The sequence below is a fragment of the Inquilinus limosus genome (genome assembly GCF_051487185.1).
Taxonomy (GTDB): Bacteria; Pseudomonadota; Alphaproteobacteria; order DSM-16000; family Inquilinaceae; genus Inquilinus; species Inquilinus limosus_F.
Window position 1 is genome coordinate 109959 of record NZ_JAHVDK010000014.1, and the last position, 56643, is coordinate 166601.

Here is a 56643-nt window from a genome sequence, read left to right on the forward strand (position 1 = left end):
GGGCGGCAGCGTCGAGGGCACGCTGCAGCTCGGAGGCGAATCGCTTGATCGTCAGCTCCACCGCCTGCCGATCATATCGCAAACCATGCATGTATCCGACCAGCCGACGCACTTCTGCCGGGAGCACGGCGATGCCATCACGGATCACCGCTCGCACAGCCACATGGATCTCGCGCTCAACGGCGTCTTTGTCCACGGCCCGGATCATGAGGTCCTCCGGTCGCAGACTAATGCTCAGCTATGATAGATCGCCAGATCACCGTTTGGCGTAAATCTCAATCAAGCAACAATCTTGACGCACCGGTTCGCGTCTAATCTAAGAATAGGATGAAGATCGTTGAAGCTTTGCGCCGATCCCGATCGGATAGGGATCAAACCTGATTGCCAAGAATTTTTCTGATCTCGGTGGCAACTGCGGAAGGCCTAGCTGTCGCAAAAATCAGGTGCTCCTGAGAAACCGGAGCTAGGCCTGGTTGTGGCGCGGTCCCGCCGGTCCCAATCGGCAGCAGGTGGAAGGACATTGGCCTGCGCAGCGTGGATGCACGCAACGCCGTGTCCCGCACGGATTGTAGCCGACGTGTCAGACGATCAGCCCTGCCTTGTGCAGTCCTTCGACGCGGCGCTCGAAGTCCTCCGGGTTCCGGAAGGGAAGGACACGGCGGCGACGCGTGACAGAAAAGCCGGGATTGATCTGGAGCGCGTGCTCCCAGGCCTGTCGACTCTCCTTGGGCCGGCCGAGGTGGCCGTAGCAGGATGCGAGCAGGGCATAGGCGACGTCCGATCGCCGGTTGCGTGCGAGCCGCTGCTCGATCGCGGCAATCGCCTGCTCATACTCGCCGAGAGAGAAGCGTGCCTCGGCGATAAACTGGAGCAGGAGTTCTGGATAGTGCGGGTCCAACCGCATCGAAGCGTCAAGCGTCTCGAGGGCGCCTGCGGGATCGCCGGAGAATATCTGGACATGGGCCATCAACATGAGGAGTTGGACCGAGTTGGGCGAAAGCGCGAGGCCCCGCTGCGCCTCTGTCCACGCCCGGTCCAGCTCCCGGCCCCACAGGCAAGCCAATCCCAACGCGAAGTGACCGTTGGGCTGGTCCTCGGCCATCGCCACCGCCTGCTCCGCGAGCTCTCGCCCGATCCGCAGCGAGTGCTCCGGATCGTTGCTCCAGGCGTTGATGTAATCGAGCACATGGGTGAAGGCGATGAGTGCATGGGCCGCCGCATAGTCGGGATCGATGGCGATGGCGGCTTCTGCCAAGCCGCGCGTCGCGATGTTTCCGGCTCGGGTGTGCGCCCACGCCTGCTCCCGGCCACGCAAGAAGAATTCGTACGCCTCGACGTTGACTGGGCGCGCCCCGGCTAACCGATCGGGGCCACCCGCGAGCTTCACCTTGAGCGCAGCCACAATCTCCTGCGTGAGTTCGTCCTGTACCGCGAAAATGTCGGTGAGGTCGCGATCGAACCGGTTGGCCCAGACATGCCCGCCGTGGCTCGCATCGATCAATTGGGCCGTGACCCGCACCCGGCTGCCTGCCTTGCGCACGCTGCCCTCGAGCACGTAGCGGACGCCGAGCGCCTTGGCCACGTCCGGCACCGAGACTGCCGCCTTCTTGTATACGAAGGACGAATTGCGGGCGATGACGTGCAACTCGGACAGCCTCGAGAGGTCCGTGATGATGTCCTCGCTGATGCCGTCGGAGAAGTACTCCTGTTCGGCATCGCCGCTCATGTTGTTGAACGCGAGCACGGCGATGGAGGGCTTGTCGGGAACGGGTGGCCGCGCCGAAGGTCCTTCCGACGCGCGGGGATGCGCTGGTAGGGCCGGTTTCGCCTGTGAGGCGACCCCGACCTGAAGCGAATAGACCCGGATCGGTTGGGCTATGTTCTTGAGCTGGGTCTCGCCGAGATCGGTCACGGCGAGATCGAGCCGCGCTCTCACCTGGCGGTAGGCGTCTTCGGAAAGACAGATCGCGCCGGGCTCGGCAAGTCCTTCCAATCGCGCCGCGATATTGACGCCATCGCCCATCAAGTCGCCGTCGCTCTCCTCCACGACATCGCCCAGATGGATGCCGACGCGGAATTCGATGCGATGCTCAGGCGGCACGCCGGCATTGCGCTCGACCATGGCAGTCTGCACCTCGACGGCGCAGCGCACGGCGTCCACCACGCTGCGGAACTCGATGAGGCTTCCATCTCCGGTGCGCTTGACCACGCGGCCATTGTGCACGGCGATGGTCGGATCGATCAGATCGCTGCGCAGCGTCCGCAGCCGCGCCAGGATGCGATCCTCGTCTGCACTGGCGAGGCGGCTGTAGCCGACCACATCCGCGACCAGGATCGCCGCGATTTTCCGCGTCTCGCCCATGGCGCCAGCTGCCCTCGATTCAAATTAGCATAAAGCCCCTGCGAAGGTTCCCCAAGCCCGATCCCGCTCGTCAATGAGGGCCGCCCGACGCATATCGGCCGAAGACTCCTTCGGGTCTACTCCGGCCAGCCGACGAATGTCCGCTTCTGCGGCGCAGGGGCGATGTCCGCAAATGGCGGATAGTGTTGAGAAAATCCCCAGTGAGTACTATCGAGGGAGGGCGTCGATCCCTGCGGCGCCGCTCCGTTCAGACCACCTGGCGTTCGGACGGGGCGGCGCCGTCGCGGGCCGGGACGGGCGCCATCGCCTCGAACACGCCGTCGCGCCGCACCAAGGCGTGATACAGCGCCGCCGCGACATGCAGCAGGATCAGCGCGAAGAAGGCGAAGGCCAGATACACATGCGCGGTCCAGAGCAGCGCGTGAAGGCCGGCGTCCTGCGGCAGGATCGGCGGGAGGGTGACGCCGGGAAACAGCACGACCGGATAGGCGGCAGCGGACAGCATCCCCCAGCCGATCAGCGGCATGGCGATCATCAGCAGATAGAAGGCGATGTGGGACAGGTGCGCGGCGAGCTTCATCGGCTCGGGCATGTCGGCCGGCAGGGCCGGCGCGCCATAGCGCAGGCGCAGCCCCAGCCGGACCAGCGCCAGCACCAGGATGGCGATGCCGAGCGGCTTGTGGATCGCCACCAGCGTCAGATGCTTCGGCATGACGGTGGACACCATGCCGACGCCGATGAACAGCATGGCCAGGATGCAGACGGCCAGCAGCCAGTGCAGCAGGCGCTGGGACGCGGTGAAGTGCCGGCGGCCGGTCATGGCTTCGCTCCCGTCGCGGTTCGCGGATAGTCCTGCTCTTCCGCCGTGCGGAGATCGTAGGACCGGGCATAGGCGGCCGACCGCGCGGCGGGGAAGGGGTCGTCCGAGGTGCGGATGCCGTCGGGCAGGATGGTGGGGTCGAAGTTGATGTCGCGGCAGGGGCCGTCCCGCTCGGCCTCGATCTGCCGCACGACGAGCGTGCCGACCTCGATGGTGCGGCGATCCGCCGGCCAGGCCTTGCTCGGGTCCGCGGTCGGGTCGCCCGGGTCGGCGACCGTCACCGTCATGGTCCAGCGCTGCGGCCCGGCGGCGACGCGTTGGGTGATATCCTGCTCCAGGAAATCCGGACCGAGCTTCGCCAGCTCCCCCTGCGGCACGGGCACCGGCTGCGCCGCCGGCAGCAGCGACCAGCGCACCGTGTGGTCCGTGCCGGAGCTATCGGTGAAGACGAAGCTGTTGAGGCTGTTGAACCGGTCCTCGGCGTAGCTGCCGGCCCAGGGCGCGCTCTGCGCCCAGGCGGCGAAGGCGGCGAATTCCGGATGCGCCGCGGTGAAGCGCTTCATCGCGTCCGGGTCCTTGCTGCCGGAGGCGGTCAGCAGCTCGTAGAAGGCCTGCGGCGTCGCCACCGGGAAGAAGGGCGGGTCGATCATGGCGGTGCGCCATTCCTGCCCGTCCGGCGTCGAGATTTGCAGCCCCAGGCCCCGCACGCGGACCGTCGCGTCCGCCGCCTCCGGATTCGGGGAGCCGAGGTTGAAGCGCCCGAGGGCGGGGTACTCGCCCGCGGCGAAGACCCGGGCCTTCGACAGCGCGGCCCCGGCGCCGTTGGACTCGAAGACGCCGGTGAAGCAGATGCCCTTGGCGTGGTTGCGGCGATGGCCGAGCGCCGGGCCGCCGGGCGGCGCCAGCGCCGCCACCAGCCTGTCCGGGGTGAGGCGCTGGGGAGAAAGCCAGCCCGCCGTGTAGGCGAAGGCCGCGGCGCCGGTGCCGACGATAACCGCGATCAAGGCCAGCGACCCGAGCACGGCACGCCCGGGCGATCGTTGCGGCTGGGGCATTCCATCCTCGCTGTGCGTTTCGCCATCGGGAAGGGAGGCCCGCCACTGTCCGGGGGCAGGGACAGTGGCGGGCGGCGAACATCAGCGGTGTTGGGGGGAGAGCCGCTGTGCAGAGACAAGGTAGCGGACCCAGCCCGTCCGGCTTATCGGACGTGCGATTAGAACGGGTCATACCAAGGGATAGGTCGGGCGCAGGCGGCCGGGGTCACCTGCCGGCGGTGATGCTCTGGGCCAGCAGCTGGTTCCGGATCTCGACATGCGGGTAGCCGACCACCGTGACGCGGCGGCCGCTGGCGACATTGCCGGGCTGGTCGGGCGGCACCACCACGGTCCAGGCCTCGGTCGGCGTCTGCAGGCGGAACGAGGTCACGCCGCCGCGGCGGGAGACGCCGTCGATCCGGCCGGTTACGGTGATCGGCGTGTTCGTCGCATAGTTGCGCGGATCGGTCGGCGCCGCCCCGCCGGCTGTCGCCGAGATCGCGGGATGGCGCGGTTCGGGCGCGACCGGCGACTGGCGGGGCTGCTCGACCTGGGTGCCCGGGGGCACCGGATAGGGCATCGCCTTCTCCGGCACGGTCGCGGGGGCCGGCGCGGCAGGAGACTGGATCACGGTGGTCTGGGACCAGGCCGGCGCTGCGGCCGTCAGGCCGGCAAGGAGGACGGCGGCCGCGCGGGTGAGGGTGACCATGGCTTCGCTCTCCATCTTCGGCGCCGGGGCGGCGGCGCTTCGCATCCGTCTCGGCAGCAGGGATTCTGAGCCTCAATTTCCGGCAAAGCCAGGGTGTCCGCACCTTAAGAAACGGAGAGCATTCGTCCAGGATTCGCAGCGTCCGGTGCGCGCGCCGGGAGGCGATGCGCAGGCCCGGCCCGCAAGGAGCTTGCGCCCGCCCGGGACAGCGCCATGATGGCGCGTCTCGACGGAACGGGGAGCGACAGGTGTCCGATCTCTTGCTGGTCGGCTGCGGCCGGATGGGAAGCGCGCTGGTCAAGGGCTGGCTGGCCGGCAAGGCCGCCGACCGGATCTGGGCGGTGGAGCCGGCGGATCTGAGCCTCGCCGATCCGCGCCTGCACCATGTGCGCAACGCCGCCGGGCTGCCGGCCGATCTGGCGCCGGAGGTGGTGGTGCTGGCGGTGAAGCCGCAGATGATGCCGGAGGCGCTGCCCGCCTATCGCCGCTTCGTTCGGCCCGGCACCCTATTCCTGTCGATCGCCGCCGGCCGCACCCTGGCGTATCTCGAAGAGGGGCTGGGGGCGGAGGCCGCGATCGTCCGCGCCATGCCGAACACCCCGGCCGCGATCGGCCAGGGCATCTCCGTCCTGGTGGCGAACGCCGCGGTCACGCCGGCGCAGCGCCGGCGCGCCGAGACGCTGATGCAGGCCGCGGGGCAGACCGCCTGGATCGAGGACGACGCGCTGATGAACGCCGTCACCGCCGTCTCCGGCAGCGGCCCGGCCTATGTCTTCCACCTGATCGAGACCCTGGCCGAGGCCGGCCGCGCCGCCGGTCTGCCGGCCGAGCTTGCCATGAAGCTGGCGCGGCAGACCGTGGTCGGCGCCGGGGCCCTGGCCGGGGCCGCGAGCGAGAGCGCGGCCGAGCTGCGCATCGCCGTGACCAGCCCGAAGGGCACCACCCAGGCGGCGCTCGACGTGCTGATGGCGCCGGACGGGCTGCAGCCGCTGATGACACGGGCGGTGGCCGCCGCCACGCAGCGCGGCCGCGAGCTGGCGTAATGGCCAGCAGCAGCGAGCGCGTCGCCGCCGCGCTGGCGGCGGCGGGGCATGCGCCCGAGATCCGGGTGTTCGACGCATCCACCCGCACCTCGGCCGACGCCGCGGCGGCGATCGGCTGCGCGGTGGCGCAGATCGCCAAGTCGCTGGTGTTCCGCGCCCGCGGCAGCAACCGGCCGGTGCTGGTGATCGCCAGCGGCGTCAACCGGGTCGACGAGACGGCGGTGGCCGCGGCCCTGGCCGACCGCATCGACGGCGCCCGGATCGAGCGGGCAGATGCCGGCTTCGTGCGCGACGCCACCGGCTTCGCCATCGGCGGCGTCGCCCCGGTCGGGCACGCCACCCCGCCGCATGTGGTGATCGACCGCGACCTGCTGGCCCTGCCGCGGATCTGGGCCGCGGCCGGGACGCCGAACTCCGTCTTCGCGCTGACGCCGGACCAGCTGGTGGCGCTGACCGGCGGGGTGGTCGCAGACATCACGAAGCGCTGATCATGATCGGCCATCTGTCCTTCGGCGTTTACGACCTGGATCGCGCTATCCAATTCTACGATGCGGTGCTGGCCCCGGTCGGCATGGTGCGGGTGTGGGCCAATGCGAGGGCCGCAGGCTATGGTCCGCCCGGCGGCAACGACAAGCTGGCCCTCATGCTGCAGCCGCAGCCGGTTGTGCCGCCCGGGCCTGGCTTCCACCTCGCTTTCAACGCCGCGACACGCGAAGCCGTCGACCGCTTCCACGCCGCTGCCCTGGCGCAGGGTGGGCGGGATGCCGGCGCGCCCGGGCTGCGGCCGCATTACGGGCCGGCCTACTACGCCGCCTTCGTGTTCGATCCGGACGGCCACAAGCTCGAAGCCGTGTGCCAACAGCGGGAGGCGGGGCGAGGCGCGACGGCTGGTCGTTGACTTGTCCTGCGGCAGGACGCTACGACGGGTGCATGGCGACGACGATCACCCTGAAGCGCACCACCAAGACGACCGCTGCGGCGGGCGTTCTCTGGTGCGCGCGGTGACCGCTGCGACATAGCAACCAGAGGCCCCGCCGAGGACGGACGGGGCCAGCAGGTTCAGCCATTGTCCCTCCCGGCCAGCAGGAAGGACGACATCGTGCTCTCATCCCCCGATCTGCAAGAGGCGCCGCGCGGCCTGCGCGCGCCTGATCCCGTGATCGCGATCGTCGGCGCCACCGGCGCTGTCGGCATCGAGCTGCTGCGCTGCCTGGAGGCGCGGCGCTTCCCGGCGGCGGAGGTGAGGCTGTTGGCCTCGGCCCGCTCGGCCGGCCGGCGGATCCCGTTCCGTGGTCGTGACCTGGTGGTCGAAGAACTGACCGAGGGCAGCTTCGCCGGCGTCGACATCGCGCTGTTCTCGGCCGGGTCCGGCATCTCCCGGCGCTATGCGCAGGCCGCCGTCGACGCCGGGGCCGTGGTCGTCGACAATTCCTCGGCCTTCCGCATGCAGCCCGAGGTGCCGCTGGTGGTGCCGGAGGTGAACGCCGCGGCGCTGGCGGGCCATGCCGGGATCATCGCCAATCCCAATTGCGTCGCGGCGATCATGACGGTGGCGCTGGCGCCGCTGCACCGGGCGCATCCGCTGCGGCGCGTGACGGCGGCGACCTACCAGGCCGCCTCGGGCGCCGGCGCCGCGGCGATGGAGGAGCTGCGGGCGGCGACGGCCGCGCATCTGCAGGGCCTGCCCTTCACGCCCAAGGTGCTGCCTCATCCCTATGCCTTCAACCTGTTCAGCCACAACGCCGAGGTCGACCCGGCCAGCGGCTACAACGGCGAGGAGCTGAAGGCGATCGCCGAGACGCGGCGCATCCTCGGCGCCCCGGATCTCCCGATCGGCATCACCTGCATCCGGGTGCCGGTGCTGCGCGCCCATTCGATCGCCCTGTCGGTCGAATTCGACGCCGCGGTGACGCCGGAGGAGGCGCGGGGCCTGCTGGCGGGCGCGCCCGGCCTGCGCCTGGTCGACGACCGCGCCGCGAACCACTTCCCGATGCCGTCCGAGGCCAGCGGCCGCGACGAGGTGCTGGTCGGCCGCATTCGGACGGATCTCGGCGATCCCACGGGACGATCGCTGGCCCTGTTCATCTCCGGCGACCAGCTGCTGAAGGGCGCGGCGCTCAACGCCGTCCAGATCCTGGAGCATCTGCGGCGACCGTGACGGCCGCCCGACGCCGGGGCGCGACGCCGCCCCGGATGGTCCCGGGCTCGCTTTGCGCCGGAATTGGGCTAGATTGGAACCGACTGCATCCGCTCCGTGCGGGGCTGAAGATCCGGGGGCCGAAGGGCCGATCGCGGAAGGGCGGGGACCATGCCGAAGAAGGCCGATATCGCGAACCACATCGTCACCACCGCGGTCGACCTGGCGGCGGAGAGGGGCTGGCGCACGCTGACCCTGGCGGATGTCGCCCAGGCGGCGCGGGTGCCGATGTCGGCGCTGTACCGCCACTGCCCGACCAAGACGGAGCTCCTGGCCGGGTTCAGCCGGATGATCGACCAGGCGGTGCTATCCGAGGGCCTGCCGGGCGCGGAGGAGAGCCCGCGCGACCGGCTGTTCGACCTGCTGATGCGCCGCTTCGACGTGCTGTCGGGCCATCGCGCCGGGGTCAAGGCGATCCTGCGCGACCTGCGGCTCGACCCGCTCGCCACTTTGCTGCAGGCAAGGCAGGTCGAGCTGTCGATGCGCTGGACGCTGCAATCCGCCGGCATCTCGACATCCGGGCTGCTCGGCCAAGCGCGGGTGCAGGCCCTGTGCCTGATTTATGGGCTGGTGCTGCGGGTCTGGGAGCAGGATGATTCGCCGGATCTCGACCGCACCATGAAGGCGCTGGACCAGCGGCTGCGCCAGGCCGAGCAGTGGGAGAACACCTTCGGCCGCGGCCGCGCGACGCGCCGCGCGGAACCGCCGGCGGCGCCGGAAGCGGTGGGAGGACCCGAACCGACCCTGCACTGAACGACTGTTTTGTTGCAGTGCACAAATATGTTTTGCGATGCGGTGCGAGCCGTGTAAGGTGCTGCTTTCTTGTGCACATTGGGAGTAGGCCATGAGCAAGGTGCCGCCGGTCTGGGACGTCGACTTCACCAAGGTGCTGAGCGAGTTCAAGCTGCCGGGCGTCGACCTCGACGCGGTGCTGCAGGCCCAGCGCAAGAACATCGAGGCGCTGACCGCCGCCAACCGCACCGCGGTCGAGGGGCTGCAGGCCTTCGCCCGCCGCCAGGGCGAGATCCTGCGCCAGAACATGGCCGAGCTGCAGAGCCAGTTCTCCAACGCCGTCGCCGCGGGCGCGCCGGAGGAGAAGCTGGCGAAGCAGACGGAGCTGGCCAAGGCCGCCTTCGAGAAGGCGATCGCCGACATGAAGGAGCTGGCCGAGCTGCTCGCCAAGTCGAACACCGAGGCGGCGGAGATCGTCAGCAAGCGCGTCAGCGCCAGCTTCGACGAGCTGAAGACGGTCCTGAAGACCCCCACGAAGCGCTGATCCAGGATTGAACGGGAAGGCCGCTTTCGGCGGCCTTCCGCGGCTTGCCTTCCGGGCGGCGGCGCGGCAGTGTGCGCCGGCTTTGCGGAGGGCAGAATGACGATCAGCTATGACGATTTCGCCAAGGTCGACATCCGGGTCGGCACCATCGTGGCGGTCGAACCCTATCCCGAGGCGCGCAAGCCGGCCTACAAGCTGACCGTCGATTTCGGGCCGGAGATCGGGCAGAAGCGCAGCTCCGCCCAGCTGACCGTGCACTACGCGCCGGAGACGCTGCTCGGCCGCCAGGTCGCGGCGGTGGTGAACTTCCCGCCGAAGCAGATCGGCCGCTTCATCTCTGAGATCCTGGTGCTGGGCTTCCCCGACGCCGACGGCAATGTCGTGCTGGCCGCGGTCGAGCGGCCGGTGCCGAATGGCGGGCGGCTGTATTAGGGCGCGCTCGCCCCATTGACCGGGAGCGCGATCCCGCCGATCATCGTCGCGATCGCAAGATCGGCCATACCCTCCACGTGACTGGCGAGACGGGGAGCACCCCGAGGGAGCGTGGAGGACCGTTTCGATGCCGCTCGCCTGGGCAGCCTTCCTTGGAAGCTGGTCAGGCGATCTTTGTTTGGGCATCGAAACGGAGATCCTCATGGACTATCAGCACCAGCCCGATCCGGCGCCCGCCGGCCTCGATCCGCGCGTCCTCCTGGCCGCGGCCGATCCCGAAGCCGCCGCGATCCTGGAGCGCGAGGAGCGGCGGCAGCGCCAGGGCCTGACCCTGATCGCGTCGGAGAACCACGCCTTCCCCGAGCTGCGGCCGCTGCTCGGCTCGGTCTTCGCCGACAAATACGCCGAGGGGCTGCCGGGCCGCCGCTACTACGGCGGCAACATCCATGCCGACGAGATCGAGGTGCTGGCCCGCGACCGGGCGAAGGCCCTGTTCGGGGCCGAGCATGCCAATGTCCAGCCGCTGTCCGGGTCGCCGATGAACCAGGCGGTGTATTTCGGCCTGCTGCAGCCGGGCGACACCATCCTGGCGATGGACCTGTCGCATGGCGGCCACCTGACCCACGGCGCCCCGGTCTCGGCCATGGGCCGGATCTTCCGCTTCCTCCGCTACGGCACCGTGGCCGGCGGCGGCTTCGACTTCGACGCGATCCGCGAGATCGCCCGGCGCGAGCGGCCGAAGCTGCTGATCACCGGCTTCTCCTCTTATCCGCGCGACATCGACTATGCCGCCTTCAAGGCGATCGCAGACGAGGTCGGGGCGATCACCATGGCCGATGTCTCGCATATCGGCGGGCTGATCGCCGGCCGGGCGCTGCCGAACCCGCTGGCGGCCGGCTTCGACGTCGTCACCACCACCACGCACAAGACGCTGCGCGGGCCGCGCGGCGGGCTGATCCTGTGCCGAGCGCCCTTCGCCAAGGCGATCGACCAGGCGGTGTTCCCCGGGCTGCAGGGCGGGCCGCATATGGACCAGGTCGCCGCCCTGGCCACGGCGCTGCACCTGGCGGCGCAGGAGGAGTTCCGGGCCTACGCCCGCCGGGTGCTGGACAACGCCAAGGCACTGGCCGAGGCGCTGCAGGCGCGGGGCGCGCGGCTGGTGACCGACGGCACCGACAACCACCTGATGGTGGTCGACGTCGCCGCCAGCTTCGGCGTCGACGGCGCCGAGGCGCAGGAGCGGCTGGACCGGGTGAGCCTCGTCTCCAACAAGCAGGTGGTGCCGGACGACCCGCGGCCGCCGCTGCGCCCGTCCGGGCTGCGGCTCGGCACCCCGGCGGTCACCACCCGCGGCATGCGCGAGGGCCAGATGACGGCGCTGGCCGAACTCGTGGTCGACGCGATCACCGGCGCGCGGCCCGAGCCGGCGCTGGCGAACGCGGTGCGGGACTTCGCCCGGCGGTTCCCGATCCCGGGCTGAGCGGGGACGGAGTGGGCGGGGTCAAGCCGTCGGCCTGAACCCCGCCTTCTCCCCATAGGCGAAGCATTCCGCCGCCGAGGGGATGGCGCGCGAGGTGCTGTAAGAGCCGAGGCTGAGCGCCGCGACACAGACGCCCAGCCGCAGGCCCTTCTCGACCGGCCAGCCCTCGTGCAGCCCGAGCATGACGCCGGCGGCGAGGGCGTCGCCGGCGCCGTTGGTGCTCTTGATCCTCTCCGGCGCCACCCAGGCCGCGCCCTGGCGCCAGAGGCGGCCGTCGCGGTCGGCGGCGACCACGCCGTCCGGGAAATGCACGACGGCCAGGCTGGACACGCCCATCCGGATCAGCGCCGCCGCCGCTTCCTCGACCAGCGCCCAGTCCGGCCGGCCGTCGCGATGCGTCTCGACCCCGGTCAGCGCCGTCGCCTCCGATTCGTTGATGATGATGCTGTCGAGCAGCGGCAGGCACGGCAGGGCCAGGTCGCGCAGCCGCTCTCCCGCGACCCCGACCAGCTCCAGATTGGTCTGGTGGCCGGTGGCCTTGGCGCGGGCCAGCACCTCGGAAAAGCCGTTGCTGTTTCCTTGGGGCGCGTCCATCCGGGCGTGCACCCCGGGCGACCCCACATGGAAGATCTTCGCGGTCGACCCGGCCAAGTCGAAATGCTCGGTCGAGAGCAGGGCGTTGACCCCTTCCTGGTGGAAGAAGGTCCGCCGCCCGCCCTCGGCCACGATCATCACGTCGGTGTAGGAAGTCCGGCCGCCCGGCAGCACCGCGATCCGCTCAGCGCCGATACCGAGCTCGCGGCAGGTGTCGAGCGCCAGCCGGCCATGGGCGTCGTCGCCGACCACCCCGATCACCTGGATCGGGAAGGACGCGCCGAGGCGGGCCAGGTCGATCGCCATGTTGAAGCCGGGCCCGCCGCAATCCGGCATCTCCTCCAGGATCCTCGCCACGTGCTCCTGCGGCGGGAAGCGGTCGATGACCTTGTTGACGTCGATGCAGATCGTGCCGCCGCAGATGATGCCGGAGCGTTCCATCTCAGGCTTGCTTCAGCACGGCTTCGGTGATCTGGATGTCGTCGGCCAGCGGGCGCAGCGGTTTGATGCCCTGCTTCTGCAACTCGCCGTGATAGGCCTTCACCGCCTCCTCCGGCGCGATCGTGCCGTCCGCCACCTGGCGCATCAGCGACACGATCGCCAGCGGCGATTCCGCCAGATTGATCTTGCGGCCGAACAGGGCGACGCGGGCGCCGTATCTCTCGGCCTGGTGCAGCAGCTCGAAGCAGTCGCGGGTGGTGCCGGCGCCCCCGCCGAGCACGCCGACGATCAGGCTGGGGTCGAAGCCGGCCAACTCCTCCAGCGCCTTCGGGCCGTTGTAGGGCATCTTCAGGAATTGCGGCCGGTCGGCCTTCATCACCCCGGCCAGGCAGCGCAGGATGCAGTCGTTGACGTAATGCGGCTGCACCGCCGGGTCGATCCCGGTGGGAACGTTCGGGTTGAACACCTCGAGGAAATACTTGAAGCCGTTCGCGGCGGCGTCGGCGCGGAATTCGGCGAAGGCTTCCAGCGACCGGATGTCGGCCTCGAGGTCGTTGTTGAAGGTGACGGAGTAGAGGCCGAGATCGGTGCCGGTGACCGGCGCCTTCGGGTCCGGCGTCGCGCCGCCATGCATCACCCGCGGCAGCGAGGCGGAGCGGAAGGGCCGCGAAGGCTCCTGCGTGTAGCTGCCGCCACGCACGGCCCAGACGTCGCTGGTGTCGTTGGCGCGGATCGCCGGCTTGACCCGGCTGTTGCGGAAGGTGCCGGTCTCGACCAGCCGCTCCAGGTTCGAGGCGGAGACCAGCATGATGTCGACGACGTCCTGCTCCACCACCTGCCGGATGGTGTCGAGGAACTCGTCGCGGCTGCGGTAGCGGGTCCAACTGCCGTCCGGCGCGCGCTTCGGGCCGGTCGAGGTCAGGCTCGGCCCCATGTCGCCGTCCTTGGCGTCGGCGATGATGAAGTCGCTGCGCTTGTATTGTCCCGCGCGGATGCGGGCCAGCTTCTCGTCCAGGCGGGTCATGCTCGGTCTCCTCCTCGGTGCGGGCAGCGCTTCTATGGCGCGGCCCGGGGCCGGACGACAGGCCGGCGCGCGCCAACGATAGGTCCGACATTTGGCGACCGTCAATCGGCGCCGATAGGGGGCTCGCCCGCGTTACCGGGGCGGCCGCCCTCGATTCGGAGGTCCTGCGCCGGCAGGGGCCCGGCGCCGGCCGCCGGGTCGAGCCGATCGAGGCGGAGCAGGCCCCAGCCGAAGATCGAATCGCGGCCCGGGTCGCCGAGATCCTCCACCGAGGCGGCCAGCACCCGCTTGACTTCGGGGCGGGTCATCTCCGGCGACCGTGCCCTGAGATAGGCGATCGCGGCGGTGACGAAGGGGGCCGCGAAGGACGTCCCGGTCCTGGCGCGCCCGCCGCTGACGGAGGCCGCCGTCCAGACGTCGACGCCGGGGGCGGCGAAATCGATATGGCCGCCGCGGCCGGCCCGCCGATACGGCCGATACCGGCGATCGACCGCGGTCGCCACGGTCACGTCGGGATAGGCGGCCGGATAGGTCGGGCCGGCGTTGGGCCCGTTGTTGCCGGCGGCGGCCACCATCATGACGTCCCGTTCGGCGACGGCGGCGACGGCGCGCCGGAGCACGCCGTTGTCGGGACCGGCCAGGCTCAGATTGACGACGGCGACATTCTTCGCCGCCACGATGTTCAGGGCGCGGACGAGATCGTAGACGTCGCTGCGGTCATCCCCGCCGGCGCGATGGAAGGCGTCGACGGCGACCAGCTCCGCATCGGGCAGCAGCCCGGGCGTCCGGCTGCCCCTGGCACCGACCAGCAGCGCCGCGACGGCCGTGCCATGGATCTTGGAGGAGGGGTCGCGGGGCTCGTCGGAGAGCGCGACCAGATCGATCCGCTGGCCCCGCAGGGCCTCATGGGCGAGATTGATGCCGGTATCGACCAGGCCAATGCGCGGGGCCGCGGCCGACGGCACGCCGTCCCTCGGCCAGCCGATCAGCGACCGTGCCAGGCAGGGCTGGGCGGCGCATGCGGGCTCCTGGTTCGGGCGGTAGTAGTGATTGAGGTCGACCGTGACCCCGGGCCTCGCCTCCACCAGCCGCTGGCGCGCCTCCGTCAGCGTCCAGCCGCGCGGAACGCGCAGCCGCGCCAGCCGGCTGCCCAGGAGATCGAGCTGCGCATCGGCGATAATGGCGAAGCCGAGACCCTCGGCCGCGGCCATGTCCGCCGCACTGCCGACCGCGACCAGCTCGGCGGGCGCATAGGCGGGCGGCGGCGGGGCCGCGCGCCTGGTCCGGGGGCGCGCCGGCGGTGGGTCGTCGCGACCGAACAGGCCGTCGAAGATCGAAAACCCGTCGTCGTCGGGACCGTCGCCGCCGTCCCGTCCGCCGCCGCGGCCGCCGCCGGATCCGCCGCCCGAGCGCCCGCCACCGCCGCCACCATCATCACCGCCGCCGCCATCGTCGCCGCCGCCATCGTCGCCGCCGCCGTCGTCGCCGCCGCCATCGTCGTCGGCGAGTGCCGTCGAGGCGAAATGAGATCCGTCGCCGGCGAACGGCAGGCCGGGAATCGCGCTCCCGCCCAAGAGAAACAGGACGCCCAGAGCGAAGCGGCGAAGAACTGAAGCCACGGCGTTGTGTCTCCTGATCAACCGGGCGGCGCGGCCGATGTGCGTTGAACGGGTCGTGCGTGATCGTATTCCAAACCGTGGATCGGCCGAAACCGGCGATGCCCCGATCAGCCCCGGAATATTCGGCGAGGCCGCCCGTTCCCCCTGCGGACCGAAGCCCGGTCCAGTCTGGAAAAGGAGCGAAGATCATGACCCGATACGGGAAGCTGATGTCAGCCCTGGTCGCCGGCGTGGCGGCGCTTGCCGGCACCACGGCGCAGGCGAGGGAGCATCAGGCGGCGCCCATGGATGTCGAGCATGCGTCGCCCGTCATGACGAGCCGCAGTGACGGCGCGATCATCGTCGCCGGCAACAGCTCGTCCAATTCGAGCTCCAACTCGTCGTCGAACAGCTCGTCGAACTCGAGCTCCAACTCGTCCAGCAACTCGAGCTCGAACTCCTCGAGCAACTCGAGCTCGAACTCATCCTCGAACAGCTCGTCCAATTCGAGTGGCGGCGAGCAGCGCTGGTCCTGGCGCTGAGCGTCGATAGAAAAGTGCGGGGGCCCTCAGGGCCCCCGCATCGTTTTGTCGGGACGAAGTTCCTGCACCAGCGGCCAGAAATATAGCCCGTCATTGCGAGCCCCGAAGGGGCGTGGCAATCCAGGAGGGCGGTGCCGCTGGATCGCCACGTCGCTTCGCTCCTCGCGATGACGATAGAGCGCAATCTTCAGGGCCGTCGGCATTATCGGGCGGCACGCGCCCATCGGCGGTACCAGCCTTCGCCGGCGATCGTGTTCCGGTGGACCGTTTCGCGCTCTCGCGTCTCGCCGGCGGTCTCGGCCCGGATCTCCGCCTTGACCGCCGCCTCGTCGCGGCGGAACGGGATGACCTGGACCAGCGGCGTGCCCTTCTCGATCACATGGAGGCCGTCGGGCGCGGTGGCGAAGAACGGGAAGTGGATGTGGGCCGTGTATGTGTCGGTGTCGACGATGCCGGCGACGCATTCGAAGGGCTGCGGGGGCCGGTTGAGCGGCGGCAGGAACAGGCAGCTCCAGCCGGGCGGCGTCCGGATCGACCAGTAATTGTGGAACTTGCACGGCGGGCGGGGTTCCTTCGGGTTCCCCGCGACCTGATGCGCCCCGTGATTGCTCACCATCACCCGGTCGAACTCCCATCCCGCCTCGACGGTGCAGCCGCCGTCTCTGATGTCGAGGCGCACCGTCGCCGCCAGCGGCAGGATCCACCCCGTCGCCATGGCGTCGAGGAACGGCATGCAGCGCTTCACCGTCAGCCCGTTGTTGGCGACGGTGAGGTGCTCCTTGTCGACCGGCGGAAGCTTGCGGAACCAGTCGGGCAAGACGGATTTGGCCGGTTTCGGCTCGGCGATGACGCCATGGTCCTGCGGCTGGCAGACGAAGGCGATGACCGGCGCGGGCCGGCGGATGAGCGACAGCATCGGGTCCCTCCGGATTCACTACCCCGGATAAACGGGACTGGGAGAGGCTTATTCCGGATCGCCGCGATCGCCGGCCGCCGTCATCGGCTATTGCCCCAACGCCTTGGCCTCGTCCTCCCGGGACAGCGGCTCATGCGCGCCGATGGCGGCGAGATAGGCGTCGAGGGCTTCCGTCGAAGAGGCCGGCGCGTAGCCGCCTTCGCCGGCCGGGGCGGCCACGGCGAAGCGAACGGACCACGCGTCGTTCGACCGGCACGCCACGGAGATCACGGTGGCGCCGCCCGCGGTGTCGACCTCGAATTCGCGGCACAAGGCGCCGCCCGCATCGCGGAACGAGGCGATGGCGCGAAGCCTGTCGTTGGAGCCGGCCAGAACGGCGGTCTCGCCGGAGGCCACCCGCCCGAGCGCCTCGGAAATCGCGGGGCTGCTCAGACCCGCCATCTCCAGCCCCTGCGGCGTGCCTTGGACACCGATCCCGACGAGATACCCGCCGAGGCCGAACACGATCGCGGCAAACGACGCGGCCAGCGGCATGGCCCAGGGCCGGTGCCGCAGCGACGGCGCCCGGCGGCCGGTCGCGGGGAGGACGCGCACCACCTCGCCGCCATCTGACGGCGCGCCCCTCGACCTTGCCTCGTCGGCCATCCGCCGCACCGAGCGGCTGAGCGCCTCGGGCACCGGCTCCTCGAGCAGCGGCGCCAAGGCCTCCTTGGCCCGCCCCCGGGTTTCCAGGAACAGGGCGACCCGGCCGGCGAGCTCGTCGTCCGTTTCAATAGCCTTCTCAACGGCCGCGGCGGTCTCGTCGTCGAGCTCACCATCGGCGAACGCCATGAGGGTCTGGTCGTCAAACGCGCGTGCGGTCATTCGTTCTCGCCTTCATGATCTCTGAACGTGACGAGCCCGGAGTCATTCCGGCCGCCTCGGCGAGATTCTTCCTGGCACGCGCCAGCCGGCTCATCACCGTCCCGATCGGTATCCCGAGAATGTCGGCCGCTTCCCGGTAGGACAGGTCCTCGACACAGACCAGCAGCAGGATTTCGCGCTGCTCGTCGGGCAGGTCCATGATCGCCTGGCCGACGCTGTTCAGCGTCAGGCGGGCTTCGGTCTCGCGTTCGCCCGAGGCCCCGGCGATGTCCCGACGCTGATCGACGTCCTCCTGCGGCCCCGCCGTGTTCCGCTTCCGGATCTGGTCGATCCACAGATTGCGCAGGATCCGGAACATCCACGCATGAAGGCTGGTGCCGGGCTCGAAGCGATCGGCATTGGCCAGCGCACGCTCGCAGGCCGCCTGCACCAGGTCGTCCGCGCCGTCGCGCGACCGGCAGAGGGAGATCGCGAAACGGCGAAGGTTCGGGAGGAGCGCGACGAGCTGGTCTCCAAACTGATCCGTTTCGGTCACGTCGAGCTTCCCAAGAGCGTATCCGGCGCCGTGCAGAATGCTATAGGCCTTGCCCGGATCGTCCAAGCCGTCAGGCTTCAGCCCGCTTCTCGACGACGCAGAACTGGTTGCCCTCCGGGTCCAGCATCACCGTGTAGCCGTCCGCCTCGCGCTGGACCTTCGCGCCCAGGGCCAGCAGGCGCCGCACCTCGGCGGCGCGATCCGCTGCGGCGATGTCGAGATGGATGCGGTTGTTGTCGTATCGCCGCTCCGGAACCTGCTGGAAGCACAGGCTCGGCCCCGGCCCGTCGACCATGACGGTCGGATCCGTCTCCGGCGTCAGGCCGAGCGCCGCCAGCCGCTCGATTTCCGCCTGGTCGTAGGCTCGCACGGCATAGCCGTCGAGCGCCGCGGCCCAGAATCGCGCCAGGGTCGGCGCCGACCGGCAATCGAACACGATCTCCCGCAGCCGGCCCATAGGATGTCCTCCAAGGTTCAGAGCGGCAGCCGCACCGTGCAGCGCAGCCCGCCCATCGGCGAGGTCGACAGCAGAAGGTCGCCGCCATGGCTGCGCGCCACGTCGCGGGCGATGGCGAGGCCGAGGCCGGTGCCGCCGGTCTCCTGGTTGCGCGATTCGTCCAGCCGGACGAAGGGCTTCATCGCCTCCTCGCGCTGGGCGGGCGGAATGCCGGGCCCGTCGTCGTCCACCACCAGCGAGATGGTCTTGTCGTCGCAGACGGCGGACAGCCAGACGTGCCGGGCGTGGCGCCGGGCATTGGACAGCAGATTCATCAGGCAGCGCCGCATCGCCTCGCGCCGCAGCGGCAGCACATGGCTCTCCGGGGTGTCGAAGGCGATCTCGGCGCCTTCCCGCCGGGCCGCCACGACCACCTCCTCGAGGAAGGCGGCCAGGTCGGTCGGTGTCGCCTCCTCGGTGCCCTCGCCGCGGGCGAAGGCGAGATAGGCGTCGATCATCTGCCGCATCTCGTCGACATCCGTGCGCAGCTCGTCGATGTCCGGCCCATCGCCGAGCATGGCGAGCTGCAGCTTCATCCGGGTCAGCGGCGTGCGCAGGTCGTGGCTGACGCCGGCCAGCATCTCGGTGCGCTGCTGGATCTGCCGGCGGATGCGGTCGCGCATGTCGATGAAGGCCTCGGCCGCCTGGCGGATCTCCTCCGCCCCGTGCGGCCGGAACCCCGGCATGTCGCGGCCCTTGCCGAAGCGCTCTGCGGCGATGGCGAGCCGCCGGATCGGGCGCAGCTGGTTGCGCATGAAGATGATGGCGACGATGGACAGGATCACCGTCGATCCCAGCATCGACAGGTAGAACAGGTTGGTGGTGAAGCTGGACAGCCGCTTGGACGGCACCTCCACCGTCAGCACGCCGTCCGACAGCTGCATCCGGACGATCTGCCGTTCGTCGTCCGGGGCCGCCTGGATGGTGAAGTCGTAGGGCTGCGACGCGCGGATGGCCCGCGCCAGGGCGCGCTGCCCTTCGTCCAGCGCATCGCTGCTGGTCGAGCCCAGCTCGACGCCGGCATCGAAGGTGTAGACCAGCCCGGTGTTCCGCTGCGCCCGCAGGAACACGGCGCCACGGGCGACGGGCGACAGGCCGTCGGCGATCTCGTCGATGGTCAGACCGATCTCGCCGGAGACGGTGCGGGCCATCGTCGTGGTGATCACGTCGATGTGGCGGCCGAAGAAGACGTAGGTGGAGATCGCCTGGGCCAGGATCATCGGGGTGACGATGATCACCAGCGTCCGCCCGAACAGGGTCCGCGGCAGGAACCGCTTGATCCGCGCCCGCAGCCGGAGGGGTGTGGACAGCCGGGGCAGGGCGGGGGCTCGGAGCGTCATCCGTCGGGTCTCAGCACGTAACCTTCGCCGCGCACGGTGTGGAGATAGCGGGGCAGGCGCGGATCCGGCTCGATCTTACGCCGAAGCCGCGTCACCTGCACGTCGACCGCCCGCACGCCGCCGTCGATCGTGCCGGATTCGGTCAGCGCCTCGCGCGACACGGTCTCGCCGGCATGCTGCGCCAGGATGCGCAACAGGTTCTCCTCGCCGGTGGTCAGGCGGATCCGCTCGCCGTCCTGCAGCAGCTCGCCGCGCTCGATGTCGAAGGTGAAGGCGCCGAGCCGGATGGTGCCGGCCGTCCGCGGCGGCGGGGGGGCCAGGCGGCGCAGGATGCTGTTGATGCGCAGCACCAGCTCGCGCGGCTCGAACGGCTTCGGCAGATAGTCGTCGGCGCCGCTCTCCAGCCCGGCGATCCGGTCCTCCGGCTCGCCCCGGGCGGTCAGCAGCAGGATCGGCGTGCCCATGCGCTGGCGCAGATCGGCGGTGAGCTGCAGCCCGGTCTCGCCCGGCATCATCACGTCCAGCACGATCAGGTCGAAGGCGATCGCCGCCAGCTTCTCCCGCGCATCCGCCGCATCGACCGCGGCGGTCACCAGGAAGCCGTTCTCCGTGAGGTACCGGCGCAGCAGCTCGCGGACCCTGCGGTCGTCCTCGACGACCAGGATATGGGCGGGCTCGTCGGGGGTAGTCGTCATGGTCGGCTACCGGCTGGCGACGCGGGGGGCGGGCGCCGGGGCCTCCGGCTCCTCCTCCGAGGCCGCCGGTTCGCTCAGGGCGATCAGGCCCTCCAGCACCTTGCGGAAGCCGTCCACCGCCTCCGCCCCGGCGTTGCGGTAGGCCTGGCCGATCAACCGGCGCTGGCTCTCGAACAGCTGCCGCTCCAGCACGGCGCCCTGCTCGGTCAAGGTCAGCAGGCGTTGGCGCCGGTCGCGCTGGCCCTGCCGCTGCTCGACATAGCCGCGCTCGATCAGGTCGTTCAGGACCCGGCCCAGGCTCTGCTTGGTGATGCGCAGGATCGCCAGCAGCGCACTGACCGTGATCTCCGGATGCCGCCCGATGAAATAAAGCGCACGGTGATGGGCCCGCCCGAGACCGAGGGTTGCCAAGAGCGCATCGGGCTCGGCAGTGAAGCCGCGATAGGCGTAGAATAGCAGTTCGATGCCTTGTCGGATCTCCTCCTCGCGGAGGAAGAGCGGGTTCACGGGTGATTTTATGTCAGCCATGTTGACTTGTTTTGGCCCCGAATGTTACCGCTCGCGGTCCGACGGCGACAGAAATGACAATCCGGGAAAGGCCCATCATGTCGACGACTCCTCCCTTCCATGACCGCGACGGCTGGATATGGATGGACGGCAAGCTGGTCGAGTGGCGTAGCGCCAACATCCATGTCCTGACTCACGGCCTACACTACGCCAGTTCTGTATTCGAAGGGGAGCGGGCTTACAACGGCCGCATCTTCAAGGGCACGGAGCATTCGAAGCGGCTGGAGTTCTCAGCCACCACGCTGGGCATGAAGCTGCCCTACAGCGTGGCCGAGCTCGACGCGGCGAAGCAGCTCACCCTCGAGAAGAACGGCCTGACCGACGCCTATGTCCGCCCGATCGCCTGGCGCGGGTCGGAGATGATGGGTGTCTCGGCCCAGGCCAACACCATCCATGTCGCCATCGCGGTGTGGGAGTGGCCGAGCTACTTCTCGCCCGAGGCGAAGATGAAGGGCATCCGCCTGACACTGTCCGACTGGCGCCGGCCGGCACCGGACACGGCGCCGGTGCATGCCAAGGCGGCCGGGCTGTACATGATCTGCACCCTGGCCAAGCACAAGGCCGAAGCAGCGGGCTACCAGGACGCGCTGATGTACGACTATCGCGGCCTCGTCGCGGAGGCGACCGGCGCCAACATCTTCTTGGCCATCGACGGCAAGCTGCACACGCCGACCGCCGACTGCTTCCTGAACGGCATCACCCGGCAGACGGCGATCGAGCTGGCCCGCCGCAACGGCATCGAGGTGATCGAGCGCCACATCAAGCCGGAGGAGCTGGCCCGCGCGACCGAGGTGTTCCTGACCGGCACCGCGGCCGAGATCACCCCGGTCGGCGAGATCGGGGAGCATCGCTACACCCCGGCGCAGATCTGCAAGACCCTGATGGACGCCTATTCGGCCGAGGTGAGAAAGGCGCCGAAGGCCGCCGCGGCCTGATCCGCAGGCAGGATGAAAGAGGGCGCGGCTGGACGGCCGCGCCCTTTCTGTCACCACCGATAGCGGATGCTGCCGATCACCGTCTGCCCCAGTCCCTCGTAGCAGTAGCCCTGGGCGCAGGTGGTGTAGTCGCGGTCGAACAGGTTGGTGGCGTTGACCGCCAGCTGCACCCCGTCCAGCCGCGGCTCGACAGCCCCGAGATCGTAGCGGATCGCGGCGTCGAACAGGGTCACCGCATCGTTCTTGCCGGTGGTGTTGTCGTCGTCGCGATAGCTCGACCCGATGTAGCGCACGCCGGCGCCCAGGCTCAGCCCCGGCACGATTCTGTCCGGAACCTGGTAGTCGGCCCAGGCGGAGACGATGTGGTTCGGGATGCCGGACGGGTCCTTGCCCTCGGTCGCCTCGGTGCCCTTGGTGACCTCCGGATCGAGATAGGTGTAGGCCAGCTGCAGGCTCAGCCCGTCGCCGAGATCGGCCAAGCCCTCCAGCTCGACGCCGCGCACCCGCACCTCGCCGCGGGCGGCCCGGAAGTTGACATGGGCCGAGTCCGCGATCAGCCCGTTCTCCTGCGTCATCTGGAACACCGAGGCGGTGATCAGGCTGTTCAGCCCGTCGGGCTGGTACTTGACGCCGGCCTCGATCTGCTCCCCGGTCGTCGGCTCGAACAGGCGTCCCTGCCAGTCCGTCCCCGTGTTCGGGGTGAAGGAGGTGGCGTAGGAGACATAGGGCGCGAGGCCGAAATCGGTGAGGTAGCTCAGGCCGACGCGGCCGGTGAAGGCGCTGTCCGACGCATCCTGATCGGTGCCGGCGATGCGCTCCTGGCTCGTGGTCTCGAGCCAGTCGTGCCGGCCGCTGAGCGTCAGCAGCCAGCCGCCGAAGCGGATCTGGTCCTGCAGATAGACGCCGATCTGGCTTTGCTGCTGGAGAGTGCGGGCATAGACCGCCGGCATATCGATGTGCTGCTTGCCGTAGTTCCGGGTGGTCAGGTCCAGATCCGGCGCCGGCCCGTCGCCGGCGATGTTGGTGGTGTCGAGGAAGGTATAGTCGAGCCCGGCCAGGAGCGTGTGCTGCACCGGCCCGGTGTCGAAGCGCAGCTGTGCCTGGTTGTCGACCGCCACCGTGTCCAGGCTCTCGCGGTCCTGCCCGGCCCGGCGGAAGACGGTGTCGCCATCGTCGGACAGGCCAGTGATGTAGACGTAGCGGGTGTTGGAATCGACATGCGCGTAGCGGAAGTTCTGCCGCAGCGTCAGCGCGTCGTCGACCCGATGCTCGATCTGGTACCCCGCCCGCACGCTCTCCATGTCGAGGTCGTTCCAGGCCGGATCCGCGGTGCGGATGTCGAGCAGGCCCGTGGCCGGCGAGTAGTAGTTGAACAGGCTGCCGCCGGTCTTGTCCTTCTGGTAGGCGCCCAGGAAGGTGACCGTCGTGTCCTCGTTCGGCCGCCAGGTGAAGGCCGGCGCGATATAGGCGCGGTCGTCCGGCACCGCCGGCATCTGGGTGTCGCTGTCGCGGAAGAGGCCGGTCAGGCGCCAGGAGAAGCGATCGTCCAGCGGCCCGCCCAGGTCGAACTGGCCCTGGTAGCGATCGTGGTTGCCGAACTGCAGCTCGACCTCGCGCAGCGGCTCGTCTGGCGGCCGCTTGGTGATGAGGTCGACCAAGCCGGCGGGCGAGGACAGGCCGTAGTTCGCCGAGGCAGGGCCGCGCAGCACGTTGATCGCCGCCAGGCCATAGGGTTCGGTGCGGATGCCGGCGAAGACCTGGCCGGTCGGCTGCCGCAGCCCGTCGCGGAAGATGCCGAAATAGGCGGCGTCGAAGCCGCGGATCCAGAACTGGTCGAGCCGGGGCGAGAAGCCGTACAGGCCGGTCAGGATGCCGGGGGTGTAGACCAGGGCCTCCTGCAGATTCTGGACGTTGCGGGCGTCCATCTGCCCGCGGGTGACGACGGAGATCGACTGCGGCGTCTCGATCAGAGGCGTGTCGGTCTTGGTCGCGCTGGCGCTGGTGGTGGCGGTGAAGCCCCGCACCTCGGTCGTCGGCGTCTCCGCGCCGCCCTGCACCACGATCGGGGCGAGGGTCACCCCCGCGTCATTGGCCGGGACCGGCCCCGTGTCCTGTGTCTCGGCCTGGGCCAGGATCGGTGTCGGCGCGAGCGCCGTGGTGGCGAGCAGCCCGAGCAGAAGGCAGGTGCGGGGGCTTGGTCGATGTCGCATCGGTCAGGTCGGCTCCGGTCGCAGGGAGAGTCCCGGCGAGGAACCGCCGGGTTTCGAAAACGATTGGCTAATTGACATTAATTCTCATTCTCGTCTAGGTCGTTTTGGGAACGTGACCAGGATGAATCATGAGCCGATGCAAGGCGCTGGCCTGCGCCCTTCTTCTGTTGGCGGGACTGCTGACCGGGCTGCCGGCCCGGGCGGAGTGGCCCGTGACCGTCACCGACGCCGCCGGCCGGCAGGTGACGGTGCCGCATCAGCCGCGGGCGGTGCTGCTGGGCGCCGGCATCAATCTGGTCGCTTTGTCGCTGATCGAGCCCGACCCGGTCTCGCTCCTGGCCGGATGGGCCGACGACATGCGGCAATACGACCCCGGCCTCTACGCCGCCTTTCTCGCGAAATTCCCCCGCCTGGCCGAGGTGCCGGTGGTGGGCGGCGGCACGGATGAGAGCTTCTCGCTCGAAAAGGCGCTGACGGTCGGGGCGGACCTCGCTGTTTTCGGCGCCTGGCAGGCGGAGACGGAGCAGGGGCGGCAGATCCTGGAGCGGCTGACCGCGGCTGGGGTGCCGGCGGTCGTGGTCGATTTCAACCACCGGCCGCTGGCGAACACGGCGCCGGGCATCCGGCTGCTCGGCCGCGTCCTCGGCCGCGAGGACCGGGCCAACGCCTTCGCCGATTTCTACGAGGCGCGGCTCGACCGTATCCGCCGGCGCATGGCCGAGCATCCGGAGGCCGGCCCGACTGTGCTGATGCACGCCTATCCGCAACCGGAGGCCTGCTGCTGGGCGATCGGCGAGACCGGGCTGGGCGAGCTGATCTCGCTGGTCGGCGGCCGGAACCTCGCCGCGGACCGGTTCCCGGATGCCGGGGGAGGGGTGCTGAGCCTGGAATACGTCATCGGCCAGGACCCGCAGGTCTATATCGCCACCGGCCTGCCGGAGGCGGAGGGTGGGCAGGGCTTCGTCGTAGGCCCCGGTGTTCCTGCCGAAGCCGCCCGGCGGAGCCTCGCAGCGGTGCTGACCGCGCCCGGCTTGTCCGGCCTCACGGCGGCCCGCGACGGCCGGGTCCACGGGCTGTGGAACTTCTTCAACGCGGTGCCGCTGAACATCGTGGCGGTGGAGGCGGTGGCGCGCTGGGTGCGGCCGGAAATCTTCGGCGACCTAGACCCCGGCGTGACCGTGGCCGAGATCAACAGCCGCTTCGCCGCCATGCCGTTCGAAGGCGCGCTGTGGATCAGCCTCGACCCGGCCGATGACGGATTGGCGCCGCGCTAGCCGGACCGGCCTGCCGCGACCGTCAGCCGCCAGGCGGCCCAGGCGCCGAACAGGGCCAGAGGCAGGGCAGTGATGAACACCCATAACGCCGTGGCCTGGGCAGTCTGGACCGTGAGGCCCGAGCCGAAGCCGACCAGATTGGCGGTCGCACCGGCGATGGCGGCACCTGCCGCCCCGCCGGTCTGGCGCACGGCGATCACCGCCGAGCTGCCGATGGCCTTGTCGTCATCGGCCAGGGCGCCGATCAGCCGTCGGTTCAACAGGCTGGAGGACAGGCCGAAGCCGGTGCCCATCAGCAGCGCGGCGGCCACGATCCAGACCAGCGGGGCATCGCGCATCACCAGCGCCAGCAGCACCGCGCCGGCCAGGATGCAGGCCGCGCCGCGGCGGATCCAGCGCAGCTCCCCGGCCCCGGCGGCGCCGGCGACGACGAAGGCGCCCAGCGTCCAGGCCAGGGCCATCATCGCCACCACATAGCCGGCCCACAGCGGCGACAGTCCGTGCAGCGTCTGCAGGATCGCGGGGCCGTAGACGTTCAGCCCCATCGAGGTTGCCATCAGGGCGAACATCGCGGCATAAGCGGTGCCGCAGACCGTGCGCAGGTCTCCCGCCTGGCGCGGCAACAGGCGCACCCGGGCGCGGGCGTCGATCCGCAGCACCAGCCCCAGGATGGCGAGGCCGGCGGCGACCAGCGCCAGAGCGATTGCGGGATTCGGGCTGATATCCGCCACGGCGATGGCGCCGACACCGAGCGCCAGCCCGCCGATCTGCAGCCAGGGCACGCCCGGCTGGCCGCCGTTGCGGACCGTGCCCTTCAGCAGCCAGGGCGAGGCGGCAGAGAACAGCAGCGACTGCGCCGTGAACAGCCAGAACACGGCGCGCCAATCGCCCGCCTCTGCGAACAGCCCGCCGATCAGCGGCCCCAGGATGGTGGCGATGCCCCAGATGCCGGATGCCACGGCGAACATCCGGGCCAGGTGCCGTTCGGGGAAGAGCAGGGCGATGGCGACCATCGAGAACCCGGCGACCCAGCCGCTGCCGATGCCTTGCAGCACGCGGCCGGCCAGGAAGACGCCGATGGTGGGGGCGGCGGCGCTGAGCACGCAGCCGAGGGCGAAGGCCAGGCCGGCGATGGCCGAGGCCCAGCGCAGCCCGAAGCGTTCCGACAGTCGCCCGGCACTGGCGCCGGCCAGGATGGCGCCGACCAGGAAACCGGCCGTGGCCCAGCTGAAATAGGCGTAGCCGCCGAGATCGGCACCGACGCTGGGCATGATGGTGGCGGTGACCAGGGAATCGGCCGCGTTCAGCCAGATTCCCAGGCAGACCATCGCGAAGCGCGGCAGCCGCCCTTCGGCGAGCAGATCCGCCCAGCCGGTCGCCGGTTCCGCCGGTGCCTGCACCATGCCGCGTTTCCCCCTTCGTTACAGCCCGGCTACACCGCCGGCGGCATGATGGGAAGTGCGGAGTCGGCAGGACTGAATTCAGCGCCAGCGCGCGGCGGCCTCGTCGTCCTCGGCCCGGGCCTCGACCCAGCGCTCGCCCTCCGGCGTTTCCTCCTTCTTCCAGAAGGGCGCCTTGGTCTTCAGCCAGTCCATCAGGAAGGCGCAGGCCTCGAAGGCGGCGCCGCGATGGGCCGAGGCGACGCCGCAGAACATGATCCGGTCGCCCGGCTCCAGCCGGCCGATGCGGTGGACGATGCGCACCTCCAGCAGCGGCCAGCGGTCGCGGGCCTCAGCCTCGATCTCCGCCAGCTGCCGCTCGGTCATGCCCGGATAATGCTCCAGCGTCATCGCCCGGACCGCGGTGCCGCTCGCGATATCGCGCACCAGCCCGACGAAGCAGGCGACGCCGCCGATATCGGCGCGGCCGGCCGACAGCGCCGCCATCTCGGCGCCCGGGTCGAAATCCGCCTCCTGGACGCGAACGGCCATCTCAGCCCCCAGTGACCGGCGGGAAGATGCCGATCTCGTCGCCCGGCGCCACCGGGTCGGTCGGCCGGGCGAAGCGCTGGTTGACCGCGACCCGGATCACCGCCGGGTTGGCCAGGGCGTCGGCGTAGTTGGCGCCGCGGCCGCGCAGCCAGTCCAGCAGCCCGGCGACGTCGCGCACCGTCTCCGGCGGCGACACCGACTCCGCGGCGGTGCCGATCTTGCTGCGGACCCAGGCGAAATACAGGAGCTTCATGCCGGTTCTCAGATCAGGGCGCTCAACGGGATATAGGCAACCGGATCGCCCGGCGCCACGGCGGTCGCATCCTCCGGCAGCTCGACCAGCCCTTCGGCGCCGGCGAGGGAGCTCAGCGTGCCGGCGCCTTCGCGGCCATGGCGGCGTGCGACCAGGGCGCCCGTCGTGTCGGTCTCCAGCACCGCCCGCAGGAACTCCCGGCGGCCCGGCTTCTTGCCGTGGCTGAAGCCGGCAGGCACCGAGAAGCGGCGCAGCGGCACCGGTTCGGCGCCGGCCAAATGCAGCAGCAGCGGCCGGGCGACCAGCAGGAAGGTCACCATCGCCGAGACCGGATTGCCCGGCAGGCCGAGCAGCGGCACGTCGCCGATCTGGCCCAGCGCCACCGGCTTTCCCGGCTTGATCGCCAGGCGCCAGTGGTGCAGCCGGCCGCCCGCCGCCTCCAGCGCCGCCTTGACGTGATCCTCCTCGCCGACCGACACGCCGCCGGAACTGACGACGGCATCGGCCTCCGCCGCGGCCGCCGTCAGCGCCGAGCGGACCGCGTCGGCCCGGTCCGGGACGATGCCGCGGTCGGTGACGCTGCAGCCCAGCCGGCGCAGCAGCGCCGTCAGCAGATGGCGGTTGGCGTCGTAGATCTGACCCTCGGCCACCGGCGTGCCGGGCTCGCGCACCTCGTCGCCGGTCGACAGCACCGCCACCCGCAGCGGCCGGCGGACGGGCAGGGCGGCCCGGCCCAGCGAGGCGGCCAGGCCGATCTCCGCCGGGCCCAGCCGGCGCCCGGCGGTTAGCACGGTGTCGCCCGGCCGGATGTCCTCGCCCGCCTGCCGCACATGGGAGCCGCGCCGCAGCCCGGGCGGGATGGTGACGCGGTCGCCTTCGACCGTGCAGTCCTCCTGCATCACCACCGTGTCCGGCCCGGTGGGCAGCGGCGCGCCGGTGAAGATGCAGATCGCCTCGCCCCGGCCGGCGACACGGCCGAGCGGATGGCCGGCGGCGGCGCGGCCGGTCACCGGCAGCGTGGTGGGGGCCCCGGGCGACAGGTCGTCGAAGTGGACGGCGTAGCCGTCGACCGCGGCATTGGTGTGGGGCGGCACCGGCCGATCGGCCGCCAGGTGTTCGGCCAGGAACCGGCCCTCGGCCATGGCCAGCGGAACGGTCTCGAGGCCGGCGACGGCGACCAGCCGCGACCGGAACTCGGCCACCGCCTCCTCGACCGACAGCAGACGGTCGCCCAGGGCGAAGCAGTCGTCGGACAGCCGGGTCATGATTCAGCCGGCCGCGCGACGGGTGAAATCGACGACGAAATCGGCGATCGCCTCGACGTCATCGATATCCAGCCGCAGCCGGCCCGATCCGACGACCGCATCGGCGATCGGGCCGTCGCTGGCCACCGCGACGATGTCGGGATCCTCGGGATACAGCGGCGGCTTGCCGGTCTCGGCCCGCCACACCTCCAGCTTCGGGTACCGCTCGCGCTTGAAGCCCTCGACCAGCACCAGATCGACCGGCTCCAGCTTCGCCAGCAGCGCCTCCAGCGGCGGCTCGTCGGCGCCGCGATGCTCGTGCATCAGCGCCCAGCGCCGGCTGGACGACACCAGAACCTCGGTGGCGCCGGCCTCGCGATGCCGCCAGCTGTCCTTGCCAGGTTGGTCGACGTCGAACTCGTGATGGGCGTGCTTGACGGTGGAGACGGTCAGGCCGCGCCCGATCAGGGCCGGGATCAGCTTCGTCAGAAGCGTGGTCTTGCCGCTGCCGCTCCAGCCGGCGATGCCCAGGACGCGCATCGCCGGTCCTAGCCGAAGGTCCCGGCGGCCTTTGCCGACGGGGGGCTATCCTCGGTGATGGCCTGGCGCACGCCTTCGCGCAGATAGCTCCAGCCGGTCACCAGGGTCAGCACCGCGGCGATCCAGATCCCGGCGATGCCGATCTCGGTCACCGGCACCTGGCCGCCGAAGGCCCGGGTGCCGGCGTCGCCGACGATCAGGAAGCCGATCGCCAGCATCTGGATCGTGGTCTTCCATTTGGCCAGGGCCGTGACGGGCAGGCCCCGCGCGTTCATCCCGGCCAGGAACTCACGCAGGCCGGAGATCAGCACCTCGCGCAGCAGGATGACCACCGCCGGGATCACCGACCAGCCCTGCAGCCGGTCGAAGGCGGCCAGCATGAACAGCACGGCGGTGACCAGCATCTTGTCGGCGATCGGGTCGAGCAGCCGGCCGATCAGCGAGGTCTCGTTCCAGGCCCGGGCCAGCTTGCCGTCGAAATAATCGGTGATGGCGGCGGCGGCATAGATCACGAGGCAGGTCCAGGCGGCCCAGGCGTCCGGCACGTAGAACAGCGCGATCAGCACGGGAATCGCGGCGATGCGCGAATACGTCAGGATATTCGGAAGGCTGGTGACCATGGCGACGGCACTGACTTCAGGGGCTTCCAGACGCTAGCACATGGTGCCTCAGGCGTCGGGGTGGAAATGTCGGTAGATGACGCCAGCGACGGCTTCGCTGATGCCGTCCACCGCCTCGAGATCCTCTAGGCTGGCGCGGCTGACGGCGCGGGCCGAGCCGAAATGGAGCAGCAGCGCCTTCTTGCGCCGCGGGCCGATGCCCGGGATCTCGTCGATCGGCGAGCGGGCGATGTCGCCGGCGCGGCGGGTGCGCTGGCCGCCGATGACGAAACGGTGGGCCTCGTCACGCAGCCGTTGCAGGAAATACAGCACCGGGTCCTTCGGTTCCAGGCTGAAGGGCGGCCGGTCGGCCATGAAGAAGCGCTCGCGGCCGGCATCCCGGTCCGGCCCCTTGGCGATCGAGACCAGCGCAATCTCGGTCAGGCCGAGCTCGGCGAACACCTCGCGGGCGACGCCGAGCTGGCCCTGGCCGCCGTCGATCAGCACCAGGTCGGGCCAGCCCTCCTGCTCGCGGTCCGGGTCCTCCTTCAGCGCCCGGGCGAAGCGGCGGGTCAGCACCTCGCGCATCATCGCGTAGTCGTCGCCAGGGGTGACCGCGCCCTTGATGTTGAACTTCCGGTAGGCGGATTTCATGAAGCCGTCCGGCCCGGCGACGATCATGGCGCCGAGCGCGTTGGTGCCGCCCAGATGGCTGTTGTCGTAGACCTCGATCCGGCGCGGCGGCGCGTCCAGGCCGAACACCCGCGCCACGCCCTCCAGCAGCACCGCCTGGGTCGCGCTCTCGGCCATGCGGCGGCCCAGCGCCTCGCGGGCGTTGTTCAGCGCATGCTCGATCAGCCGCCGCTTGTCGCCGCGCTTCGGGACTGCGATCTCGACCTTGCGGTCGGCCTTCAGGCTCAGCGCCTCGGCCAGCAGCTCGGTCTCGGCGACCTCCTGGCTCAGCAGAACCAGCGGCGGCGGCGGGTTGGTGTCGTAGAACTGGCTCAGGAAGGCGGCCAGGATCTCGGCCGGCTCCGCCGCCTTGTCGTGGCTCGGGAAATAGGCCCGGGTGCCGTAGTTGCGGCCGCCGCGGAAGAAATAGACCTGCACGCAGCTGTGGCCGCCGGCCTCATGGATCGCCAGCGCGTCGGCGTCGCCGATGCCCTCGACATTGATGTCCTGGTGTGACTGGACATTGGTCAGGGCCCGGATGCGGTCGCGCCAGCGCGCCGCCTGCTCGAAGTCCAGCCGCTCGCTCGCTGCCATCATCTGCTCGGCGAAGCGGGCCTGCACGCCCTGGCTGCGGCCGCTCAGGAAATCGACCGCGCTCGCCGCCTGCTCGGCGTACTGCGCCTCGCTGACATAGCCGACGCAGGGCGCGGTGCAGCGCTTGATCTGGTACTGCAGGCAGGGCCGGCTGCGGGTGGCGAACACCGAATCCGAGCAGTTGCGCAGCAGGAAGGCGCGCTGCAGGGCGGTGATGGTGCGGTTGACCGACCCGGCCGAGGCGAAGGGACCGAAGAACTGGCCGCTGGGCCCGGTCGCGCCGCGGTGCTTGGCGATGCGCGGGAAGGGGTGGTCGCCCGAGATCATGATGTGCGGGAAGGTCTTGTCGTCCCGCATCACCACGTTGTAGCGGGGCTTCAGCCGCTTGATCAGATTGGCTTCCAGCAGCAGCGCCTCGACCTCGGACCGGGTCACCACGAATTCCATGGCGGCGGTCTCGGCGATCATGCGCAGCAGGCGTGCCGGCTGCTTGCCGGTCTGGGTGTAGGCGAAGACCCGCTTCTTCAGGCTGCGCGCCTTGCCGACATAGAGCGCGTTGCCCGCCTCGTCGAGCATCCGGTACACGCCGGGCGAGCTCGGCAGCGTGCGCAGATGCGCCTGGATCACGGCCACGCCATCGGCGATGCTGTGCGCCCGCGCCCTGGCGCGGCCCGGGGACCGCGGGCGGTCCGGCGGCGGGCTGTCCGGCGGCATGTCGGTGAGGGTGTCGCTCATGCGGGCAATGTCGGCCGGTCCGGGCGCGGCTTCAAGACCGGATCGTGAACGCCCGGGTGAGTCGGTGGGGCGACGTGATGACGCTTCGGTGATATCCACCGAATCTGTGGATAAGTTTGTGGGAAAGCGGCTGCGAACGACCCGCAACCGAGGCGCCGCCTAAGTGTCACCGACGTTGCTCAAAAAATGGGCAAAAACGCTAACTCACTGAAAAACGTAGATAAATTTCAAGTCAAGCTGAAACAGAAGCATCACACACTATGTAAAGTCTCGAAAATTGCGGACTTCTCCGATTCGGATTTCGCCTGTGCACAACTCTCGGTCGTGGCGAGCCGGCGAGGCCAGGAAATCCAAGGTGATAGCGGCTATCGCAGAGCAGCCGCCCCTGCGTCGTCCGGGCGCAGGTCGGAGCATCCGCCGGTTGTCGCGGCGAGGCGCCGAGGTCAAGAGGGGTTAACGCAAATTCGAGATGATTTCGTGCAGAAGCCCACCATCGCCTATTCCAACGGTACGATGCCGCGGCTGGGCTGGGCCCAGCCGAGATGCTCGCCGCCGTCGAGCGCGATCATCTGCCCGGTCATCGCCGGCGCCGACAGGATGAAGCGGATGGCGTCGCAGATCTCCTGCGGCGTGGTCGGCCGGCGCAGCGGCACGGCATCCCATTGCCGGGCGAAATGCTCGTCGCTCTGCCGGTCGCTCTTCAGCGTCGGGCCGGGGCCGATGCCGTTGACCCGGATTTGCGGCGCCAGCGCCTGGGCCAGTGTGCGGGTCAGGGTCCACAGACCGATCTTGGCGACGGTGTAGGACAGGAAATAGGGGGTCGGATTCCACACCCGCTGGTCGAGCATGTTGATCACATTGCCCGGCCAGTCCGCCGGCAGCTCCCGCGCCAGCGCCTGGATCAGCACCAGGGGCGCGCGCAGATTGGTCTCGATATGCTCGTCCCAGCTGGCCCGCGTCGCCGTCGCCACCGTGTCCATGCGGAAAGCGGAGGCGTTGTTGACCAGCAGCGACACGGGGCCCAGCGCCGCCGCGGCCTGGGGTATCACCGACTCGACCTGGGCCTCGTCCGCCAGGTCGGCCCGGATCGCCACCCCCTGCGCCCCGGCCGTCTCGATGTCGCGCACCGTCTGCGCCGCCTCCGCGGCGGAGCTGTTGTAAGTGATGGCGACGCGCCAGCCGTGGCCGGCGAGGTCGAGCGCGATCGCCCGGCCGATCCGCTTGGCGGCGCCGGTGACAACGGCGACGCGTGGCATGGCCCGGCCGGTCGGGGGCAGGGGGCGTTCGACAGGCGTCATGCTCAAGGTCCCTTGCGACGGCGGCCGCCCTTCCGCGGCTTCTCGGTCGGCTTGCCGATCGACAGGGGCACGCCCTCCAGCGCCGCGGCGTGGCCGTGCGAGCCGACGCGGGCATGGACGACGATGCCGGCGCCCCCACCTTCCGATCCGGCGTCCAGGCCCATATCGGCGGCCTCCAGCCGGCGGATCTCGTCGCGCAGCCGGGCGGCCTCCTCGAACTCCAGATTGGCGGCGGCCTCGCGCATCCGCTTCTCCAGATCGGCGATGTGCTCCTGCAGCGACTTGCCGGTGAGGTGCTTCACGCCGGAGTCGCCGGTCGAGACGGTGACCCGGTCGCCGCGCTCATAGACGCTGTCGAGGATATCGCCGATCTGCTTCTTCACGCTCTCCGGCGTGATGCCGTGGGCGGCGTTGTAGGCCTGCTGCTTCTCGCGCCGTCGGTTGGTCTCCTCCAGCGCCGCCCGCAGGCTGCCGGTCATGGTGTCGGCATAGAGGATGGCGCGGCCCTCGATGTTGCGGGCGGCGCGGCCGATGGTCTGGATCAGCGAGGTGCGGCTGCGCAGATAGCCTTCCTTGTCGGCATCGAGGATGGCGACGAGGCCGACCTCGGGGATGTCCAGCCCCTCGCGCAGCAGGTTGATGCCGACCAGCACGTCGAACACGCCGAGCCGCAGGTCGCGGATGATCTCGATCCGCTCCAGCGTCTCCACGTCGGAATGGATGTAGCGGACCTTGATGCCCGATTCGGTCATGTACTCGGTCAGCGCCTCGGCCATCTTCTTGGTCAGGGTGGTGACCAGGACGCGCAGGCCGCGGGCGATGCAGTCGCGGCATTCGGCCATGACGTCGTCGACCTGGGTCGCGGTCGGGCGGACGATGACCTGCGGGTCGATCAGCCCGGTCGGGCGCACCACCTGCTCAGCGAAGACGCCGCCGGTCCGCTCCATCTCCCAGGGCCCAGGGGTGGCGGAGACGAAGACGCTCTGCGGCCGCATCGCCTCCCACTCCTCGAATTTCAGCGGCCGGTTGTCGCGGCAGGAGGGCAGGCGGAAGCCGTATTCGGCCAGGATGTCCTTGCGCGCCCGGTCGCCGCGGAACATGGCGCCGACCTGCGGCACCATCACATGGCTCTCGTCGACGATCAGGAGGGCGTCCTCGGGCAGGTATTCGAACAGCGTCGGCGGCGGCTCGCCCGGCGCCCGGCCGGTGAGGAAGCGGGAGTAGTTCTCGATGCCGGCGCAGCTACCGGTGGCCTCGATCATCTCCAGGTCGAACTGGGTGCGCTGCTCCAGCCGCTGCGCCTCCAGCAGCTTGCCGGCCGCGTTGAACTCGGCCAGCCGTTCCTTCAACTCCTCGCGGATGCCCTTGATCGCCTGCAGCAGCGTCGGCTTCGGCGTGACGTAGTGGCTGTTGGCATAGATGCGCACCTGCTTCAGCGCGGCATATTTCTCGCCGGTCAGCGGGTCGAATTCGTGGATCGCGTCGATCTCGTCGCCGAAGAAGGAGATGCGCCAGGCCCGATCCTCGAGGTGGGCAGGGAAGATCTCGACCGTGTCGCCGCGCACCCGGAAGGTGCCGCGGCCGAAGGCGGTGTCGTTGCGCCGGTACTGGATGTCGACCAGGTGCTTCAGCAGCACCTGGCGGTTCAGCCGCTGCCCGGCCTCCAGCGGGATCGTCATCTCGCTATAGGATTCGACATCACCGATGCCGTAGATGCAGGAGACCGAGGCGACGATGATGCAGTCGTGCCGCTCCAGCAGCGCCCGGGTGGCCGAATGGCGCATCCGGTCGATCTGCTCGTTGATCTGGCTTTCCTTCTCGATATAGGTGTCGGTGCGCGGGACGTAGGCTTCCGGCTGGTAGTAGTCGTAGTAGCTGACGAAATACTCGACCGCGTTCTCCGGAAAGAAGCTCCTGAACTCGCCGTAGAGCTGGGCGGCCAGGGTCTTGTTCGGGGCCAGGACCAGGGTCGGGCGCTGCAGCGTCTGGATCACATGCGCCATGGTGAAGGTCTTGCCCGAGCCGGTGACGCCGAGCAGCACCTGGTCGCGCTCGCCGCGTTCGAGTCCCCCCACCAGCTCGGCGATCGCCGTGGGCTGGTCGCCCGCCGGCTTGTAGTCCGAGACCAGCTTGAACGGGGTCGAGCGGTCCGTCTCCGGCAGGGCCGGGCGATGGACCACGACCGGGGAAGCCGGGGTGGGGGAGAGGAGGGGCGCTGAGCTCATGTCGACACTATCGGTCCGGCAAGGGCGGAGGGGAAGGGCCACCGGCGACGCGGAACGCAGAAGGGCTGAGGCAGTGATAGGAACATAGAGGGAACAAGACGTCAAGCGGGCTCGCCGGCTCTGCGCGCCGCGCGCTTGACAGCAACCGGCGGCGGCTCGTATCCAGGCAGTAATTTACTTAACCAATCGGTTTATTCAACCATGCCGGAGGAACTGCCCGATACCCTCGCCTCCGGGCCGAGGGCGACCCGCCGCGAGTGGATCGGGCTGGCGGTGATCGCGCTGCCCTGCCTGCTCTATTCGATGGACCTGACGGTGCTGAACCTGGCGGTGCCGACGCTGACCGCCGACCTCAGGCCCAGCGCGGCGCAGCTGCTGTGGATCGTCGACATCTACGGCTTCCTGGTGGCGGGGTCGCTGATCACCATGGGCACGCTGGGGGACCGGATCGGCCGCCGCAAGCTCCTGATGATCGGCGCCGCGGTGTTCGGCGCCGCCTCGCTGCTGGCCGCCTTCGCGAACACGGCCGAGACGCTGATTGCCGCCCGGGCTCTGCTCGGCGTCGCCGGGGCTACGGTGGCGCCGTCGACGCTGTCGCTGATCCGGAACATGTTCCACGACCCGCAGCAGCGCACCTTCGCCATCAGCGTCTGGATCACCAGCTACTCGGTCGGCGGCGCCGTCGGCCCGCTGCTCGGCGGCCTGATGCTGCAGCATTTCTGGTGGGGCTCGGTGTTCCTGCTGGCGGTGCCGGTGATGGTGCTGCTGCTGATCGTCGCCCCGATCCTGCTGCCGGAATACCGCGACCCGCAGGCAGGCCGGCTGGACCTGGCCAGCGCGGCCCTGTCGCTGGTGGCGGTGCTGGCCGCGATCTACGGCGTCAAGATGCTGGCCGAGCACGGGCCCAGCTGGCCGCCGCTGCTGTGGATCCTGGCCGGCCTCGCCGTCGGAACCGTGTTCATCCGCCGGCAGGCCCGTCTCGCCGACCCGCTGATCGACCTGCGCCTGTTCCGGTCGCCGGCTTTCGGCGCGGCGCTGGCGGTCAATGTGCTGGGCCTGTTCGCCGTGTTCGGCACCTTCCTGTTCGTGGCGCAGTATCTGCAGCTGGTGCTGGGGCTGTCGCCGCTGGAAGCCGGGCTGTGGACGCTGCCCTCGTCGCTGGCCTTCGTCGCGGGGTCGATGCTGACCCCGATGGCCCTGCGCCGGACCCGGCCGGTGGTGCTGATGGCCGGCGGGCTGCTGGTCGCGGCGCTCGGCTTCCTGGCGCTGACGCTGGTCGACCACGTCTCTGGGCCGGCGCTGCTGGCCGGCGCGGCTGTGGTCTTCGCCACCGGGCTGTCGCCGGTGTTCACGCTGACCACCGACCTGATCGTCGGCGCCGCGCCGCCGGAGCGGGCCGGGTCGGCCGCCGCGATCTCCGAGACCGGGGCCGAATTCGGCGGCGCCCTGGGCATCGCCGTGCTCGGCTGCATTGCCACCGCGCTCTATCGCGGCGTGATGGTCGACAGCGTTCCGGCCGGCGTGCCGCCCGAGGCGGCCGATGCGGCCCGGGCGACGCTGGGCGGTGCGCTGGCGGCGGCGCAGGACCTGCCGGGTGACACCGGCCGGGCGTTGGCCGATACGGCGCGCGGCGCCTTCACCCACGCCTTCGGCCTGGCCGCTCTGGTCAGCGCGGTGATCGCACTCGCCGCTGCTGCCCTGACCGCCACGGTGCTGCGGCGGCCGCCGCAGAGCGCCGAAGTCCCGGCGGCGGATTAGGCCGCCAGCCGATGCCCGGGGCCGGTCCACAGCGTGGCCAGGCCGGCCTCGACCTCGGCCGGGGAGTCGGTCTGGCACAGCACGCGGCGGGCCTCGCGCCGGTCCTCGGCGGCGACCGGCCAGGGCGCCGCCTCGATATAGGCGGCCAGATGCTTGCGGAACACGCGCAGCCCGTGATGATCGCCGTAGAAGGCCAGCGTCTCCCGGAAATGCTGCAGGGCGACGATCAGCCGTTCCTCCGCGTCCGGACCGGCGGCGCCGTCGGCCTCCGGCCGGTCGAGCGCCGCCTCGATCGCGGCAGCGATCCAGGGCTTGCCGGTGACGCCGCGGCCGACCATCACCCCGTCGGCGCCGGATTGCGTGAGGGCCTCGCGCGCGGTGGCGCCGTCGACGATGTCGCCGTTGACGATCACCGGCACCGGCACCGCCTGCTTCACCGCCCGCACCGCGGCCCAGTCGGCGGTGCCCTTGTAGAACTGGCAGCGGGTACGGCCATGCACCGTCACGGCCCGGGCACCGGCGGCGACGCAGCGGCGGGCGAAGTCCGGCGCGTTGCGGCTGAGATCGTCCCAGCCCAGCCGGATCTTGACCGTGACCGGCACGTCCACCGCCTCGGCCGCGGCCGCCACCAGCCGCTCGGCCCGGTCCGGGTCGCGCATCAGGGCGGAGCCGGACTGCACCCCGGTCACCTCGCGCGCCGGGCAGCCGAAATTCAGGTCGATGATCTGCGCCCCGGCGGCCGCGGCCAGCCGGGCGCCCTCGGCCACCGCGCCGGGGTCATGGCCGATCAGCTGCACCACCATCAGCGGCAGGCCGTCGCCGACCGCGGCGCGGCGCACCACGTCGGGCCGGCCGCGGGCGAATTCGGCGCAGGCCACCATCTCGGTCGAGACATAGGCCGCCCCCAGCCGCGACGCGGCGCGGCGGAACGGCAGGTCGGACACCCCGGTCATCGGGGCGATCCAGACCCGTCCGGGAACCGCGACGGAACCGATGGTCAGGGCTTCGGGCATGGCAGGCGCAACTGGTTTCGCCGCTTATCTAGGCCCGCGGCGGGCCGGCGTAAACCGCCGCGGCCGCAACCCTGCCGGCCACGTCGATTCCGGGCTTCCCGAAACGACAAGCCTGCATCCACACTGGCAGCCGGGAGGACCCCATGAAGTATCTCTGCCTGGTCTATATGGAGCAGCGAACCCTGGACGCGATGTCGCCCGACGAGCTCGACGCGCTGGTCCGCGAATCCATGGCCAATGACGAGGAGATGCGCCGCCGCGGCCAGTTCGTCGCCGCCCAGGCGCTGCAGCCGACCAGCGCCGCCACCACCCTGCGGATCCGCGGCGGCCGGGTCATCACCAGCGACGGCCCCTTCGCCGAGACCAAGGAGTTTCTCTCCGGCTTCATCATGATCGAGGCGCGGGACCTGAATGAGGCGCTGCAGCTCGCCGCCAACATCCCGATGGCGCGGATGGGCAGCATCGAGGTGCGGCCGGTCTGGGAGCACTGCGGCGGTTCATGACCGCGGATCCGGGGATGCAGCGGACGATCGAGGCCGTCTACCGGGCGGAATCGCGCCGCGTGCTGGCCACGCTGATCCGCCTGCTCGGCGACTTCACCTTGGCCGAGGAGGCGCTGCACGACGCCTTCCGGGCGGCGGCGGAGCAGTGGCCGCGTGACGGCATCCCTGCCAATCCGCGGGCCTGGCTGGTCTCCTCCGGCCGGTTCAAGGCGATCGACGGGCTGCGCCGCCGCACCCGCCTTGACGCGGCGCGGGCCGAGCTGGCGAAGCATCTCGAGGAGGCGGAGGACCCGCATGAGCACGAGCGCGAGGAGATCGAGGACGACCGGCTGCGGCTGATCTTCACCTGCTGCCATCCCGCCCTGGCGCCCGAGGCCCGGATGGCGCTGACCTTGCGCGAGATGTGCGGCCTGACCACGGAGGAGATCGCCCACGCCTTCCTGGCCGCGCCGACTACGGTGGCGCAGCGCATCGTCCGGGCCAAGGCCAAGATCCGCGACGCCCGCATCCCCTACCAGGTGCCCCCGAAGACCGAGCTGCCGGACCGGTTGGACAGCGTGCTGCAGGTCATCTACCTGGTGTTCAACGAGGGCTATCTGGCGTCCTCCGGCGCCGACCTGACCCGGCCCGACCTGTCGGGCGAGGCGATCCGTCTGGGCCGCCTGCTGGTCGAGCTGCTGCCGGAGCCGGAGGCGATCGGCCTTCTGGCGCTGATGCTGCTGCAGGAATCCCGCCGCGCCGCCCGCAGCTCCCCGACCGGCGACCTGGTGCTGCTCGCTGACCAGGACCGCAGCCTGTGGAACCGGGCGCAGATCGCGGAGGGGACGGCGCTGGTGCGGCGGGCGCTGTCAGGCCGGGAGGTGGGGGCCTATGCGCTGCAGGCGGCGATCGCGGCGGTGCATTCGGAGGCGCCGGGTGCCGCGTCGACCGACTGGGCCGAGATCGTCGCGCTTTACGACCTGCTGCTGCGGGCCGACCCGTCGCCGGTGGTGGCGCTGAACCGGGCGGTGGCGGTGGCGATGCGCGACGGTCCGGCGGCGGGGCTGGCCCTGATCGACGCGATCCTGGCGCATGGCCATCTCGGCGGCTACCGCCTGGCCCACGCCGCCCGCGCCGACCTGCTGCGCCGCCTGGGCCGGGCGGCCGAAGCCCGCGCCGCCTATGAGCGGGCGCTGGGCCTGACGCAGCAGGAGTCGGAGCGGAGATTCCTGCTGCGGAGATTGGAGGAGTTGGAAACGTAGGTTGGAGGAGGAGAACTCCTCCCGACCCGCACCATCATTGCGAGGAGGCGAAGCCGACGAAGCAATCCACGGGCCAACGCGAGCCGCCCTGGATTGCTTCGCTTCGCTCGCAATGACGGGGAGGGAGGCCGGCCTCACACCATCCAGTCGGCGTGCTCCACCTGGTCCGGCCGCACGCCGATCAGCGTGACCCGGCTGCCGTCGTCGAGCTCGACCACCGCGCCCAGCAATCCGGCCTTCACCGTCACGTCGACGCCGGCGGCGATGTCCAGCTTGTCCTGGCGGACGTTGAAGTCAGCGATGATGTCGTGGCCGTCGCCGTGCCCGAAGGCGAAGACATCCGCGCCGCGGCCGCCGATCAAGAGGTCGCCGCCCGCGCCGCCGGCGATGCGGTCGTTGCCGGCGCCGCCATAGATCGTGTTGTCGCCGGTGTTGCCGGCGATCTGGGTGTCGGTGTTGCCGGCCCAGGCGATCAGGTCGCGGTCGCCCTGCAGCACGATGCGCTCGACCGCATCGTTCGCCTTGACGTTGACCGAGGCCCGGACCTCGTCGAAATCCTCGGTACCCTTGACGATGGCGAAGTTGAACAGGAAGGTCGGCTTGTCGGCGACGATGATGTTCGGGTTCTCCGGCGTGCCCGGCGCCGGGATGTGCAGCCGCGCCACCGACGGGTCGTGGTCGCTGACCTGGTCGGCGAAGCCGGCATTGGTGTGGACGATGTCGAACTCCAGCCCGGACTGGTAGACGCCCTCGGTCGCCAGCATGTGGTCGAGCTCCTGGCTGCCGCCCTCGAACACGTAGCTCCAGCGCTCATTGGCAGGCAGCAGCTCGTCGGCCAGGTCCTTCAGCACATGGCTGCCGTCGTCCTCGCCGCGCAGCACCTTCAGCGGGTCGTTCCAGGAGAACTCGTTGAGGTCGCCGACCACCATCACCTTGGCGTCGGGATCGGCCGCCAGCCGGCTGTCGACATAGGCGTTGACGATCGCCGCCTGCGCCTCGCGCTGGTCCTCGCCGCGGTTGATCGGCGGGAAGTCCTCGCCATAGGTGGGCGAGCTGCCGCTCTTCGAGGTGAAGTGGTTGTTCACCAGCGTCACCGTCTCGCCGTTGAACACGAAGTCGGCGGCCAGCGGCAGGCGGCTGGCGGCGAAGGCGTCGCCATCCGACAGGTCGGGGTCGGTCAGCGCCTTGACCGAGCCCTCGACCAAGTCGACCCGCTCCGGATTGTACAGATAGCCGACCCGAATATTGCCGCCGGGCTGGCCGCCCGAGGTGCCGTCCGCCGGCGCCACATCGACATATTCGTAGCGCGGCCCGCCATGGGCGACGATGGTCTCGATCAGCACCCGCGCGGTCTCGGCCGCCGAGGTGACGCCGGTGATCTCGGCGCCGTCGCTGTCCTGCACCTCCTGCAGCGCGACGATGTCGGGCGACCCCATATTGCTGACGATCTGCTCGGCCAGGCGGTCGAACTTGCCGCTGCCGACGTCGTCGTCGACATTGTCCGGGTCCTTGTCCTCGACCAGGTTCACGTCCTCGACCTTGGGATCGAGGTTCTCGAGATTGATCGAGCCGACGGTCAGGTGGTCGCGGTCGCCGGTCAGCGTCGTCGTCTCCGGCGCCAGCGTGCCGGGCGATTCGACCGTGACCGGCTGGACCGCCTGCACCTCGTACCAGCCGAAATTGTAGTTCACGACGCCCTGCACCGTGCCCAGCTCGGCACCGATATTGAAGTCGGGCATGAAGCTGCCCAGCAGGTCATCGTCGATCTGGATCCGCTCCGGCTGCTGGTCGGTTTCGGAGATCATGAGGCCGCCGGCGCCGCTGCGGGTGCCGGTGGCATGGTCGCCGTTGTCGGCCAGGACATAGGCCTCGCCGAAATTGTTGGTCGCGCCGATCACCACCGGGGCCGGGATGTCGACCAGCATGCCCTCCAGGCTCTCCCAGTAGTCGACGCCGTCATGCCCGGGGTCGAAAACGGTGCGGCCGTCGTCGTCGATCACCTCGGTCGGCGGGGCGTAGCCGCCGGCGCCGACGCTGACCGCGACCGGCACGGTCTGCTGCACGGCGGAGACCTCGATCTCGGCGCCGGTGATCTCGGTGATCGTCAGGTTGTGGGTCGAGGCGCCGCCCGGCTTGAACTCGGTGACCGTGCCGGTGACGTCGAGGGTGACGCCGAGCTGCACCTCGGCCGGCACGTTGCCGCTGCCGGTGAAGACGAAGACGGCGTCCGAGGTCGCGGTGCTGCCGTCACCCTGGGCATCCTGGATGTAGAAGCCGTTGGAAGCGATGGCGGTGACCACGCCGCGGGTCGCCACCCGATCGCCCTCGAACTCGGAGCGGTGGCCGGCGCCCTGGATCTCGTAGATCGCGCGGAAGTCCGGCGTGTCGTCGGGCACCGGTGCGTTCTCGGCGCCGGGGGAGTTCAGCGCCTCGCCGGGGGCGGGGGTGCCGGTCTGGCCTGGCAGGCCGGCCAGGTCGAAATCGTTGCGCGTCCAGTCTGAAGCGCTGTCGGTGTCGGTACCGTCCGGCAGGCGCGAGGCACCGCCGACGGTGATGCCGGCGCCGTCGAAATTCGGGGTCAGCACAGTGGTGCTGTAGAAGCGGTCGCCGGCGCCGCCGTCGTCGATCGCGACGCCGTCGCCGATCCGGGTCCAGGGCGAGAGGTCGAGCACGCCGTCGTCATTGGCGTCGAGGTCCTGGCCGACCGCGCCGCTGTAGTTCTCGACCAGCAGCAGCGTGCCGCTGCCGTTCTGCAGCAGGTTCGACTGGAAGCCGCTGCTCCAGTAGCCGTCGGCGTCGGTGGTGCCGATCGCGGTGGCGGAGATGATGCGGCCGGTGCCGCCGGCATCGCCCTCGATCTGCACCAGGGTCCAGCCGCTGTAGTCGGCCAGGGCGTCGCCCTTGATCTCGATGTATTCCGAGCTGTCGGTGCCGGTGTGGTTGGCGACGAATTCGTTGAGCAACGGATCGGCCATGACGAAGTCCCCCTCTTCATCGGGCAAGGGCCGAATCCCTTGCCGCTGCCGAAACACCTGTAGGGGGCTTCGGTTGCATCCGTGTGACTCGTGGCGGTCACGGAAGGATGGAGCCGACAATCCGCATAAAAATCGTAGCGATTCCGCAGAATATTCTCATGCAATCGCGCCGATTAAGACGCTGGTTTGCGCTTTTGAGTTGATTGCAAATGTGGAATTCAATTTTAGGGCGTAGGTTGGGTTCGCTTCGGCGAATCCAACATATTCTCGGCATCACTGCTGTCGAATGTTGGTTCGCTCACGCGAACCCAACCTACGAATTCGGTAGAACCCCTCAATGCGCCGCCGGGTCCGGCACGGTGATGCTGCCGTCGGCGATGGCGCGGCGGGCGGCCTCGACCGCCTCCTCCATGGCCGGGGTGACCAGCGGCCGGTTGTTCTGGTCGATCGCCCAACCGACCGCGTGCTCGCGCACGCCCAGCGTGACCACGCCGGCCTTCCAGATGCCGGCCCGCATGTCGTCCAGCGAGCGCAGCACGGCGATGTCGACGCGCTTCAGCATCGAGGTCAGGATGGTGCCGGGCACCACGCCGTTCTGGTTGCTGTCGACGCCGATCGCCAGCCTTTCGGCGTCCCGCACCGCCTGGAACACGCCGAGATTGGCCTCGCCGGCGACGGCGAAGATCACGTCGGCGCCGCGCTCGATCTCGCCGTGCGCGATCTCAGCCGCCCGGTCCCGGTCGCGGAAGGCGGCGGCATCGGTGCCGACGAAGTCGGTCAGGGTGGCGATCTCCGGCCGCGTCGCCTTGGCGCCGGCGGCATAGCCCTCGGCGAATTTGCGCATCAGCGGGATGTCGGCAGCGCCGACGAAGCCGATCGTGCCGGTCTTCGAGGCCAGGGCCGCCAGCACGCCGACCAGATAGGCGCCCTCCTGCTCGCGGAACACGATCGACCGGATGTTCGGCCCCTCGGCGACGCCGTCGACCAGGACGAAGCGGATGTCCGGATGGGCTGCGGCCGCCGCCTTCACCGCGTCGGCGTAGTAGAAGCCGACCGCGATGACCAGGGTGGCGCCCTGCCGGATCAGGCTGTCCGCCGCGGCGGCGAAGTCGTCGACCTTCTGCAGCTCGGCCTCGAGATAGGCCTCGCCGGTCTCGTTGCGGAAGAACTCCAGCGCGTGCAGCGCGCCCTCGTTGAAGCCGCCGTCCCGCTTGTCGCCAAGGGCATAGACGACGCCCGGCTTGACCGACGCCTCGTCGCCGGCGCCGCGCATCATCCCGTCCGGATCGGCGGCGGCCATCACGGTCAGCCCGGCCACGGCCAGGCTGGCGCTGGCGAGAAAGCGGCGGCGGTGGATCATTTCCGTCTCCGGACGGCAAAGGCGGCGTGACGGGCGCTGAACGGCCCGCGGCTCCGGAGATGGACGTGTTAAGGTTCGGTTACAAGAGCGCGCTGTGCAGGGGTCGTCTGCCGCGAGGGCAGGGACCGGGCCGCGGTTCAGGCCGCGCGATCCTTCAGCGCCATCAGGCGGATGCCGGCCCGTTCCAGCCGCTCGCGGATGCGGCGGGCGATGCCGACCGCGCCCGGCGTGTCGCCATGGACGCAGACCGTGTCGACCGGCACCGGAATGCGCTTGCCGCTGCGGCTGGTGACCGCCTGCTCCTCGACCATGCGCAGCACCCGTTCGGCCGCCAGATCGGCGTCGTGGATCACCGACCCCGCGATCTTGCGCGAGGTCAGGGTGCCGTCATCCTCATAGGTGCGGTCGGCGAAGACCTCGCGCACCACCGGCAGCCCCAGCTCCAGCGCCGCGCGCTCCAGCGCCGTGCCGGGCAGGACCATATAGGCCAGGGTCGGGTCGACCGACTTGATGGCCCGGCCGATCGCCAGCGCCAGGGCGTCGTCGACCATCGCCATGTTGCTCAGCGCGCCATGCGCCTTGACATGGGTGACGCGGTGGCCGACGGCCTTGGCCATGCCCTGGATGGCGCCGATCTGGTAGACGACATGGGCCTCGATGTCCTCCGGCGTCTCGCCCTGGATGACGCGGCGGCCGAAGCCCCAGAGGTCGAGGAAGCCGGGATGGGCGCCGACGCCGATGCCCCGGTCGCGCGCCAGGGTCAGGGTCCGCCGCATCACGATCGGGTCGCCGGCGTGGAAGCCGCAGGCGACATTGGCCGAGGTGACGATCTCCAGCATCGCCGCGTCGTCGCCCATCTCCCAGGCGCCGAAGCCTTCGCCCATGTCGCAGTTCAGATCGACGCTCGCCATGGATACAGTCCCGAAGTCGCTGTTCCTCGATGCCCCATCTATGGACCTGGACGGCGTCGGCGGCAACCACCAGCCCGGTGGCATCACCGACCGAAGATGCTCCGCAGTGCGGAGGCGCCGGAGCTTGAATTCAGAGCGGCCACGCCAGGTTCCGCGAAACTATGACATAATCATTACAATTTTCCTGTTGTGTGAACGAAGTCCTGATGTCATAGATGGTTCTCAAATCTGCAGGATTGAGCGCTCCAGAACTTCGGTGAACACCGTTCTGTCGCTGATCGAAGAGTCTGTCGATCAGCGACCGGATCTGTATTCGGGAGGGGCTGATGACGACTATTGCGGGATTGCAGGACCGTGGCCCTTCGCAGACGGAGCGGTTCAGGCACAACATCTCCGCCACGCTCTGGAACCAGACCCTGGACCGGAACAGACAGGGCCCGGGGACGGTCGTCCCGGCCTACAACGCGGCGCCGGGGAAGGAGCCGGTGGAGGCGCTCGACGGCAGCAACCCGGCGAACAAGAGTACCGACGGCCAGATCACATACCGGGCCCAGCAGGGCGACAACCTGACCGAGATCGCGCGGGGCCTGGGCTATGACGAAAATCTCGACCCCGCCGTGGCGCAGCGCCTCGGCTTCGACCCGGACCGGGACTATGCCGAGCAGTACGCCGAGCTGCTGACCCGGTTCAATCCCGAGCTGGAGGCCGATCCGGACGGCCTGCCCGAGACCCATGTCATCACCATCCTCAGCGACGAGCGGGTGGAGCGGCTGCAGGACATCTCCGAGATCGCGGGCGACGCAGAGTCGGTCGAGGACCTGCCCCAGGCCAAGCAGAACGAGCTGCAGGATCTGATCGACGCGGATCTGGCCCTGGTCGCCGGGACGATGGACCAGGAGGATTTCGAGGCAACCCTGGAAGAGCGCGCGGCCCATCTGCGCGCCGTGCTGCCGCAGACGGAAGGACTGGCCGATCTGGTCGATTCCCGGGCCGAGGATCTCCGGGCGAGCATGAACGTGCTGTTCAACGGCCTGCGCGACAGCGCCGCGCAGGCCTTGGAAAGCGGTGACTGGAGCGCGTTCCAGGGCGATGTCGAGGAGGCGCTGCGGAGCAGAATCTATCCGCACCCGCAGGCCCAGACTGCCGATTTCGACCCGGATCAGGAGGCCGCGGAGTTCATCGCCGAGCTGTCCTTCTACGGCCCGATGGATCCCGACACGCTGGAGGTCGACGCAGGCTACCTCGCCGCGCTCGAGGCGGCGCGCCACCAGGTGATGGTGACCGATCCGGCCAGTCAGGTGACCGACGGGAACTCGCTCGAAGTGACCCTGACCGGCGTGCCGGCCGACCGGGCCGACCAGATCCTGGTCGAGCTGTCGGAGATGCCGGCGACGGGAACCTACGAGGACAAAGAGAACCCGCCGACCTCGCGGCTGGCGGAGATCGTCTATCCGCTGCGCCATCTTTCTTCTAACGGAGGTCTCTCGGACGAGGCGGAGGAGCTGATCGGCAACCTGAACGTCGTCGCGACCCAGGCGGGGGCCTCCGCCCCCGTCGGCGACGACGGCCGCATGCAGATCAGCGAGGGTGTTTCGCGCCTCGCGACCCTGATGGCGGACGCGAACACCGGCGGCTTCGACCGGGAGGCGCCCACGGCGTGGGGCGGCGACATCGTGCTGCGCACCGCCATTGCCGACAGCATCAGCCACGGCGACGGCGCGACCCTGGCGGTCGCCATGGCGGCGCATTATGCGGAGGACGGCTGGGCCGACGCGGCCGATGCCATGCTCCACACCGTGGCCTCCGGCGTCGAAAACCTGACGCCGGAGGCGCGGGAGGCGACCGAGGAGTACGGGCGCCTGATCGGCGATCCCCAATGGGCCGGCAGCTATCTGGAGGGGCTGCGGGACGAGGAGGAACTGGCCGACGCCATCCAGACCGTCCAGGACGGCAAGCTCGAGGACAATCCAGAGACGGTCGCCAGATTCGAGCGGCTCTTCGCCGGCGCCATGTCCACGGACGCGGTCCTGGAAGCGCTGCCGGAGTCCCTGCGGCACCTGGAAGGCGAGGACCTGGAAGGCTATGAGCGCCTGACGGATGCCAAGGGGGATCTGCGCCATCTCCTCGTCGGCAGCGAGGATGACGGAGACGATGCTCCGGCACCGATGGTCCAGGTCGCCATGGCGGGAATGTCGGCGCCGCCGGAGGCCCTGACGCTGGCGGAGGTGGAGCGGCAGCTGCAGGACATCCCGGAGTTCGAGCAGTATGCGACGCTCTACCAGGACATCTCCGACACCGAATTCGATGCCGTGTTCGGAGACGTCCTGGACACCTACGACCGGATCCAGCGGCAGCTGGACGACCCGGATGCGGACATCATCGAGCTGCCTCCCGGCATGACGTCCCTGCCGCCCACCGTCCAGGAGGTGCTGGACGGGCTGGAGGGCAAGGACCGGGCGGAGGCGCTGGACGCCCTGCGCGACGAGCCGGTGCAGGGCGCGGCGCTGCTGATGACGCTGGAGGCGCTGGAGAACAGCCAGCCCAACGGCCCCAGCGGCGGCTTCGTCTCGCGCGAGATCAAGAATTCGGGCCTGCTGGTGTCCACCGTTCTGGCGCCGCCGTCGCCGATCACGCAGGCCATCGCCGACCGCGTGAATGCAGCCGGCGGCGGGGCGGAGCCGCGGGAGGGGCTGCTCGGCCGCCGGGCCGCGGCGATTCCCTCTGCGGGGATCAGCGGCGCGCTGAACATCTGGGGTGTCCGCGAATTCGCGGCGTCCGACCGACCCGACGACAAGGCCTGGGCGGCGGTTTTCGGCCTCCTGGCCGGCATGGACGTGTCGCGTGGGGCCGCGGCCGGCATCCAGAGCCTCCTGATCCCGCAGGGGCGGCATGTCCGGCCGGCCACCGGCCTTCCCAGCCTGTTCAACCAGGGTGGACGGCTGGATCGCATGACCCGGTTCGGTTACGTCGATGGGCCGGGCGTCTATCGCACCCTGGGCACGGCGTCCTCGGTCCTCACCGCGGGAGTCGCCGCCTGGACGGCGACCATCGAGTTCTCGAACGGCAATTATCTCGGCGGAGGCGTCTGGACCACGATGGGCCTCGCATCCGTCGCCACGGTTGCGTTCGCGGGCACATCCTGGGCCGGCCCGGTGGGATGGGCTGCCGCCGCCGTCTGGCTGGCCGGCGCCAGCATCCTGCACTGGCAGTCCAGCGAGAAGCAGCGCGAGTATTTCGAGGGGGACACGCGGGCGATCCTGGCCAATCTCGATCCGCCGGTGGATCCGGAGCGCGCCGAGATCCTGGCCGAGGGCCGGGACGATTTCGGCGCCTCCGACGAGGCGATGGGGCGGCCGCTGTTCCCGCTGCTCGAGCAGCTGGCCGAATATCGCGGCTACGACACCCCAGAGGAGAAGCGGGAGTTCTTCGACTACATCCTCTACAACGAGGAGGCGCTGCCCAACGACATGCTGCGGGAGCTGGCGGACCGCACCACGAACTCGATGATGGTGGACATCGACGACGACAGCTACATCGTCGACACCGAGGTCCACACCTACACCTGGTATCCGACGACTATCTCGCAGCTGAGCGACTGGATCGACGGTGTCCCGAGGGACGACATCGGTTCGACCAATCCCGGCATCAGGCTGCCGCCGCGCAGGAATTGACCGGCTGACGGCGGACGCGGAGGCGCGGCTTAGGCCGGCGGCTCTTGGGAGTGGTCTTCCGGCCCACTCCCGTCATCGCGAGGCGCACAGCGCCGTGGCGATCCAGGGGCCGGTGCCGCTGGATGGCCACGCCCCTTCGGGGCTCGCCATGACGGGTTAACGTTTCGGGCCGCCGGTATCAAATGGCGATCTCCGGCGTGTCCGCCGCCTTCAGTTCCAGCGCGGCCTTCAGCAGGGCCTGGGTGTAGGGGTGCTGCGGCGCCTCGAAGATCTGCGTGGCCGTGCCGTGCTCGACCACCTTGCCGTTCTTCATCACGATCACCTCGTCCGACAGGGCGCGCACCACCTTCAGGTCGTGGCTGATGAACAGATAGGCCAGGCGGTGCTTCTCCTGCAGCCCGCGCAGCAGGTCGACGATCTGGGCCTGGACCGACATGTCGAGCGCCGAGGTCGGCTCGTCCAGCACGACGAATTTCGGCTTCAGCACCATGGCGCGGGCGATGGCGATGCGCTGGCGCTGGCCGCCGGAGAATTCGTGCGGGTAGCGGTGCCGGCTGCCGGGGTCGAGGCCGACCTCCTCCAGCGCCGCCACGATCATGCGCTCGCGCTCGGCGGCCGAGCCGCCGATGCGGTGGACCTGCAGCCCCTCCTCGATGATCTCGGCGATCGACATGCGCGGGCTGAGCGAGCCGTAGGGGTCCTGGAACACGATCTGCATCTCCCGCCGCAGCGGCCGCATGTCGCGGAACTGCAGCCCCTGCAACTCGCGGTCGCCGTAGCGGATCGAGCCGCGGCTGGAGATCAGGCGCAGCAGGGCGAGGCCGAGCGTGGTCTTGCCCGAGCCGCTCTCGCCGACCACGCCGACCGTATGGCCCTCGCGCACGGTGACGTCGATGCCGTCCACCGCCTTGACATGGTCGACCGTGCGGCGCAGCACGCCCGCCTTGATCGGGAACCAGACCTTGATCTCGCTGGCCGCGACCACGGTGCGGGCGTCGGCCGGGGCCGGCGCCGGCGTGCCCTTCGGCTCGGAGGCGAGCAGGCGCTGGGTATAGGGATGCTGCGGCGCGCCGAAGACGGAGTCGGTCGCGCCCTGCTCGACGATCTCGCCCTTGTTCATGACGCAGACCCGGTCCGCCATCTTGCGGACCACGCCGAGATCGTGGGTGATCAGCAAAAGGGCCATGCCGAAGCGGCGCTGCAGGCTCTGCATCAGCTCCAGGATCTGGGCCTGGATGGTGACGTCCAGCGCCGTGGTCGGCTCGTCGGCGATCAGGATGTCGGGCTCATTCGCCAGCGCCATCGCGATCATGACGCGCTGGCGCTGGCCGCCGGACAGCTCGTGCGGATAGGCGCCCAGGCGCTGCTCCGGATTCGGCAGCCCGACCAGGCGCAGCAGCTCCAGCACCCGGGCGCGCGCCTGGGCCTTGCCCATGCCCTTGTGCACCGACAGCACCTCGCCGACCTGCTTCTCGATCGTGTGCAGCGGGTTCAGCGAGGTCATCGGCTCCTGGAACACCATCGCGATCTTGTTGCCGCGGACCTCGCGCAGCACCTTCTCCGGCGCGCCCAGCAGCTCCTGGCCGCGATAGCGGATGCTGCCGCTCGGGTGCCGGGCGCTGGGATAGGGCAGCAGCTGCAGCACCGACAGCGCGGTGACCGACTTGCCCGAGCCGCTTTCGCCGACCAGCGCCAGGGTCTCGCCGCGGTCGAGATGCAGCGACACGCCCCTGACCGCCGGCACCGTGCCGCCGGGGATGCGGAACTCCACCGACAGGTCGCGGATCTCGATCAGCCTTTCGCCTGGGGCGCCGGGGACGGATCTGTCGGTCATGGCGTCTGGGCCTTGGGGTCGGTCACGGGGGCGGCGGCGGGGGCCGGGCCGGAGGCCACCGTCTTGCGCGGGTCGAAGGCATCGCGCAGCGCCTCGCCCATGAAGACGAGGAGGCTGAGCAGGATGGCGAGCGAGAAGAAGGCGGTGAAGCCGAGCCAGGGGGCCTGCAGGTTGGCCTTGCCCTGGCTGACCAGCTCGCCGAGCGAGGGCGACCCCGGCGGCAGGCCGAGGCCGAGGAAGTCGAGGCCGGTCAGCAGGCTGATCCCGCCGGTCAGGTTGAAGGGCAGGAAGGTGATCGTGGCGACCACGGCGTTGGGCAGCACGTGCTTCCACATGATCACCCGGTCGGGCTGGCCGAGCGCGCGGGCGGCGCGGACATAGTCGAGGTTGCGGGCGCGCAGGAACTCCGCCCGCACCACCCCGACCAGGCTCATCCACTCGAACAGCAGCATGATGAACAAGAGCGTCCAGAAGCCCGGGACGAAGAAGGACGACATGATGATCAGCAGGTACAGCTGCGGCATGCCGGACCAGATCTCGATCACCCGCTGGAAGATCAGGTCGGTCCAGCCGGCGAAATAGCCCTGCACCGCGCCGGCGAAGATGCCGATGACCGAGGCGAAGGCGGTCAGGGTCAGGCCGAACAGGATCGAGATGCGCAGGCCGTAGATCAGCCGGGCCAGCACGTCGCGGCCCTGGTCGTCGGTGCCGAGCCAGTTCACCGCCGAGGGCGGGGAGGGGGCGGGCTGATCCAGGTCGTAGTTGATGGTGCGGTAGGAGAAGGGGATCAGGGGCCAGATCGCCCAGCCCTTGGCCCTGATCAGGTCCTGGACATAGGGGTCGCGGTAATCCGCCTCGGTCTCGAACTCGCCGCCGAAGGTGGTCTCGGAATAGGTGGCGAGGACCGGCACGTAGTAGTGGCCGTCATACTTGACCAGGAGCGGCCGGTCGTTGGCGATGAACTCGGCGAACAGCGTGACCAGGAACACGCCGAGGAACAGGTAGAGCGCGATCAGCCCGCGGCGGTTGGCGCGGAAATTGGCGATACGGCGGGCGGTGATCGGCCGGATGCGGAAGCCGAGGAAGCGGGGATGGATGAAATCCTCGGCCGGGGATAGGGTGGCCTCAGACATTGCGGGCCTCGAAGTCGATCCGCGGGTCGACCAGCGTGTAGGTCACGTCCTGCACCAGCTTCATCACCAGGCCGAGGAGAGTGAAGACGTAGAGCGTCGCGAACACCACCGGATAGTCGCGCTGGATCGCGGCCTCGTAGCCGAGATAGCCGAGCCCATCGAGCGAGAAGATCACCTCGATGAACAGGGCGCCGGTGAACAGCACGCTGATGAAGGCGGCGGGGAAGCCGGCGATCACGATCAGCATGGCGTTGCGGAAGATGTGGCCGTACAGCACGCGGCCTTCGGTGAGCCCCTTGGCCCGGGCGGTCAGCACGTACATCTTGCCGATCTCGTCGAGAAAGGAGTTCTTGGTCAGCATGGTCAGGGTGGCGAAGCCGCCGATGACCATGGCGCTGATCGGCAGCACCATGTGCCAGAGATAGTCGAGGATCTGCTGCCACCAAGGCATCACGGCCCAGCCGTCGGAGACGAGGCCGCGCAGCGGGAACCAAGCGAAGTAGCGGCCGCCGGCGAACAGCACGATCAGCAGCATGGCAAAGAGGAAGGCGGGGATGGCGTAGCCGACGACGACGGCGCCGGAGGTCCAGATATCGAAGCGCGACCCGTCGCGCACCGCCTTGCGGATGCCGAGCGGGATCGAGATCAGATAGACCAGCAGCGTGGTCCACACGCCGAGCGAGATCGACACCGGCAGCTTGGACACGATGAGGTCGACCACCCGCGCGCTCTTGAAGTAGCTGCGGCCGAAATCGAAGTTCAGGTAGTCGCGCATCATCAGATAGAAGCGTTCGAGCGGCGGCTTGTCGAAGCCGAACTGCTTCTCGATCTCGGCGATGAATTTCGGGTCCAGCCCCTGGGCGCCGCGGTATTTGCTGGAGGCAGTGTTGCCGCCGAGCTGGGAATTGTCCGCCGGGCGGGCGAAGTCGCCGCCCGAGCCGCTGATCCGGCTGGTCGCGTCGGTCGCGGTGCCCTGGAGCTGTGCGATCATCTGTTCGACCGGGCCGCCGGGCGCGAACTGCACGATAACGAAGTTGACGACCATGATCCCGAACACGGTCGGGATGATCAGCAAAAGGCGCCGGATGATGTAGGCGAGCATCGGTCAGGCTTCACTCCGGCAACGGGCCGGTACGGAACGGCACTTATTGTCATTGCCGGGCTTGACCCGGCAATCCAGAGGGCGTCGACATCCTCTGGATGCCCGGGTCAAACCCAGGCATGACAGAAGGAAGGATAGGACGTCAGAGACGGACTGGAACTGCCTCACCGGCGCTGCCCCCGTAGGGCCTTCGGGTTCTTGCCCTCGTACCACCAGGTGCTGGGGAAGCCGACATCATACTTCGGCTGCGTCTCGGGATGGCCGAAGATGTCCCAGTAGCCGATCCGGGAGAACGGGTCTTCATACATGGCGATGGAGAAGAACTGCCAGGTGGCGTAGCGGTCGAAGGCCTTGCAGGTCGCCGCCTTCTCCTCATAGGTATCGGCGGCGATGATCATCTCGACCAGCTCGTCAATGATCGGGTCCTTCACGCCCTGGGAATTCTCGTCGCCCGGACGGTCGGCGTAGCGGGAGTTCCAGCCGCCGCGCAGCGCCACTCCCGGGGGGAAGAACGGCGTGAAGCCGAATGGCATGAGATCGAAATCGAAATTGTTCACCCGATTCCGGAATTGCGGCACGTCGAGCAGGCGCGGCGAGGCCTGGATACCGACCCGCCTTAGGTTCTCGGTAAAGGGCAGGATCGTCTTCTCGGTCTCAGACCTGAAATAGACGATCTCGAAGGTCATCGCCTGGCCGGCGGCGTTGGTCAGCTTGCCGCCGCGGGATTCCCAGCCGGCCTGCTTCAGCAGATCCAGGGCCGCCCGCATATTGGCGCGGATGTTACCGTTGCCATCAGTCGTCGGCTGCTTGAATTCGGTGGTGAAGATCTCGTCGGCGATCTTGCCGCGATAGCGCTCCAGGATCTCCAATTCCCGGCCTTCCGGCAGCCCGCTGAAAGCGAACTCCGTGTTCGGGAAGTAGCTGTGGATCCGGCGATAGAGACCGTAATAGCTGGTCTTCTGCGTCGTCTCGAAATCGTAGAGATAGTTCAGCGCCCGCCGGACCCGGACGTCGGAGAAGTAGGGCCGCCGCAGGTTGAACATCATACCGAGATAGGGCTGTGGCGACGCGTCCGGGATCTCCTCGAGCTTCAGGGCGCCGGTCTGCGCCGCCGCCACGGCTTTGAAGCCGGTCGCCCATTGCTGGGGCGAGGCAATGGCCAAGTAGTCGAACTCACCTGACTTGAATGCCTCGTACAGGACGTCCTGGTCTCGGTAATACTGGAATGTGATCTCGTCGAAGTTGGCGGCGCCGATATTTTGCGGCAGATCCTTGCCCCAGTAGTCCTCGACCCGCTGCAGCGTGATCGCCCGACCCGGATCCACCGACTTGATCTTGTAGGCGCCGCTGCCGAGCGGCGGCTCCATCGTCAGCCCGCCGAAGTCGCGGCCTTCCCACCAGTGCTTCGGCAGGATCGGGAAGCTCGCCATGGCCTTCAGCAGCTGCGGGTTGTTCAGGTTCTTGGCCTTGAACCGGACGCGGCGCTCGTCCAGCGCCTCGATGCTCTCCATGTCGTCGTAGAAACGGGCGCGGAACCGCAGCGCCCCTTTTTCGCGCAGCAGCTGATGGGTGAACGCGACGTCCTCGGCAGTCATCGGATGGCCGTCGTGGAAGCGCGGGCCCTCGCGCATCGTGAAGATGATGGACAGCTTGTCATCCGAGATCACGAAGGATTCCGCGACATCGGCGTAATAGGTGTCGAGCTCGTCGAGATTGCCGGTGATCAGCGCGTCGTAGATGCTGCTGACGCCCGCCGCCTCGGTGCCGTCGGTCGTCATGTCGTTCAGCGTGTCGAAGGTACCGAAAGCCCCGAGAACGATGTTGCCGCCCTTCGGGGCATCCGGGCGGACATAGTTCCAGTGCGGGAAGTCCTTCGGATAGGCCGGCTTCCGGTCGAGCATCGGCAGGTAGTAGGTCGGCGCGCCATAGCCGGGCTGGGCGGCCGTGCCCTGGGCGAAGGCGCGGGGCAGGGGGAAGGACGCTCCCGCGACCGAGAGCATCGAGCCGATCGAGAATTGGCGCCGTGTGATCATGCCTATCCTTAACCTCCGCCGCGCTTCAGCGCCGCATCTTTCGCCGGATCGATCCACCAGGTCGAGGGGAAGGCGACGCCGTTCGGTTCGCCGAAGTTGCGGGACGGCTGCGTCTTCGGCATGCCGAACCGGTTCCAATAGGCCACCCAGGCATCGGTCTTGCCCCATTGCGGGATTGCGTAGTGGTTCCACAACAACACGCGATCGAGCGCGCGCGTCGCAACCTGCAGCGACGACAGGTCGCGGGCGGCCACCACCTTGTCGATCAGCGCGTCCACCACCGGGTTGCGGATACCCATGACGTTGCCCGAGCCCTCGATCCCCGCCGCCTCGGAGCCGAAATAGCCGCGCAGCTCGCTGCCCGGCGGCGGGTAGAAGGTGTAGGCGAAGATGGTGACGTCGAAATCGAAGGTCTGGTAACGCTTCTGGTACTGCGCCGCGTCGACGATGCGCAGCGTCGCCTGGATGCCGAGCTGCCGCAGCCGGTCGATGAAGGGCTGGGTCACCCGCTCGAATTGCGGTGAGTCGTCGAGGATCTCGAAGCGCATCGGCTCGCCGGTGGCGATGTTGGTCATCACCCCGTCGCGCTGCTCCCACCCCGCCTCCTTGAAGAGGCGCAGCGCGGTGCGCATGGCGTCGCGCATGTTGCCGCTGCCGTCGGTCTTCGGCAGGACGAAGGGGGTATCGAACAGCGCGTCCGGCACCTGGCCGCGGAACGGTTCCAGCAGCGCGCGTTCCTCGCCTTCCGGCACGCCGGAGGAAGAGAAACCCTCGGCGTTGAAATAGCTGGTCAGCCGGTCATACAGGCCGAAGAACAGGGTCTTGTTGACCCATTCGAAGTCGTAGAGCCAGCCCAGCGCCTCGCGCACCTTGGGGTCGGAGAAGGGGGCGCGGCGGAGGTTGAAGAAGAATCCCTGCATGCCGCGGGGATCCTCGCTGGCAATCTCGGCGCGGATGAGGCGGCCGTCGCGCACCGCCGGGATGTCGTAGCCGGTGGCCCAGAACAGCGAGGTGAACTCCTGCCGGAAATCGGAGTTGCCGCCCTTGAACGCCTCGAACTCGGCGTCGCGGTCGCGGTAGTAATCGTAGCGGATGCGGTCGATGTTCCACAGGCCGCGAGTCACCGGCAGGTCGCGGCCCCAATAGTCGGGCACGCGCTCCCAGGCCAGGGTGCGGCCGGGATCGACCGAGACGATGCGGTAGGGGCCGCTGCCGAGCGGCGGCTCGACCGTGTTCTGGCCGACGTCGCGGCCGTTCGAGGTCCACCAGTGCCTGGGCAGGATCGGCAGCACCGACGCCACCTGGCCGATCGGCTTCCGGGTGTTGCGGCTGGCGAAGGTGAAGCGCACCCGGTGGTCGTCCAGCGCCTCGGCGCCGGTGACATCGCGGAAGAAGGATTTCAGGAACGGCTCCGCCTTGTCGCGCACCGTCTCCCAGCTCCAAACCACATCCGCGGCCGTCACCGGCACGCTGTCGTGCCAGCGCGCCTCCGGCCGCAGGGCGAACACCGCCGAGGAGGCGTCGTCCGCCACCGTTACGCTCTCTGCCAGCAGGCCGTAGTATACCCCGGTCTCGTCCTGGCTCTCGACCATCAGCGAATCGTAGAGCAGCCCCAGCGAGCGCGGCGGCGTGCC

The 56643-nt window shown here is 69.5% G+C and carries 49 protein-coding genes and 1 riboswitch (2 of these 50 running past the window's edge); of the genes, 14 read left to right on the forward strand and 35 right to left on the reverse strand.

Features of this window, described 5'->3' with window-relative positions:
- The 5 genes from KXR53_RS17595 to KXR53_RS17615 form a co-directional block, all read right to left on the reverse strand.
- Positions 1 to 208: the 5' portion of a hypothetical protein gene (locus tag KXR53_RS17595; RefSeq protein ID WP_437376544.1), read on the reverse strand. 119 nt of this gene lie to the left of the window's left edge; the window shows 208 of its 327 coding nt (coding positions 1-208); the start codon lies at positions 206 to 208; the stop codon falls past the left edge of the window.
- A 372-nt stretch (positions 209 to 580) separates the two neighbouring features.
- The gene (locus KXR53_RS17600; RefSeq protein ID WP_437376545.1) at positions 581 to 2362 is read right to left on the reverse strand and encodes an adenylate/guanylate cyclase domain-containing protein; all 1782 of its coding nucleotides are present in this window, start codon (positions 2360 to 2362) and stop codon (positions 581 to 583) included.
- Between the two features lie 247 nt (positions 2363 to 2609).
- On the reverse strand, positions 2610 to 3182 hold the full coding sequence (locus KXR53_RS17605; protein WP_437376546.1) for a cytochrome b: 573 nt from the start codon (positions 3180 to 3182) through the stop codon (positions 2610 to 2612).
- Entirely contained in the window at positions 3179 to 4237 is a 1059-nt protein-coding gene (locus KXR53_RS17610) for a catalase family peroxidase (protein WP_437376547.1), read from the reverse strand. The genes KXR53_RS17605 and KXR53_RS17610 overlap by 4 nt, the downstream gene beginning before the upstream one ends.
- Positions 4238 to 4442: 205 nt before the next feature.
- Positions 4443 to 4925, reverse strand: a complete 483-nt coding sequence (locus tag KXR53_RS17615; protein ID WP_437376548.1) for a hypothetical protein — start codon at positions 4923 to 4925, stop codon at positions 4443 to 4445.
- Positions 4926 to 5173: 248 nt separating this feature from the next.
- Here KXR53_RS17615 and proC point away from each other — a divergent pair, with 248 nt between their 5' ends.
- From proC to glyA, 8 genes are all read left to right on the forward strand, one after another.
- Entirely contained in the window at positions 5174 to 5968 is a 795-nt protein-coding gene (gene proC, locus KXR53_RS17620) for a pyrroline-5-carboxylate reductase (protein ID WP_437376549.1), read from the forward strand.
- Positions 5968 to 6456 (forward strand): YbaK/EbsC family protein, encoded by a 489-nt coding sequence (locus tag KXR53_RS17625; protein ID WP_437376550.1) that lies wholly within the window; start codon positions 5968 to 5970, stop codon positions 6454 to 6456. The genes proC and KXR53_RS17625 overlap by 1 nt, the downstream gene beginning before the upstream one ends.
- A 2-nt stretch (positions 6457 to 6458) precedes the next feature.
- Entirely contained in the window at positions 6459 to 6866 is a 408-nt protein-coding gene (locus tag KXR53_RS17630; protein ID WP_437376551.1) for a VOC family protein, read from the forward strand.
- Between the two features lie 201 nt (positions 6867 to 7067).
- Positions 7068 to 8126: an aspartate-semialdehyde dehydrogenase gene (locus tag KXR53_RS17635; protein ID WP_437376552.1), complete on the forward strand. Its 1059-nt coding sequence runs from the start codon at positions 7068 to 7070 to the stop codon at positions 8124 to 8126.
- A 150-nt stretch (positions 8127 to 8276) separates the two neighbouring features.
- The gene (locus KXR53_RS17640) at positions 8277 to 8918 is read left to right on the forward strand and encodes a TetR/AcrR family transcriptional regulator (protein WP_437376553.1); all 642 of its coding nucleotides are present in this window, start codon (positions 8277 to 8279) and stop codon (positions 8916 to 8918) included.
- A 91-nt stretch (positions 8919 to 9009) separates the two neighbouring features.
- A complete protein-coding gene (locus KXR53_RS17645; RefSeq protein ID WP_437376554.1) occupies positions 9010 to 9441 on the forward strand; it encodes a phasin family protein in 432 nt (143 codons plus the stop codon).
- Positions 9442 to 9537: 96 nt separating this feature from the next.
- Positions 9538 to 9873 (forward strand): tRNA-binding protein, encoded by a 336-nt coding sequence (locus tag KXR53_RS17650; protein WP_437376555.1) that lies wholly within the window; start codon positions 9538 to 9540, stop codon positions 9871 to 9873.
- A 67-nt stretch (positions 9874 to 9940) separates the two neighbouring features.
- A riboswitch (ZMP/ZTP riboswitch) is annotated at positions 9941 to 10024 on the forward strand.
- A gap of 51 nt (positions 10025 to 10075) precedes the next feature.
- Complete coding sequence (glyA, locus tag KXR53_RS17655; RefSeq protein WP_437376556.1) at positions 10076 to 11353, forward strand: serine hydroxymethyltransferase; 1278 nt, start codon at positions 10076 to 10078, stop codon at positions 11351 to 11353.
- Between the two features lie 21 nt (positions 11354 to 11374).
- On the opposite strand, the gene KXR53_RS17660 is transcribed toward glyA, so the two are convergent.
- The 11 genes from KXR53_RS17660 to KXR53_RS17710 all read right to left on the reverse strand — a co-directional run bounded on the left by KXR53_RS17660 (position 11375) and on the right by KXR53_RS17710 (position 20926).
- Complete coding sequence (locus tag KXR53_RS17660) at positions 11375 to 12388, reverse strand: carbohydrate kinase family protein (RefSeq protein WP_437376557.1); 1014 nt, start codon at positions 12386 to 12388, stop codon at positions 11375 to 11377.
- Position 12389: 1 nt separating this feature from the next.
- Positions 12390 to 13412: a hypothetical protein gene (locus tag KXR53_RS17665; protein WP_437376558.1), complete on the reverse strand. Its 1023-nt coding sequence runs from the start codon at positions 13410 to 13412 to the stop codon at positions 12390 to 12392.
- Between the two features lie 101 nt (positions 13413 to 13513).
- The gene (locus KXR53_RS17670) at positions 13514 to 15031 is read right to left on the reverse strand and encodes a S8 family serine peptidase (protein WP_437376559.1); all 1518 of its coding nucleotides are present in this window, start codon (positions 15029 to 15031) and stop codon (positions 13514 to 13516) included.
- Between the two features lie 271 nt (positions 15032 to 15302).
- Positions 15303 to 15515 (reverse strand): hypothetical protein, encoded by a 213-nt coding sequence (locus tag KXR53_RS17675; RefSeq protein ID WP_437376560.1) that lies wholly within the window; start codon positions 15513 to 15515, stop codon positions 15303 to 15305.
- A 239-nt stretch (positions 15516 to 15754) separates the two neighbouring features.
- Positions 15755 to 16468, reverse strand: coding sequence for a DUF6065 family protein (locus tag KXR53_RS17680; RefSeq protein WP_437376561.1), 714 nt, complete (start codon positions 16466 to 16468; stop codon positions 15755 to 15757).
- An 87-nt stretch (positions 16469 to 16555) separates the two neighbouring features.
- Complete coding sequence (locus tag KXR53_RS17685; RefSeq protein ID WP_437376562.1) at positions 16556 to 17332, reverse strand: anti-sigma factor family protein; 777 nt, start codon at positions 17330 to 17332, stop codon at positions 16556 to 16558.
- Positions 17313 to 17933, reverse strand: coding sequence for an RNA polymerase sigma factor (locus tag KXR53_RS17690; protein ID WP_437376563.1), 621 nt, complete (start codon positions 17931 to 17933; stop codon positions 17313 to 17315). Before KXR53_RS17690 ends, KXR53_RS17685 begins: the two co-directional genes overlap by 20 nt.
- Positions 17934 to 17937: 4 nt before the next feature.
- Positions 17938 to 18324, reverse strand: coding sequence for a VOC family protein (locus KXR53_RS17695; RefSeq protein WP_437376564.1), 387 nt, complete (start codon positions 18322 to 18324; stop codon positions 17938 to 17940).
- A 17-nt stretch (positions 18325 to 18341) separates the two neighbouring features.
- Entirely contained in the window at positions 18342 to 19703 is a 1362-nt protein-coding gene (locus tag KXR53_RS17700) for an ATP-binding protein (RefSeq protein WP_437376565.1), read from the reverse strand.
- Entirely contained in the window at positions 19700 to 20398 is a 699-nt protein-coding gene (locus tag KXR53_RS17705) for a response regulator (RefSeq protein ID WP_437376566.1), read from the reverse strand. Before KXR53_RS17705 ends, KXR53_RS17700 begins: the two co-directional genes overlap by 4 nt.
- Before the next feature lie 6 nt (positions 20399 to 20404).
- On the reverse strand, positions 20405 to 20926 hold the full coding sequence (locus KXR53_RS17710) for a MarR family winged helix-turn-helix transcriptional regulator (protein ID WP_437376567.1): 522 nt from the start codon (positions 20924 to 20926) through the stop codon (positions 20405 to 20407).
- A 77-nt stretch (positions 20927 to 21003) separates the two neighbouring features.
- On the opposite strand from KXR53_RS17710, the gene KXR53_RS17715 reads away from it, so the two are divergent.
- A complete protein-coding gene (locus tag KXR53_RS17715; protein ID WP_437376568.1) occupies positions 21004 to 21900 on the forward strand; it encodes a branched-chain amino acid aminotransferase in 897 nt (298 codons plus the stop codon).
- A gap of 50 nt (positions 21901 to 21950) precedes the next feature.
- Here KXR53_RS17715 and KXR53_RS17720 read toward each other — a convergent pair whose 3' ends face one another.
- On the reverse strand, positions 21951 to 24110 hold the full coding sequence (locus KXR53_RS17720; protein ID WP_437376569.1) for a TonB-dependent siderophore receptor: 2160 nt from the start codon (positions 24108 to 24110) through the stop codon (positions 21951 to 21953).
- A 128-nt stretch (positions 24111 to 24238) separates the two neighbouring features.
- On the opposite strand from KXR53_RS17720, the gene KXR53_RS17725 reads away from it, so the two are divergent.
- Entirely contained in the window at positions 24239 to 25384 is a 1146-nt protein-coding gene (locus KXR53_RS17725) for an ABC transporter substrate-binding protein (protein WP_437376570.1), read from the forward strand.
- On the opposite strand, the gene KXR53_RS17730 is transcribed toward KXR53_RS17725, so the two are convergent.
- The 9 genes from KXR53_RS17730 to uvrB form a co-directional block, all read right to left on the reverse strand.
- Positions 25381 to 26787, reverse strand: coding sequence for an MFS transporter (locus tag KXR53_RS17730; protein WP_437376571.1), 1407 nt, complete (start codon positions 26785 to 26787; stop codon positions 25381 to 25383). The genes KXR53_RS17725 and KXR53_RS17730 overlap by 4 nt on opposite strands.
- A gap of 78 nt (positions 26788 to 26865) precedes the next feature.
- Complete coding sequence (gene moaE, locus KXR53_RS17735) at positions 26866 to 27315, reverse strand: molybdopterin synthase catalytic subunit MoaE (protein WP_437376572.1); 450 nt, start codon at positions 27313 to 27315, stop codon at positions 26866 to 26868.
- 1 nt (position 27316) lies between these two features.
- On the reverse strand, positions 27317 to 27568 hold the full coding sequence (gene moaD / locus KXR53_RS17740; protein ID WP_437376573.1) for a molybdopterin converting factor subunit 1: 252 nt from the start codon (positions 27566 to 27568) through the stop codon (positions 27317 to 27319).
- Between the two features lie 8 nt (positions 27569 to 27576).
- Complete coding sequence (locus KXR53_RS17745; RefSeq protein WP_437376574.1) at positions 27577 to 28833, reverse strand: molybdopterin molybdotransferase MoeA; 1257 nt, start codon at positions 28831 to 28833, stop codon at positions 27577 to 27579.
- Between the two features lie 3 nt (positions 28834 to 28836).
- A complete protein-coding gene (gene mobB / locus KXR53_RS17750) occupies positions 28837 to 29352 on the reverse strand; it encodes a molybdopterin-guanine dinucleotide biosynthesis protein B (protein WP_437376575.1) in 516 nt (171 codons plus the stop codon).
- Between the two features lie 8 nt (positions 29353 to 29360).
- Complete coding sequence (pgsA, locus tag KXR53_RS17755; protein WP_437376576.1) at positions 29361 to 29972, reverse strand: CDP-diacylglycerol--glycerol-3-phosphate 3-phosphatidyltransferase; 612 nt, start codon at positions 29970 to 29972, stop codon at positions 29361 to 29363.
- 48 nt (positions 29973 to 30020) lie between these two features.
- On the reverse strand, positions 30021 to 31931 hold the full coding sequence (gene uvrC / locus KXR53_RS17760; RefSeq protein WP_437376613.1) for an excinuclease ABC subunit UvrC: 1911 nt from the start codon (positions 31929 to 31931) through the stop codon (positions 30021 to 30023).
- Between the two features lie 518 nt (positions 31932 to 32449).
- Positions 32450 to 33250 (reverse strand): SDR family oxidoreductase, encoded by an 801-nt coding sequence (locus tag KXR53_RS17765; RefSeq protein ID WP_437376577.1) that lies wholly within the window; start codon positions 33248 to 33250, stop codon positions 32450 to 32452.
- A gap of 2 nt (positions 33251 to 33252) precedes the next feature.
- Positions 33253 to 35475 (reverse strand): excinuclease ABC subunit UvrB, encoded by a 2223-nt coding sequence (uvrB, locus tag KXR53_RS17770; RefSeq protein WP_437376578.1) that lies wholly within the window; start codon positions 35473 to 35475, stop codon positions 33253 to 33255.
- A 201-nt stretch (positions 35476 to 35676) separates the two neighbouring features.
- On the opposite strand from uvrB, the gene KXR53_RS17775 reads away from it, so the two are divergent.
- Positions 35677 to 37233 (forward strand): MFS transporter, encoded by a 1557-nt coding sequence (locus KXR53_RS17775; RefSeq protein WP_437376579.1) that lies wholly within the window; start codon positions 35677 to 35679, stop codon positions 37231 to 37233.
- Here the strand turns inward: KXR53_RS17775 and dusB are convergent.
- The gene (gene dusB, locus KXR53_RS17780) at positions 37230 to 38246 is read right to left on the reverse strand and encodes a tRNA dihydrouridine synthase DusB (protein WP_437376580.1); all 1017 of its coding nucleotides are present in this window, start codon (positions 38244 to 38246) and stop codon (positions 37230 to 37232) included. The genes KXR53_RS17775 and dusB overlap by 4 nt on opposite strands.
- 143 nt (positions 38247 to 38389) lie before the next feature.
- Between dusB and KXR53_RS17785 the strand changes: the two genes are divergently transcribed.
- Both KXR53_RS17785 and KXR53_RS17790 read left to right on the forward strand, forming a co-directional pair.
- Complete coding sequence (locus tag KXR53_RS17785) at positions 38390 to 38749, forward strand: YciI family protein (protein ID WP_026870917.1); 360 nt, start codon at positions 38390 to 38392, stop codon at positions 38747 to 38749.
- Positions 38750 to 38763: 14 nt separating this feature from the next.
- Complete coding sequence (locus tag KXR53_RS17790) at positions 38764 to 39990, forward strand: RNA polymerase sigma factor (RefSeq protein WP_437376581.1); 1227 nt, start codon at positions 38764 to 38766, stop codon at positions 39988 to 39990.
- 134 nt (positions 39991 to 40124) lie between these two features.
- Here the strand turns inward: KXR53_RS17790 and KXR53_RS17795 are convergent, their stop codons facing one another.
- The 3 genes from KXR53_RS17795 to KXR53_RS17805 form a co-directional block, all read right to left on the reverse strand.
- Positions 40125 to 42965: an endonuclease/exonuclease/phosphatase family protein gene (locus KXR53_RS17795; RefSeq protein WP_437376582.1), complete on the reverse strand. Its 2841-nt coding sequence runs from the start codon at positions 42963 to 42965 to the stop codon at positions 40125 to 40127.
- A gap of 334 nt (positions 42966 to 43299) precedes the next feature.
- A complete protein-coding gene (locus tag KXR53_RS17800; protein ID WP_437376583.1) occupies positions 43300 to 44325 on the reverse strand; it encodes a BMP family lipoprotein in 1026 nt (341 codons plus the stop codon).
- 137 nt (positions 44326 to 44462) lie between these two features.
- Positions 44463 to 45236, reverse strand: coding sequence for a LamB/YcsF family protein (locus tag KXR53_RS17805; protein WP_437376584.1), 774 nt, complete (start codon positions 45234 to 45236; stop codon positions 44463 to 44465).
- Positions 45237 to 45562: 326 nt separating this feature from the next.
- Between KXR53_RS17805 and KXR53_RS17810 the strand changes: the two genes are divergently transcribed.
- Positions 45563 to 48907, forward strand: coding sequence for a hypothetical protein (locus KXR53_RS17810; RefSeq protein WP_437376585.1), 3345 nt, complete (start codon positions 45563 to 45565; stop codon positions 48905 to 48907).
- Between the two features lie 178 nt (positions 48908 to 49085).
- On the opposite strand, the gene KXR53_RS17815 is transcribed toward KXR53_RS17810, so the two are convergent.
- The 5 genes from KXR53_RS17815 to KXR53_RS17835 all read right to left on the reverse strand — a co-directional run.
- On the reverse strand, positions 49086 to 50741 hold the full coding sequence (locus tag KXR53_RS17815; RefSeq protein WP_437376586.1) for an ABC transporter ATP-binding protein: 1656 nt from the start codon (positions 50739 to 50741) through the stop codon (positions 49086 to 49088).
- Positions 50738 to 51874: an ABC transporter permease gene (locus KXR53_RS17820; RefSeq protein ID WP_437376587.1), complete on the reverse strand. Its 1137-nt coding sequence runs from the start codon at positions 51872 to 51874 to the stop codon at positions 50738 to 50740. The genes KXR53_RS17815 and KXR53_RS17820 overlap by 4 nt, the downstream gene beginning before the upstream one ends.
- The gene (locus tag KXR53_RS17825) at positions 51867 to 52976 is read right to left on the reverse strand and encodes a microcin C ABC transporter permease YejB (RefSeq protein WP_437376588.1); all 1110 of its coding nucleotides are present in this window, start codon (positions 52974 to 52976) and stop codon (positions 51867 to 51869) included. Before KXR53_RS17825 ends, KXR53_RS17820 begins: the two co-directional genes overlap by 8 nt.
- Positions 52977 to 53140: 164 nt before the next feature.
- The gene (locus tag KXR53_RS17830) at positions 53141 to 55009 is read right to left on the reverse strand and encodes an extracellular solute-binding protein (protein ID WP_437376589.1); all 1869 of its coding nucleotides are present in this window, start codon (positions 55007 to 55009) and stop codon (positions 53141 to 53143) included.
- Between the two features lie 8 nt (positions 55010 to 55017).
- Positions 55018 to 56643: the 3' portion of an extracellular solute-binding protein gene (locus KXR53_RS17835; protein ID WP_437376590.1), read on the reverse strand. It continues 222 nt past the right edge of the window; the window shows 1626 of its 1848 coding nt (coding positions 223-1848); the start codon falls outside the window, past its right edge; the stop codon is at positions 55018 to 55020.

What these genes read in the sequence shown, in the direction of transcription:
- KXR53_RS17600 (WP_437376545.1), bottom strand. Translation starts at nt 2,362, where the DNA reads ATGGGCGAGACGCGGAAAATCGCGGCGATCCTGGTCGCGGATGTGGTC.
- KXR53_RS17605 (WP_437376546.1), bottom strand. Translation starts at nt 3,182, where the DNA reads ATGACCGGCCGCCGGCACTTCACCGCGTCCCAGCGCCTGCTGCACTGG.
- KXR53_RS17610 (WP_437376547.1), bottom strand. Translation starts at nt 4,237, where the DNA reads ATGCCCCAGCCGCAACGATCGCCCGGGCGTGCCGTGCTCGGGTCGCTG.
- KXR53_RS17615 (WP_437376548.1), bottom strand. Translation starts at nt 4,925, where the DNA reads ATGGTCACCCTCACCCGCGCGGCCGCCGTCCTCCTTGCCGGCCTGACG.
- KXR53_RS17625 (WP_437376550.1), top strand. Translation starts at nt 5,968, where the DNA reads ATGGCCAGCAGCAGCGAGCGCGTCGCCGCCGCGCTGGCGGCGGCGGGG.
- KXR53_RS17630 (WP_437376551.1), top strand. Translation starts at nt 6,459, where the DNA reads ATGATCGGCCATCTGTCCTTCGGCGTTTACGACCTGGATCGCGCTATC.
- KXR53_RS17640 (WP_437376553.1), top strand. Translation starts at nt 8,277, where the DNA reads ATGCCGAAGAAGGCCGATATCGCGAACCACATCGTCACCACCGCGGTC.
- KXR53_RS17645 (WP_437376554.1), top strand. Translation starts at nt 9,010, where the DNA reads ATGAGCAAGGTGCCGCCGGTCTGGGACGTCGACTTCACCAAGGTGCTG.
- KXR53_RS17650 (WP_437376555.1), top strand. Translation starts at nt 9,538, where the DNA reads ATGACGATCAGCTATGACGATTTCGCCAAGGTCGACATCCGGGTCGGC.
- glyA (WP_437376556.1), top strand. Translation starts at nt 10,076, where the DNA reads ATGGACTATCAGCACCAGCCCGATCCGGCGCCCGCCGGCCTCGATCCG.
- KXR53_RS17660 (WP_437376557.1), bottom strand. Translation starts at nt 12,388, where the DNA reads ATGGAACGCTCCGGCATCATCTGCGGCGGCACGATCTGCATCGACGTC.
- KXR53_RS17665 (WP_437376558.1), bottom strand. Translation starts at nt 13,412, where the DNA reads ATGACCCGCCTGGACGAGAAGCTGGCCCGCATCCGCGCGGGACAATAC.
- KXR53_RS17680 (WP_437376561.1), bottom strand. Translation starts at nt 16,468, where the DNA reads ATGCTGTCGCTCATCCGCCGGCCCGCGCCGGTCATCGCCTTCGTCTGC.
- KXR53_RS17685 (WP_437376562.1), bottom strand. Translation starts at nt 17,332, where the DNA reads ATGACCGCACGCGCGTTTGACGACCAGACCCTCATGGCGTTCGCCGAT.
- KXR53_RS17695 (WP_437376564.1), bottom strand. Translation starts at nt 18,324, where the DNA reads ATGGGCCGGCTGCGGGAGATCGTGTTCGATTGCCGGTCGGCGCCGACC.
- KXR53_RS17700 (WP_437376565.1), bottom strand. Translation starts at nt 19,703, where the DNA reads ATGACGCTCCGAGCCCCCGCCCTGCCCCGGCTGTCCACACCCCTCCGG.
- KXR53_RS17705 (WP_437376566.1), bottom strand. Translation starts at nt 20,398, where the DNA reads ATGACGACTACCCCCGACGAGCCCGCCCATATCCTGGTCGTCGAGGAC.
- KXR53_RS17710 (WP_437376567.1), bottom strand. Translation starts at nt 20,926, where the DNA reads ATGGCTGACATAAAATCACCCGTGAACCCGCTCTTCCTCCGCGAGGAG.
- KXR53_RS17715 (WP_437376568.1), top strand. Translation starts at nt 21,004, where the DNA reads ATGTCGACGACTCCTCCCTTCCATGACCGCGACGGCTGGATATGGATG.
- KXR53_RS17720 (WP_437376569.1), bottom strand. Translation starts at nt 24,110, where the DNA reads ATGCGACATCGACCAAGCCCCCGCACCTGCCTTCTGCTCGGGCTGCTC.
- KXR53_RS17725 (WP_437376570.1), top strand. Translation starts at nt 24,239, where the DNA reads ATGAGCCGATGCAAGGCGCTGGCCTGCGCCCTTCTTCTGTTGGCGGGA.
- KXR53_RS17730 (WP_437376571.1), bottom strand. Translation starts at nt 26,787, where the DNA reads ATGGTGCAGGCACCGGCGGAACCGGCGACCGGCTGGGCGGATCTGCTC.
- moaE (WP_437376572.1), bottom strand. Translation starts at nt 27,315, where the DNA reads ATGGCCGTTCGCGTCCAGGAGGCGGATTTCGACCCGGGCGCCGAGATG.
- moaD (WP_437376573.1), bottom strand. Translation starts at nt 27,568, where the DNA reads ATGAAGCTCCTGTATTTCGCCTGGGTCCGCAGCAAGATCGGCACCGCC.
- KXR53_RS17745 (WP_437376574.1), bottom strand. Translation starts at nt 28,833, where the DNA reads ATGACCCGGCTGTCCGACGACTGCTTCGCCCTGGGCGACCGTCTGCTG.
- mobB (WP_437376575.1), bottom strand. Translation starts at nt 29,352, where the DNA reads ATGCGCGTCCTGGGCATCGCCGGCTGGAGCGGCAGCGGCAAGACCACG.
- pgsA (WP_437376576.1), bottom strand. Translation starts at nt 29,972, where the DNA reads ATGGTCACCAGCCTTCCGAATATCCTGACGTATTCGCGCATCGCCGCG.
- uvrC (WP_437376613.1), bottom strand. Translation starts at nt 31,931, where the DNA reads ATGCCGCCGGACAGCCCGCCGCCGGACCGCCCGCGGTCCCCGGGCCGC.
- KXR53_RS17765 (WP_437376577.1), bottom strand. Translation starts at nt 33,250, where the DNA reads ATGACGCCTGTCGAACGCCCCCTGCCCCCGACCGGCCGGGCCATGCCA.
- uvrB (WP_437376578.1), bottom strand. Translation starts at nt 35,475, where the DNA reads ATGAGCTCAGCGCCCCTCCTCTCCCCCACCCCGGCTTCCCCGGTCGTG.
- KXR53_RS17775 (WP_437376579.1), top strand. Translation starts at nt 35,677, where the DNA reads ATGCCGGAGGAACTGCCCGATACCCTCGCCTCCGGGCCGAGGGCGACC.
- dusB (WP_437376580.1), bottom strand. Translation starts at nt 38,246, where the DNA reads ATGCCCGAAGCCCTGACCATCGGTTCCGTCGCGGTTCCCGGACGGGTC.
- KXR53_RS17785 (WP_026870917.1), top strand. Translation starts at nt 38,390, where the DNA reads ATGAAGTATCTCTGCCTGGTCTATATGGAGCAGCGAACCCTGGACGCG.
- KXR53_RS17790 (WP_437376581.1), top strand. Translation starts at nt 38,764, where the DNA reads ATGCAGCGGACGATCGAGGCCGTCTACCGGGCGGAATCGCGCCGCGTG.
- KXR53_RS17795 (WP_437376582.1), bottom strand. Translation starts at nt 42,965, where the DNA reads ATGGCCGATCCGTTGCTCAACGAATTCGTCGCCAACCACACCGGCACC.
- KXR53_RS17800 (WP_437376583.1), bottom strand. Translation starts at nt 44,325, where the DNA reads ATGATCCACCGCCGCCGCTTTCTCGCCAGCGCCAGCCTGGCCGTGGCC.
- KXR53_RS17805 (WP_437376584.1), bottom strand. Translation starts at nt 45,236, where the DNA reads ATGGCGAGCGTCGATCTGAACTGCGACATGGGCGAAGGCTTCGGCGCC.
- KXR53_RS17810 (WP_437376585.1), top strand. Translation starts at nt 45,563, where the DNA reads ATGACGACTATTGCGGGATTGCAGGACCGTGGCCCTTCGCAGACGGAG.
- KXR53_RS17815 (WP_437376586.1), bottom strand. Translation starts at nt 50,741, where the DNA reads ATGACCGACAGATCCGTCCCCGGCGCCCCAGGCGAAAGGCTGATCGAG.
- KXR53_RS17820 (WP_437376587.1), bottom strand. Translation starts at nt 51,874, where the DNA reads ATGTCTGAGGCCACCCTATCCCCGGCCGAGGATTTCATCCATCCCCGC.
- KXR53_RS17825 (WP_437376588.1), bottom strand. Translation starts at nt 52,976, where the DNA reads ATGCTCGCCTACATCATCCGGCGCCTTTTGCTGATCATCCCGACCGTG.
- KXR53_RS17830 (WP_437376589.1), bottom strand. Translation starts at nt 55,009, where the DNA reads ATGATCACACGGCGCCAATTCTCGATCGGCTCGATGCTCTCGGTCGCG.